56 protein-coding genes, 1 pseudogene and 2 riboswitches (2 of these 59 only partly in view) are annotated in these 57671 nt (G+C 28.7%); of the genes and pseudogenes, 4 read left to right on the top strand and 53 right to left on the bottom strand.

Annotated features, from left to right (window positions below; genetic code table 11):
• From whiA to yedE, 32 genes and pseudogenes are all read right to left on the bottom strand, one after another.
• Positions 1-734, bottom strand: partial view of a DNA-binding protein WhiA gene (gene whiA / locus NGI68_RS07235; protein ID WP_251860807.1) — the 5' portion only. Its footprint begins 214 nt before the window's first position; only the first 734 of its 948 coding nucleotides appear in the window; the start codon lies at positions 732-734; its stop codon lies off the left edge, out of view.
• 6 nt (positions 735-740) lie between these two features.
• On the bottom strand, positions 741-2078 hold the full coding sequence (gene mgfK, locus NGI68_RS07230; RefSeq protein ID WP_251860806.1) for a gluconeogenesis morphogenetic factor MgfK: 1338 nt from the start codon (positions 2076-2078) through the stop codon (positions 741-743).
• Complete coding sequence (gene rapZ, locus NGI68_RS07225; protein WP_251860805.1) at positions 2075-2959, bottom strand: RNase adapter RapZ; 885 nt, start codon at positions 2957-2959, stop codon at positions 2075-2077. The genes mgfK and rapZ overlap by 4 nt, the downstream gene beginning before the upstream one ends.
• A 120-nt stretch (positions 2960-3079) precedes the next feature.
• Positions 3080-4000, bottom strand: a complete 921-nt coding sequence (gene murB / locus NGI68_RS07220) for a UDP-N-acetylmuramate dehydrogenase (protein ID WP_251860804.1) — start codon at positions 3998-4000, stop codon at positions 3080-3082.
• Positions 4001-4068: 68 nt separating this feature from the next.
• Positions 4069-4800 carry a phosphatase gene (locus tag NGI68_RS07215; RefSeq protein ID WP_251860803.1) on the bottom strand — a complete coding sequence of 244 codons (732 nt, stop codon included), beginning with the start codon at positions 4798-4800 and terminating at the stop codon, positions 4069-4071.
• 47 nt (positions 4801-4847) lie between these two features.
• Positions 4848-6704 carry an excinuclease ABC subunit UvrC gene (gene uvrC / locus NGI68_RS07210; RefSeq protein ID WP_251860802.1) on the bottom strand — a complete coding sequence of 619 codons (1857 nt, stop codon included), beginning with the start codon at positions 6702-6704 and terminating at the stop codon, positions 4848-4850.
• 13 nt (positions 6705-6717) lie between these two features.
• A complete protein-coding gene (locus NGI68_RS07205) occupies positions 6718-7326 on the bottom strand; it encodes a metal-dependent hydrolase (RefSeq protein WP_251860801.1) in 609 nt (202 codons plus the stop codon).
• A gap of 163 nt (positions 7327-7489) precedes the next feature.
• The gene (locus tag NGI68_RS07200) at positions 7490-8386 is read right to left on the bottom strand and encodes an HD domain-containing protein (RefSeq protein ID WP_251860800.1); all 897 of its coding nucleotides are present in this window, start codon (positions 8384-8386) and stop codon (positions 7490-7492) included.
• A gap of 27 nt (positions 8387-8413) precedes the next feature.
• The gene (locus NGI68_RS07195; protein ID WP_251860799.1) at positions 8414-9841 is read right to left on the bottom strand and encodes a peptidoglycan D,D-transpeptidase FtsI family protein; all 1428 of its coding nucleotides are present in this window, start codon (positions 9839-9841) and stop codon (positions 8414-8416) included.
• Positions 9842-9845: 4 nt separating this feature from the next.
• A complete protein-coding gene (locus NGI68_RS07190; protein WP_251860798.1) occupies positions 9846-11051 on the bottom strand; it encodes an FtsW/RodA/SpoVE family cell cycle protein in 1206 nt (401 codons plus the stop codon).
• 33 nt (positions 11052-11084) lie between these two features.
• Entirely contained in the window at positions 11085-11522 is a 438-nt protein-coding gene (locus NGI68_RS07185) for an FHA domain-containing protein (RefSeq protein ID WP_251860797.1), read from the bottom strand.
• A gap of 98 nt (positions 11523-11620) precedes the next feature.
• Entirely contained in the window at positions 11621-14443 is a 2823-nt protein-coding gene (gene uvrA / locus NGI68_RS07180) for an excinuclease ABC subunit UvrA (protein WP_251860796.1), read from the bottom strand.
• 18 nt (positions 14444-14461) lie between these two features.
• Positions 14462-16450: an excinuclease ABC subunit UvrB gene (gene uvrB, locus NGI68_RS07175; protein ID WP_251860795.1), complete on the bottom strand. Its 1989-nt coding sequence runs from the start codon at positions 16448-16450 to the stop codon at positions 14462-14464.
• A 1-nt stretch (position 16451) separates the two neighbouring features.
• Positions 16452-17747: a PDZ domain-containing protein gene (locus NGI68_RS07170; protein WP_251860794.1), complete on the bottom strand. Its 1296-nt coding sequence runs from the start codon at positions 17745-17747 to the stop codon at positions 16452-16454.
• Positions 17748-17834: 87 nt separating this feature from the next.
• On the bottom strand, positions 17835-19040 hold the full coding sequence (locus NGI68_RS07165) for a S41 family peptidase (protein WP_251860793.1): 1206 nt from the start codon (positions 19038-19040) through the stop codon (positions 17835-17837).
• A 208-nt stretch (positions 19041-19248) separates the two neighbouring features.
• Entirely contained in the window at positions 19249-20139 is an 891-nt protein-coding gene (ftsX, locus tag NGI68_RS07160; RefSeq protein WP_251860792.1) for a permease-like cell division protein FtsX, read from the bottom strand.
• On the bottom strand, positions 20129-20815 hold the full coding sequence (gene ftsE / locus NGI68_RS07155) for a cell division ATP-binding protein FtsE (protein ID WP_251860791.1): 687 nt from the start codon (positions 20813-20815) through the stop codon (positions 20129-20131). Before ftsE ends, ftsX begins: the two co-directional genes overlap by 11 nt.
• Positions 20816-20970: 155 nt before the next feature.
• Entirely contained in the window at positions 20971-21834 is an 864-nt protein-coding gene (locus NGI68_RS07150; RefSeq protein ID WP_251860790.1) for a YitT family protein, read from the bottom strand.
• 306 nt (positions 21835-22140) lie between these two features.
• Entirely contained in the window at positions 22141-23082 is a 942-nt protein-coding gene (locus tag NGI68_RS07145; protein WP_251860789.1) for a transketolase family protein, read from the bottom strand.
• Positions 23082-23906 (bottom strand): transketolase, encoded by an 825-nt coding sequence (locus NGI68_RS07140; protein ID WP_251860788.1) that lies wholly within the window; start codon positions 23904-23906, stop codon positions 23082-23084. Before NGI68_RS07140 ends, NGI68_RS07145 begins: the two co-directional genes overlap by 1 nt.
• A 353-nt stretch (positions 23907-24259) precedes the next feature.
• A complete protein-coding gene (locus NGI68_RS07135) occupies positions 24260-24613 on the bottom strand; it encodes a type II toxin-antitoxin system PemK/MazF family toxin (protein ID WP_251860787.1) in 354 nt (117 codons plus the stop codon).
• Positions 24570-24893, bottom strand: a complete 324-nt coding sequence (locus tag NGI68_RS07130; RefSeq protein WP_251860786.1) for a CopG family ribbon-helix-helix protein — start codon at positions 24891-24893, stop codon at positions 24570-24572. The genes NGI68_RS07135 and NGI68_RS07130 overlap by 44 nt, the downstream gene beginning before the upstream one ends.
• A 151-nt stretch (positions 24894-25044) precedes the next feature.
• On the bottom strand, positions 25045-26205 hold the full coding sequence (gene alr / locus NGI68_RS07125) for an alanine racemase (protein ID WP_251860785.1): 1161 nt from the start codon (positions 26203-26205) through the stop codon (positions 25045-25047).
• A gap of 27 nt (positions 26206-26232) precedes the next feature.
• Positions 26233-26847: a germination lipoprotein GerS-related protein gene (locus tag NGI68_RS07120; RefSeq protein WP_251860784.1), complete on the bottom strand. Its 615-nt coding sequence runs from the start codon at positions 26845-26847 to the stop codon at positions 26233-26235.
• Between the two features lie 199 nt (positions 26848-27046).
• Positions 27047-28549, bottom strand: coding sequence for an NAD(P)H-hydrate dehydratase (locus tag NGI68_RS07115; RefSeq protein ID WP_251860783.1), 1503 nt, complete (start codon positions 28547-28549; stop codon positions 27047-27049).
• Positions 28546-28926 (bottom strand): holo-ACP synthase, encoded by a 381-nt coding sequence (gene acpS / locus NGI68_RS07110; RefSeq protein WP_251860782.1) that lies wholly within the window; start codon positions 28924-28926, stop codon positions 28546-28548. Before acpS ends, NGI68_RS07115 begins: the two co-directional genes overlap by 4 nt.
• Before the next feature lie 143 nt (positions 28927-29069).
• Positions 29070-29432 (bottom strand): DUF6514 family protein, encoded by a 363-nt coding sequence (locus tag NGI68_RS07105; protein WP_251860781.1) that lies wholly within the window; start codon positions 29430-29432, stop codon positions 29070-29072.
• A gap of 393 nt (positions 29433-29825) precedes the next feature.
• Complete coding sequence (locus tag NGI68_RS07100; RefSeq protein ID WP_251860780.1) at positions 29826-31160, bottom strand: Na+/H+ antiporter NhaC family protein; 1335 nt, start codon at positions 31158-31160, stop codon at positions 29826-29828.
• Positions 31161-31280: 120 nt separating this feature from the next.
• Positions 31281-31393: riboswitch (SAM riboswitch) on the bottom strand.
• Between the two features lie 57 nt (positions 31394-31450).
• A pseudogene (locus tag NGI68_RS07095) lies at positions 31451-32307 on the bottom strand (YihY/virulence factor BrkB family protein).
• 248 nt (positions 32308-32555) lie between these two features.
• Positions 32556-32792, bottom strand: a complete 237-nt coding sequence (locus tag NGI68_RS07090; RefSeq protein ID WP_251860778.1) for a putative Se/S carrier protein — start codon at positions 32790-32792, stop codon at positions 32556-32558.
• Complete coding sequence (locus NGI68_RS07085) at positions 32792-33010, bottom strand: sulfurtransferase TusA family protein (protein WP_251860777.1); 219 nt, start codon at positions 33008-33010, stop codon at positions 32792-32794. Before NGI68_RS07085 ends, NGI68_RS07090 begins: the two co-directional genes overlap by 1 nt.
• Positions 32988-33503: a YedE family putative selenium transporter gene (gene yedE, locus NGI68_RS07080; protein ID WP_502799375.1), complete on the bottom strand. Its 516-nt coding sequence runs from the start codon at positions 33501-33503 to the stop codon at positions 32988-32990. The genes NGI68_RS07085 and yedE overlap by 23 nt, the downstream gene beginning before the upstream one ends.
• On the opposite strand from yedE, the gene NGI68_RS07075 reads away from it, so the two are divergent.
• On the top strand, positions 33472-34488 hold the full coding sequence (locus tag NGI68_RS07075) for an aminotransferase class V-fold PLP-dependent enzyme (RefSeq protein WP_353505360.1): 1017 nt from the start codon (positions 33472-33474) through the stop codon (positions 34486-34488). The two genes, yedE and NGI68_RS07075, sit on opposite strands and share 32 nt — an antisense overlap.
• A gap of 54 nt (positions 34489-34542) precedes the next feature.
• Here the strand turns inward: NGI68_RS07075 and NGI68_RS07070 are convergent, their stop codons facing one another.
• The 3 genes from NGI68_RS07070 to rpsD form a co-directional block, all read right to left on the bottom strand.
• Entirely contained in the window at positions 34543-34809 is a 267-nt protein-coding gene (locus NGI68_RS07070) for a hypothetical protein (protein ID WP_251860776.1), read from the bottom strand.
• 241 nt (positions 34810-35050) lie between these two features.
• The gene (locus NGI68_RS07065; protein ID WP_251860775.1) at positions 35051-35203 is read right to left on the bottom strand and encodes a hypothetical protein; all 153 of its coding nucleotides are present in this window, start codon (positions 35201-35203) and stop codon (positions 35051-35053) included.
• A 177-nt stretch (positions 35204-35380) separates the two neighbouring features.
• The gene (rpsD, locus tag NGI68_RS07060) at positions 35381-35974 is read right to left on the bottom strand and encodes a 30S ribosomal protein S4 (RefSeq protein ID WP_251860774.1); all 594 of its coding nucleotides are present in this window, start codon (positions 35972-35974) and stop codon (positions 35381-35383) included.
• Between the two features lie 608 nt (positions 35975-36582).
• On the opposite strand from rpsD, the gene NGI68_RS07055 reads away from it, so the two are divergent.
• Positions 36583-37791, top strand: coding sequence for a dicarboxylate/amino acid:cation symporter (locus NGI68_RS07055; protein WP_251860773.1), 1209 nt, complete (start codon positions 36583-36585; stop codon positions 37789-37791).
• Between the two features lie 245 nt (positions 37792-38036).
• A complete protein-coding gene (locus tag NGI68_RS07050; protein WP_251860772.1) occupies positions 38037-38516 on the top strand; it encodes a spore coat protein in 480 nt (159 codons plus the stop codon).
• Between the two features lie 100 nt (positions 38517-38616).
• Here NGI68_RS07050 and glmS read toward each other — a convergent pair whose 3' ends face one another.
• The 14 genes from glmS to cdaA form a co-directional block, all read right to left on the bottom strand.
• A complete protein-coding gene (gene glmS, locus NGI68_RS07045; protein ID WP_251860771.1) occupies positions 38617-40443 on the bottom strand; it encodes a glutamine--fructose-6-phosphate transaminase (isomerizing) in 1827 nt (608 codons plus the stop codon).
• A 598-nt stretch (positions 40444-41041) separates the two neighbouring features.
• Entirely contained in the window at positions 41042-41689 is a 648-nt protein-coding gene (locus tag NGI68_RS07040) for an HAD family hydrolase (protein ID WP_251860770.1), read from the bottom strand.
• Between the two features lie 150 nt (positions 41690-41839).
• A complete protein-coding gene (glmM, locus tag NGI68_RS07035; protein WP_251860769.1) occupies positions 41840-43189 on the bottom strand; it encodes a phosphoglucosamine mutase in 1350 nt (449 codons plus the stop codon).
• Positions 43190-43322: 133 nt separating this feature from the next.
• Entirely contained in the window at positions 43323-43853 is a 531-nt protein-coding gene (locus tag NGI68_RS07030) for a 2-oxoacid:ferredoxin oxidoreductase subunit gamma family protein (RefSeq protein WP_251860768.1), read from the bottom strand.
• A gap of 1 nt (position 43854) precedes the next feature.
• Entirely contained in the window at positions 43855-44604 is a 750-nt protein-coding gene (locus NGI68_RS07025) for a thiamine pyrophosphate-dependent enzyme (protein ID WP_251860767.1), read from the bottom strand.
• Complete coding sequence (locus NGI68_RS07020; protein ID WP_251860766.1) at positions 44604-45674, bottom strand: 3-methyl-2-oxobutanoate dehydrogenase subunit VorB; 1071 nt, start codon at positions 45672-45674, stop codon at positions 44604-44606. Before NGI68_RS07020 ends, NGI68_RS07025 begins: the two co-directional genes overlap by 1 nt.
• A 15-nt stretch (positions 45675-45689) precedes the next feature.
• The gene (locus NGI68_RS07015) at positions 45690-45899 is read right to left on the bottom strand and encodes a 4Fe-4S binding protein (protein WP_251860765.1); all 210 of its coding nucleotides are present in this window, start codon (positions 45897-45899) and stop codon (positions 45690-45692) included.
• Between the two features lie 121 nt (positions 45900-46020).
• A complete protein-coding gene (locus NGI68_RS07010; RefSeq protein ID WP_251860764.1) occupies positions 46021-46683 on the bottom strand; it encodes a P-loop NTPase in 663 nt (220 codons plus the stop codon).
• Between the two features lie 265 nt (positions 46684-46948).
• Entirely contained in the window at positions 46949-48019 is a 1071-nt protein-coding gene (gene buk / locus NGI68_RS07005) for a butyrate kinase (protein ID WP_251860763.1), read from the bottom strand.
• A gap of 29 nt (positions 48020-48048) precedes the next feature.
• The gene (gene ptb, locus NGI68_RS07000) at positions 48049-48960 is read right to left on the bottom strand and encodes a phosphate butyryltransferase (RefSeq protein WP_251860762.1); all 912 of its coding nucleotides are present in this window, start codon (positions 48958-48960) and stop codon (positions 48049-48051) included.
• The gene (gene buk / locus NGI68_RS06995) at positions 48953-50047 is read right to left on the bottom strand and encodes a butyrate kinase (RefSeq protein ID WP_251860761.1); all 1095 of its coding nucleotides are present in this window, start codon (positions 50045-50047) and stop codon (positions 48953-48955) included. Before buk (NGI68_RS06995) ends, ptb begins: the two co-directional genes overlap by 8 nt.
• 81 nt (positions 50048-50128) lie before the next feature.
• On the bottom strand, positions 50129-51727 hold the full coding sequence (locus tag NGI68_RS06990) for an NAD(P)/FAD-dependent oxidoreductase (RefSeq protein WP_251860760.1): 1599 nt from the start codon (positions 51725-51727) through the stop codon (positions 50129-50131).
• 1 nt (position 51728) lies between these two features.
• Positions 51729-53009: a CdaR family protein gene (locus NGI68_RS06985; RefSeq protein ID WP_251860759.1), complete on the bottom strand. Its 1281-nt coding sequence runs from the start codon at positions 53007-53009 to the stop codon at positions 51729-51731.
• Entirely contained in the window at positions 52979-53827 is an 849-nt protein-coding gene (cdaA, locus tag NGI68_RS06980) for a diadenylate cyclase CdaA (protein ID WP_251860758.1), read from the bottom strand. The genes NGI68_RS06985 and cdaA overlap by 31 nt, the downstream gene beginning before the upstream one ends.
• A gap of 126 nt (positions 53828-53953) precedes the next feature.
• Positions 53954-54085: riboswitch (cyclic di-AMP (ydaO/yuaA leader) on the top strand.
• Between cdaA and NGI68_RS06975 the strand changes: the two genes are divergently transcribed.
• Positions 54084-54617: a cell wall hydrolase gene (locus NGI68_RS06975; protein WP_251860757.1), complete on the top strand. Its 534-nt coding sequence runs from the start codon at positions 54084-54086 to the stop codon at positions 54615-54617. It overlaps the preceding riboswitch by 2 nt.
• Positions 54618-54701: 84 nt before the next feature.
• Here NGI68_RS06975 and NGI68_RS06970 read toward each other — a convergent pair whose 3' ends face one another.
• The 4 genes from NGI68_RS06970 to NGI68_RS06955 form a co-directional block, all read right to left on the bottom strand.
• Positions 54702-55583, bottom strand: a complete 882-nt coding sequence (locus tag NGI68_RS06970) for an NAD(P)/FAD-dependent oxidoreductase (protein WP_251860756.1) — start codon at positions 55581-55583, stop codon at positions 54702-54704.
• A gap of 62 nt (positions 55584-55645) precedes the next feature.
• Positions 55646-55963: a thioredoxin gene (gene trxA / locus NGI68_RS06965; RefSeq protein WP_251860755.1), complete on the bottom strand. Its 318-nt coding sequence runs from the start codon at positions 55961-55963 to the stop codon at positions 55646-55648.
• Between the two features lie 109 nt (positions 55964-56072).
• Entirely contained in the window at positions 56073-57248 is a 1176-nt protein-coding gene (gene iadA, locus NGI68_RS06960) for a beta-aspartyl-peptidase (RefSeq protein ID WP_251860754.1), read from the bottom strand.
• 82 nt (positions 57249-57330) lie between these two features.
• Positions 57331-57671: the end of a tetratricopeptide repeat protein gene (locus NGI68_RS06955; RefSeq protein ID WP_251860753.1), read on the bottom strand. The gene runs 898 nt beyond the window's last position; 341 of the gene's 1239 nt are visible here — the last part of the coding sequence; the start codon falls outside the window, past its right edge; the stop codon is at positions 57331-57333.

The following is a 57671-nucleotide window of genomic DNA, read 5'->3' as shown; positions in this document are numbered from 1 at the left end:
CTTACAGCAGCATTAACTGTTTTACTTAAATTGGCAGTTTCACAGTTTACTAATCTATTAACATTATTCCTCATTTCTTTCATTATTCTAACATTTTCTAATTCTAATAATGAAGCATGAGCTCCTATTATATTTAACAAGTCTACTATCTGTTCTCCTTCTTTTAAGTAGATTATATAACTATTTTTTCTTTTTATTACTTTAGAATTTAAATTATATGAATTTATCAAATTACTTAAATCCTTAGCATAGTCCTCATTATGAGTTACAAATTCTAAATGATAGGTTTTTTCGGGATTACTTATACTTCCTCCACCTAAAAAAGCACCTCTTATATAAGCTCTTCTGCATTCATCACGTTCTACCATACTCTTTGGTATATTATAATCTAAACTAAATACATTTATTGTCTCTTTTATTATACCAACTTCTTTTAATAAGGATTTTACTCCTTCTTCTTCTGATATTAATATAATATATATGTTATTCTTTTTTAAAGAATTATTTTTCTTTATCATTATTTCTGTATGAATACCAAAATGCTCTTTTAAAATTTTAAAAACTAGCCTAGCTATAGCTGCATTTTCTGTAGTTATTTTAAAATTAAATTGTTTGTTAGTAAATAATAATGTACCACTTACCTTCATTATTGCTGACAATTCTGCTATGGCTTCTTGTTTATTTATCTCTACATATTTACATACTTCATTTTTTACTTTTAATGAAAAAGACATAGTTCTCTACCTCTGCTTATTTTTATTTTCCTTTAATCTTTCTGACAAATAGAAATACTCTATTATTTTCTTCTTATCATATAACAATTTCTTTTCCATTATAGTCTCTATTAAGATAGAAGCAAGCTTTTCAGAATTATGTCTTATTAATTCATTTTTAACTTTCAAGAAATTGCCTCCTATTACATCTACATTTAATTCTCTTATCTTTTCTTCATCGATTTTTACTAGCTTAGATTTTCTTTTTCTATATTTTTCTTCTAATGACTTATCTATTTGACCTACGTTAACTATAGCATAATCTACTATCTTACCATGACAATGTTTATTTATAGTTTTTATATGATCGGAAACAGTAAAATTATCTGTTTCTCCCGGTTGAGTCATTATATTTGATATATATATTTTAGGAGCTTTTGTTTTCTTTAATGCATCTGTTATATCCTTTATTAATAGATTAGGAATAACACTAGTATAAAGACTACCAGGACCTAATATAATAGCATCTGCTTCTCTTATAGCTGTAACAGCTTCAGGTAAGGCCTTAGCATTCTCTGGTTCTATAAATACCTTTTGTATTTTACTATTATACTCTAAGCTTTTCTCTGGTATATTTGACTCTCCTTCTACTATCATATTGTTTTCTAATTTAGCTTTTAATACTATATTTTCTAGAGTTACTGGTACAACTTTCCCAGTAACAGCTAAAACAGAACTAACTTTTTGAATGGCTTCTTCAAAATTGTTAGATATTCCATCCATAGCTGCTAAAAATAAATTTCCAAAGCTCTGATTTTTAAGCCTGCCATCTGTAAATCTATACTGAAGGAGATCCTCCATTAAGGGCTCCGTATCTGATAGAGATAATATACAATTTCTTATATCTCCTGGTGGCAGCATTCCAAGATCTTCTCTTAATTCTCCTGATCCTCCACCATCATCTGCTACTGTAACAATAGCTGTTATATTAGAAGTATAATATTTAAGCCCTCTTAACATAGTAGATAGCCCTGTTCCTCCCCCTATGGCAACTATTTTAGGTCCCTTAACCAATAATCTTTTCTCATATATTAAATTTTCTAATTTCTTAGAGTCTAAAGATATATTTAAATATCCCTTATTTACTAGGGCTATTATTGATTTCATTCCTTGAGTTACAGATATATATAGTACAAATACACCAGAGGCTATTAAAAATACATAGAAAGCTATATAATAATTGCTATAAAATCTATTTCTAACAAACTCTAACATACCAAAAACTATTAGAAGTATTCCCATAATAGCTAGCAAGACCCATCGCTTAACTTTTATTCCGGGTCTTAGCCAGTCTATAAGCTTCATATTTTTTTACCGCCCTTATGAATATCTTCATTTATATCTCTATGATCTATGTTTACTCTATGTCCTTTTTTGTTTAATCCTTCATATATAGCATTAGCAATAGCTACTGAACGATGTCTACCCCCAGTACAACCTATAGAAATTATTAACTGTCTCTTACCTTCTTTAAAATAATTTGGTATTAAAAAGTCTAACATATCTTCTAATCTATTCACAAATTTATTTGTTACATCAAAGCTCATTACATAATCACTTACTTTTTTATCTTTACCAGAATATTGTTTAAGTTCGCTTATATAGTAAGGATTCGGTAAAAATCTAACATCAAATACCAAATCAGAATCTAAAGGAATACCATATTTAAATCCAAAAGATAATACAGTTATAATCAGTTGATTCTCTATTTGGTTTTCTTCTCCATATATTTCATTTATGGCTTCTCTTAACTCCCTAGTTGCTAGTTCTGAAGTATTTATTATATTATCTGCTCTATCTTTTACTTCTCTCAATCTATTTCTTTCCATAGATATTCCGTTTAAAATTCTTCCATCTGGTGATAAAGGATGCTTTCTTCTAGATTCCTTAAATCTTTTTATAAGGACCTCATCGGAAGCATCTAAAAATAAAATCTCGTATTTGTATCCTTGTTCTTTTAAATATTTTAAACTTTCAAATAAATCATCAAAAAATTCTCCGCCTCTTATATCTATAACTAAAGCTATTTTTTTGATTTTACCTTCTGTTTGATAGCAAGCTTCCGCAAACTTAGGTATTAGAGTTGGTGGTAAATTGTCCACACAAAAAAATCCTAAGTCTTCTAAACTTCTTATAGCTTGAGTTTTTCCTGCTCCTGATAGCCCTGTAACTACAACAAACCTCATCTTTTACCTCCCTTTAAATTTAAGGAATATTATTTTTACATTTTATTTAATTATACCATATCCCTATTTAACAATAAACTAGGGAAGTCATTTGTCAAGACTTCCCTTATCAACTATATTTTAATTATTTTCTTCTCCAATTATTCTAACTTCTGTATGAAGCTCCACTTGAAACTTTTCTTTAACTTTATTTTGTACAAATTCTATAAGATTTAGTATATCGACTGCAGTAGCATTTCCTTTATTTATTATAAATCCTGAATGTTTTTCTGAAACCTGAGCCCCACCTACAGATGAACCTTTTAGTCCAGTATCTTCTATAAGTTTTGCTGCAAAATGTCCTTCTGGTCTTTTGAAAGTACTTCCTGCTGATGGATACTCTAAAGGTTGTTTTTCTGTTCTTCTTCTGTTTAGATCCATTATTCTATTTTTTATAGTATCATATTCACCATTATGTAATCCTAAAGTTACTTCTAAAACAATATAGTGATATTTTTGAATAGCACTCATTCTGTATCCTAAATCTAGTTGTTCTTTATCTAACAAAAATACTTTTCCAGCTTTATCTATAACCTTGGCACTTTCTATAACTTGAGATATTTCTCCATTATAGGCTCCAGCATTCATTGTAACTGCTCCACCTATACTACCTGGTATACCACAAGCAAATTCAAGTCCAGCTAATTTACTTTTTAAAGCTTCATTACAAACATTAGTTAAAGGAGCTCCACTTTGAGCTATAACCTTATCTCCTTCTACTTTTATATAATCTAACTTTGAAAACTTAATAACTACGCCTCTTATTCCACCATCTCTTACTAACAAATTTGAACCATTGCCTATTATATAATAAGGTATATTATTATCTTTACATAAAATAATACTTTCCTTCACTGCATCTAAAGTTGTAGGGGTGATTAATATATCTGCAGGACCACCAACTTTAAATGAAGTATGATTTTTCATAGGTTCATCTATTAAAATATTATTATCTCCAACTATATCTTTAAACTGTGAATTAAAATTTTTATATTGGTTCATAATACATTCTCCTTGATTTTTTATTACTAAATTTAAATACCCTTATTAGTATAATGTATGATTAAGGCTTAATCAAGGTTTAAATCCTTTAACTTACCCTTATTCTTTAAATGCCTCAATATTTTGTTTTCATCATTGTTTATGATAAGCTCTTCCGGCATACCTATTTCTTCAAGCATATTATGGGCCTTTGGAAATCTTCCTATTTGAAAACAGATATGCGAATCACTACCTACTATAATATTTACTTTATGCTGCTTACACAAATTTGCTACTTTTTTACATGTTGCTTCGCTACCTTTTCTTGATACAAAAGATCCATTGTTTATTTCTATTAACACATTCTTTTCTTTAGCCTTCTTTACAACTACTTCTTCATTTATTGGGAAAGATGGATTTCCTATATGACCTAATATATCTACATAAGGATTTTCCATAACATTAAGTAATGCCTGTGTATTTTCTTCCCTACTACCAGGCCTTATACAAACATCATGTAAACTAGCTATTATTACATCTAATTTTTTTTGTGTAAAATCAGGAATATCTAACATACCTTTAAAATCTATAATATTAGCTTCACAGCCATGCAATAAAGTTACACCTTTTAATTTTCTAGGCATAACTTTAAAATTATTAAAATAGAATAAATTAGGTCCTCCTGGCATGTGTGGTCCATGATCTGTGGTTCCTAAAACCTTTAATCCTATGTTAGAAGCCTCTTCTACATTTTCTAAAAATGTAGTATATGCATGACCACTTACTATTGTATGTGTATGTGTATCTACTAAATATTTCATTTTAACCCTTCTCTCAGTGATTTTATGATTTTAACAACCCTATATTTTTATTTAAAAAAATTCAATACACTTTCTGCAGATTTTTTATCCATAGATGGTATATCTAAAAGTTCTTCATATGTTGCTTTTTTTATGTTTTCTATACTTCCAAAGTTTAAAAGCAAATCTTTTCTTCTTTTTTCTCCTACATTAGGTATATCCTCTAATATAGAATGAAAACTATTTTTTCCTCTTAAACTTCTATGATAATTTATTGCAAATCTATGAACTTCATCTTGAACTCTAGTGATAAACTTCATAACACTTCCATATTTATTTATAATTATTTCCTCTCCTTTATAAATTAAACCTCTAGTTCTATGTTTATTATCCTTAACCATACCACAAACAGGTAAGTTTATATGAAAGCTATTTAGAACCTCCAGTGCAATATTTACTTGCCCCTTACCTCCATCCATTAATATTAGGTCTGGGAAAACAGAAAATTTTCCTGAACTAAAATTTATTTTTCTATCCTGTATGGATTGTATTTCATTTAATCCGTGCTGAAATCTTCTAGTTAATATTTCTTTCATACTTTTATAATCATCAGCGCCGTCTACTGTATTTATCTTAAATCTTCTATAGTCGCTAGGTTTAGGCCTTCCTCTTTCGAAAACAACCATGCTTCCTACAGAATCAAACCCCTGTATGTTAGATATATCAAACGCTTCAATCCTTATTGGTTCCTCTTTTAGTCCTAATATATCTTTTAAATCCTTTAAAACATCCTCATATAAAGCTTTTTCTTGTAAATATTTTAACTTAAAATTCTCTAATGTAGTTTTAGCATTCTTTTCTACTAAGTCTAAAATATTTTTCTTTTCTCCTTTTATAGGGATTTTAATTATAGATTTACTTTCTTTTTTTAGGGTAAGCCAACTCTCCAATAATTCTTTATCCTCTATACTAGGAACATATACAGTTTTAGGTATGTACGCAGTACCACCATAAAATTCTTTTAAAAAATTAGATATTAATGCAGATGAATTAATATCAAAAGTATCTTCTATAATGAAATGTTCTCTACCTACTATTTTTCCGTTCCTTAAAAAGAATACTTGAAAACATGTATCCTTTTCATCGCTATATAATGATATATAATCTTCATTTTCAAAATTATTTAATATTATCTTTTGTTTTTCTCCTATTCTTTCAATGATGTTAATCTTATCTCTTAGCATAGCGGCTTTTTCAAACTCTAGATTTTCTGCTGCCTCTTCCATACTTATTTTAAAATTTTCTATTATATCTAAGTGTTTTCCTGATAACAGTTTTATAACATCATCTATAATATGTCTATACTCATTTTTATTTATATAATTAGCGCATGGAGCCCTGCATAACCCTATTTGATAATTTAAACAAGGTCTTATAGGCTTACCATCTTCTATTATATTTCTCTTACAGGTTCTTATTGGAAAAGTCTTTTTTATTAATTCTATAATGTCTCTAACAGAATTTCCATCTACATAAGGGCCAAAATATTTATTTCCATCCTTTATAACTTTCCTTGTAGAAATTACTCTAGGAAAATCCTCAGACAATGTAATCTTTATAAATGGATAATGCTTATCATCTTTTAAAAGTATATTATATTTTGGTTTATATTTTTTTATTAAATTACATTCTAATATTAAAGCTTCCATTTCTGAATCTGTAATTATATACTCAAATTCTTCTATGTTTTTTACCATAGCTTTTACCTTTTCAGAATGCTTTTGGGACTTCTGAAAATATTGTCTTACTCTATTCTTTAGGATCTTTGCCTTTCCTACATAAATAATTTCCCCTAAATTGTTTTTCATTAAATATACTCCAGGTTTATCTGGCAAATTTTTTAATTGATATTCTAAATCAAACACTTAATCACTCCTATTACTTGGGGAAAATTATTGGTAACTTATATATGGTAAATATCAAAACCGAAGTAGTTAATATAGCCTCTATCAGTGTTCCTATTTTAGAATTACTTTTATAGGTTAAAGGAAGTTTAAACTTCCTTTTGCTAAATGGGTATAAAAGAGGCACTCCTCTATTAGTAGCCATATCACATAATATGTGGCTTCCATAGCCAATGAAAAGATAATATACTACATAATGTATATTATACATATTTCCTAAATAACCTGCTATAAAAGCAAATATAATCATACCAAATAAACTATGGGTAAGCCCATTTCTATGAGAAGATATGGCTATTACTATCAACATTATAGCTAGAGCTTTCATGGCTGGTTCTCTTGTATAAAGATAATCATACCAAAATACTAGAATACCACCACAACTATAAAAGGCTATTTTTGAAGCTTTATTTTTAAAAGGTAGTATGTATTTATTAAATATACTCTTAGGATGATCTATATCCGGAAGTAAAGAGGATACAAAAACTACAAGTAATCCTAAATAACTAAATTTTTCTGGCAATCTACTATATATAGATAAAAACACCGCTATCCCTACTCCCGCATGTGTTTTACCCTTCATAAAATTCTCCTCTATTTAAGTATTTTTATTTATTTCTTATATTATATCATTAAATTGCAATTTTTTGCCCTTTATTTGCAATTTTCGAGGGAATTTAATGGATTTTAAAAAATTTCTTTAATTAAATAAACCTTGTGAATTACACAAGGCTCATTTTATTAAATCATATTTTATTTTCTATAGCATTAACTATTTGACTGTCAATTATATCTGCTGCATTTAATAATACATCTTCTATGGTTTTAGGTTGAAAATTACCAAATTCTCCATGATGGGATAATATAGAATAACAAACATCATCTAACTCTTCTTCATCTAAGACTTTTCCAACCTCACTATTTATCTCAGTTATATAAGAAGCTCCCATAACTAGATGATCCATTTTTATAGATTTTCTTCTTATTATTCCCTCATAATCATATTCTCTAATCTTCATTATGTCATGTACAATGGCCTTTAGCATTAATCTATCTTTATTTATAGCATCCTTTGCACTCATATAAAATGGATTTGTTATATAGTCAGATATTATGTTCTCTATAGTTTTCATAACACCTACTGTATGAAGAAATAATCCACCTCTTTTATTTCCATGAAATTTTTCTGCAGCTACACATCTTATAAATTCATTCCATCTTTCTTCATTGTATCCCATTGCTCCAGTAGCTGCTATAGCTATCCTTTTATATTTATCTTCTAATGCACTTATAGTTTCATTAAAATAATCTATTAAATTACTAGGTATATCATATTCTGGTACGAAATCAGAATAATTTATATTACCACTGAAAGCATTTATAACAGGATTTCTAACCTGCATATTACCATTAAATGTAGCAGCTACTCCCTTTACAGTTATAATAGAGTTTATTTCCAATAATTTATTCAAGTGATCATATTTATCCCATACAGGAAAAGCTATTGTTCCTGTATTGTCTTGTAATATAATCAATAAATATGGACTGCCATCTTTTTTATAATTTGTCCTCTTGTCATTAACTAAGGCATTAAATTCTACCATTTGACCATTATTTTCACTAGTTATATCTGCAATTTTCATATGACTTTATCCTTCACTCCTATTTTATTATTTACTCAAAGCTGTACTCATTACTTGTGAAGCTATGCTGGCAGCAGCTATACCGCCTTGCCCTCCATTTTCCACAATTACAGCTACAGCCACTTGAGGATCATCATAAGGTGCAAAACCTACAAACCAAGAATGAGCTGCTTTGCCTTGACTGGATTCATTATGATCTGCTGTTCCAGTCTTTCCTGCAACTTGAATGCCTTCTATACTAGCATTTCTACCACTACCTTCATCTACAACACCTTTCATAAAATCCTTAACTATTCTAGCATTGCTTTTCTTTACTATCTCTCCATTAGGTTCTGGTGGGATAGTTCTTATTAATTCCCCTTTACTATTTAACACTTCTTTTACTAGATAAGGTTTCATCATAACTCCATCATTGGCAACTGTAGCTCCAACTAAAGCCATCTCCATAGGAGTTACCAATACTGAACTTTGACCTATTCCACTTTGTGCTATACTACCTTTTTCATAACTTTTTAAAGTTGGGAACTTACTATTTTCTATAGCTATACCGTCTGTAGGAATTTCTTTATTAAAATAAAATTTTTCTGCGGTACTTTTTAATGTGGAATTTCCTAATTCTAAACCTAAAGTACCAAATACCACGTTACTTGAATGAACAAAAGCACCTCTAAAATCGATACTTCCATTTGCCGCTCCTCCATAGTTACTTAAAGAATACTGACCTCCTAGTTCTAACTTACCATTATCTTCAAATGTTCTGTTCATTACACCTGACATATTCTCTAAGGCACTTAAAGCAGTTACTATTTTAAAAGTAGATCCTGGCGGATACAATCCTGCGGTAGCTCTATTTATTAAAGGAATATTTTTATCCTTATTTACATCTTTCCATATTTGGTCTAATTTATTAGGATCATAAGAAGGTTTTGATACCATTCCTAAAACCTCTCCTGTTTTTGGATTCAATACAACTACTGATCCTTTATTATCTCCTAAGGCATCATATGCAGCTTGTTGAACCTTATAATCTAATGTAGTTTTTAAATTATGTCCTACCTTTTGCTCTAATTTACCTTTATTTTTAAAGAACGTTGCTAAATCATCTTTTATATCCGTTGACATCAATTCTTTATCATACTTTTTTTCTAATCCTGTTAATCCATATTTAGGATTTACATATCCTAAAACATGAGCAAACATAGAACTACCTGTATATTCTCTTTTTTGAAGTTCACTATTTATTCTTTCACTTTTAGTAAGTGGCTTCATATTTCTATCAAATATAGTTCCTCTTAATACTTCATTTCTTTTTACCCATAACCTTCTATTGTAAGTACTGTCTACTATTTTAGGTCCTACTACTATTTCAAAATAAGTCACATAGGTTATAAGTCCCATAAAGCATATTAAAAAAACTAATAAAACTTTTTTTATATTATTTGAAATATCCTTCATAATTTTATCTACCCTCTTCTGATATCTTTTGTAATATACCTAAACAAATATAAATACTCATCATAGAACTCCCTCCACGACTTACAAGAGGTAATGTTATACCTGTAAGAGGAATCATATTCATAACTCCACCTACTATTACTAATACTTGAGAAGCTATCATAGCACTATATCCTACTGCTAAAAGTCTAGAAAAATTATTTTCTGCATGAATTGCTGCTCTCATACCTCTGTAAAACAAAAGAAAATAAAATATTATTATAGCGAACCCCATTAATATACCTAACTCTTCACATATAACTGCATATATAAAATCTGTAGTATTTACTGGTACATATTCTGGATGTCCAAGACCTAATCCAGTTCCACTTAATCCTCCAGATGCTATAGAAAGCATAGATTGAACTATTTGATAACTTTTACCACTAGCATATGGCCATGGATTTTTCCATATAAGAACCCTTGTCTGAACATGATCAAATAATCTATAAGATATAACTGATCCTGCACCAAATAAACCTAAACAAGTTATTACATATTTTAATTTTGAAGTAGCTATGTATAACATAGTTATAGACATACCGAAAAATATTAAAGCAGAACCCAAATCTCTTTGCAATACCATAAATCCTAAACAAACCATAACAACTACACCCGGCTCTATTAGCTTTATAAATTTCCCGTTATAATCTTTTAATGAAGCTGCCAAATAAGCTACTAAAAATATTTTACCAAATTCTGAAGGTTGAAAAGCAATACCTCCAAAGCTTACCCAGTTTTTAGCTCCATAGATTTCTTTTCCAAGTAGAGTTCCAAGAGCCATGAAAACAATAGTTATTATTAAAAATAAATACTTATATTTAGAAAATCTTTTTAAGTCTGGTAGCAAAACCACCATCAATATAAAAACTGTAACTCCAATAGCAAACCATATTATCTGCTTTATTGAAGTTCCTACATCTATTCTATACAGCATAACTATACCTATAACGGATAGTATACTAGAAAAAATAAACATATATTTATCTCCATCGGAGAAAAATTTTCTTATTATAAAATAGGAATATCCTATTAATAAGCAAGTAACTGCTGCTATTACCATAGCACCCTTGTCAAAGGGTTGCTTTAATATAGCTAAATTTAAGAAACATACTATACATAAAAAATAAGTATATCTTAAAAGTCTCTTTTCACCCTTTACTGAACTCATTTTATCACCATCCCACATTTCATGGATTTTATGTTATCCTATCACCTTGAAAACTGTACCACCGATTTTTATTAAATCCCCAGGCGATAATTGATTCTTTCCTGTAATATTTTTATCATTTAATAATGTTCCGTTTGTACTATTTAAATCTTCTATTATATGCTGAGTATTTTTACTATAAATTTTGGCATGATGTCCTGAAACGTAAGGGTCATCCAATATTAATACATTATCTGGTTTTCTTCCTATTGTTATATCTCCTCTAATGGGTATAACTGCCCCTTTTCTCAATTCAGATTTATTTATAGCATGTATGATTTCTAATCCAAAGGTTCTTCTACCAGTAGGTCTTCTTTTTCTATTTCCACCTTTCATATCTTTATACATTATTTTTAAAGCCCAAAATATTATAATATATACTATACCTATTATAACTATTTTAAAAATTAGACTTAATTTACTTAAATCCATATTCTCACCTTCTTTACCTTCCCTATTGGTATATTATGCTAAAATATTTGTATTTAAAGGACTAGCACCTATATGTTTATATGCTAGTCCCAAATAAATTATAACATCTTTTTCAAATATTGTCCTGTATATGAGTTACTAGCTCTTGAAATTTTTTCGGGAGTTCCTTCTACTATTATAGTTCCCCCTTTTTCTCCACCTTCTGGCCCTAAATCTATCAAATAATCTGCATTTTTTATAACATCTAAATTATGTTCTATAACCACTACAGTATTACCTGAATTCGTTAATCTTTGTAATATACTTATTAACTTATTCACATCTTCCATATGAAGTCCTGTGGTAGGTTCATCTAATATATAAAGAGTCTTACCCGTACTTCTCTTTGATAATTCATAAGCCAATTTTATTCTTTGAGCTTCTCCTCCTGAAAGTTGGGTAGAAGATTGGCCTAACCTTATGTAGCTTAATCCTACATCCATAAGAGTTTGAAGCTTACTTTTTATACGTGGAATATTTTCAAAAAAGCTTAAAGCCTCTTCTACAGTCATATTTAACACATCAGATATATTTTTACCCTTATATTTTACCTCTAATGTTTCCCTGTTATATCTTTTACTCTTACAAACTTCGCAAGGAACATATACATCTGATAAAAATTGCATTTCAATTTTTATAATTCCATCCCCACTACAGGCTTCACATCTTCCACCTTTAACATTAAAGCTAAACCTTCCTGGTTTATATCCTCTCATTTTAGCTTCTTTAGTATTTGCAAAAACTTCTCTTATAATATCAAATACTCCTGTATAGGTAGCTGGGTTAGATCTTGGAGTTCTTCCTATAGGACTCTGATCTATATTTATGACTTTATCTATATTTTCTATACCAATAATTTCTTTATGCTTCCCTGGATTATCCTTTGAATTATTTAATTTTTTATGGATACCTTTATATAATATTTCATTAACCAAAGTACTTTTACCTGATCCTGAAACCCCTGTTACACAAGTAAATACCCCTATAGGAAACTTAGCATTTACATTTTTTAAATTATTTTCTCTAGCACCTTTTATTGATATATAATTACCTTCACCCTTTCTTCTTTCTTTAGGTACTGATATTTTCCTAACTCCCTTTAGGTATTGACCGGTTATAGAATTCTCACTATTCATTATATCTTCTAAGTTTCCTACTGCAACTACTTCTCCTCCATGCTCGCCAGCACCTGGTCCTATGTCTACAATATAGTCTGCTTCTCTTATGGTATCTTCATCATGTTCTACTACTACCAAAGTATTTCCTATATCTCTTAGATTTTTTAATGTATTTATAAGTCTATCATTATCTCTTTGATGTAGCCCTATACTAGGCTCATCTAATATATATAAAACTCCTACTAAGCTAGAACCTATTTGAGTAGCTAGTCTTATTCTTTGAGATTCTCCACCAGATAATGTAGATGCATTTCTTGATAATGTAAGATAATCCAAACCTACATCTATTAAGAATTTTAATCTACTACATATTTCTTTTAATATCTGATCGCTTATCATATTATCTTTTTTAGATAGTTCTAAAGAATTTATAAAATCTAACTCTTTTTTTATAGACATATTGCAAAACTCAAATATATTTTTATCTGCTACAGTAACAGATAAAGCCTCATCATGAAGCCTTGCCCCTTTACACTTTGGACAAGGGTTGTCACTCATATATCTTTCAATATCTCTTTTTATGTAGTCAGAATTAGTTTCCATATATCTTCGTCTAAGATTGTTTATAACCCCTTCATAAGCATGGTTTAACTCCATAACTCTATTTTCTTTTTTATAATTTACCTTTATCCTATCTCCGTTTAATCCATATAAAATAATATTTACTATTTTAGGATCTAACTTTTCTATAGGTGTATTTAAATCAAATTCATATTTTATTGATAAAGCTTTTAATATACTAAAAGTCCATGAATCTTCTTTTAAACTTCCACTTCCTAATGGAACTATTGCTCCCCCAACTATACTCTTACTTTTATCTGGTAAAACTAAATCCTCATCTATTTCCATTAATGTCCCTAAACCATCGCACTTATCGCATTTTCCAAAAGGAGAATTAAAAGAAAACATTCTAGGAGCTATTTCTCCTATACTTATATTACAGTCCACACAGGCAAATTTTTCACTAAAAAGTATATCCTCTTCTCCTACAACATTTATTATTACCAATCCATCTGATAATTTTAATGCTGTTTCCATTGAATCTGAAAGTCTGCTCTCTATACCCTCTTTAACTACCAATCTGTCTACTACAGCTTCTATTGTATGTTTTTTATTTTTTTCTAGTTTTATTTCCTCATCTTCTAAATCTACTATATTTCCATCTATTCTAGCTCTTACATAACCTGATTTTATTATGTTTTCTATTGTCTTAATATGTTCCCCTTTTCTTCCACTTACTATAGGGGATAACACTTGTATTTTAGTTCTCTCATTCATGACCATTATTTTATCTACCATTTGATCAACTGTTTGTTGAGTTATTTCTTTTCCACATTTAGGGCAATGAGGCTTCCCAACTTTCGCATATAGCAATCTTAAATAATCATATATTTCTGTTACTGTTCCAACAGTGGAACGTGGATTTCTATTAGTTGTTTTTTGGTCTATAGATATAGCTGGTGATAACCCTTCTATATAATCTACTTCTGGCTTATCCATTTGTCCTAAAAATTGTCTTGCATAGGCAGATAAGGATTCTACATATCTTCTCTGACCCTCTGCATATAAAGTGTCAAAAGCTAATGAAGATTTGCCAGAACCAGATAGCCCTGTAAATACTATATATTTATCTCTTGGTAGCTGAAGATCTATATTTTTTAAATTATTAACCTTAGCCCCTTTAATAATAATTTTATCCTTCATTATTTGTTATTACACTCCTTAAAGTTCCGATTCTTTATCTTTTTTCAATTTGTATATTGTATCTCTTAAATAAGTTGCTTTCTCAAATTCTAAATTTTTTGCTGCCTCTTTCATTTCTTTTTCGTATTGTTTTATTAATTTATCTATGTCATTATTATAAGACTTCAATGCCTCATCTAAATTGCTATATTCATGTTTTTCCTCTGCTATATCACTTATTTGAATCACTTCTCTTATATCTTTTATTATAGTCTTAGGTACAATGCCATGCTCTTTATTATATTCCATTTGTATTTTTCTTCTTCTATTAGTTTCCTTTATAGTCCTATCCATAGATTTTGTTATAACATCTCCATACATAATTACTTTACTTTCAGAGTTTCTTGCTGCTCTTCCAACAGTCTGTATAAGAGATGTCTCTGATCTTAAAAAGCCCTCTTTATCTGCATCTAATATTGCTACCAAAGCTACTTCTGGTATATCTAGTCCTTCTCTTAATAAATTTATCCCTACTAAAACATCAAAATCTCCTTTTCTAAGATCATGTATTATTTTCATTCTTTCTATAGTGTCTATATCTGAATGTAAATATCTAGTTTTTACTCCTAGTTCTTTTAAATAGTCAGTCAAATCTTCTGCCATTTTTTTTGTTAGTGTAGTTACTAATATTCTAAATCCTCTTTTACAAGTTTCTTTTATATTAGCATATAAATCGTCTATTTGACCCTTAACTGGTTTAACAATTATTTCAGGATCTAGAAGTCCTGTAGGTCTTATAACTTGTTCTGCTGTATTAGTAGAATATTCTAATTCATATTTTGCTGGTGTAGCACTTACAAAAACCACTTGATTTAATTTATCTTGAAATTCATTAAAGGTAAGAGGTCTATTATCATAAGCACATGGAAGTCTAAATCCATACTCCACTAAGGAATCTTTTCTTGATTTATCCCCTGCTTGCATAGCTTTTACTTGTGGAAGAGTTACATGGCTTTCATCTATAAAAAGAAGAAAATCATCAGGGAAATAATCTAATAATGTCTGAGGTGACGTTCCTTTAGCTCTTCCATCTAATACTCTCGAATAATTTTCTATGCCTGTACAATATCCCACTTCTCTCATCATTTCTATATCAAAATTAGTTCTTTGTTTCAATCTTTGAGCTTCTAATATTTTATCCTGTGATACTAGTTCTTTCACTCTTTCTTCTAGTTCTTCTTCTATACTCTTTATGGCAATTTCTAGTCTATCCTTTGAAGTTGCAAAGTGGGAAGCAGGAAATATTGATACATGTTTCAATTTAGTTATAGTTTCTCCTGTTAATGAATCAAATTCTTTTATTCTATCTATTTCATCCCCGAAAAATTCAACCCTTATTGCCTTATTGCTAGATGCAGCTGGGAAAATATCTAAAACATCACCCTTAACTCTAAAGGTACCTCTAGAAAAATCAATATCATTTCTTTCATATTGTATCTCTACTAACTTTTTAATAATTTCATCTCTATCTTTTTCCATTCCTTCTCTTAAAGATATAGTTAACTTTTTATACTCTTCTGGATTACCAAGTCCATATATGCAGGATACTGAAGCTACAATTATTACATCTCTTCTCTCAAATAAAGCTGCTGTAGCTGAATGTCTCAATTTATCTATTTCATCATTTATAGATGCATCCTTCTCTATGTATGTATCACTTTGAGCTACATATGCTTCTGGTTGATAATAATCATAATAAGATACAAAATATTCCACTGAACTATTAGGAAAAAAATCTCTAAATTCTGAGCATAGCTGAGCTGCTAATGTTTTATTATGGGCTAGAACCAAAGTAGGTCTTTGAACCTTTTCTATAATATTTGCCATAGTAAAAGTTTTACCTGATCCTGTTACGCCTATTAGAGTCTGAAATTTTTCTCCATTTTTTATACCTTCAGCAATAGACTTTATAGCTTTAGGTTGATCTCCTCTAGGATTAAATTTTGAAACTACCTCAAACTGGCTCATATTATTCATCCTTATCTTTATTTTTAATTTTTTCTAATATGTCTTGAAATTTCTCGCTTTTAACTTTTATTATAGATGTATCTTTAGGTACATTTTTAGGCACACATACAATACCTAATTTTTCATAAGAAGTTAACATATTATAATTTAAAGTTTTTAATCTCCCTACATCGCTTTTTATCTTTAAAGATATATGTCCATACATTTGTCCTATGGATTTTACTATATCTTCTTCACTATTTATTTCTTTATCATTTACCTGCAATAATAAGTCCCCACTTTTTATACCCATTTTATTTGCTACAGAATCCTTGGCTACATCTAGCACCATAATTCCTTCTTCTGTACTTATATATCTAGGTTTGCCCTTTAATTCAAAATGCTTTTGTAAATACATCATAGCTTCATGGCCTACTGGAGCAAAAATTAATACAATAACCTTAAGCAGCATATTCATAACCGCTAATCTAGAAAGCATAAAAAGCAATAAACTATATATTATTATATACAATCCTGACATTATTTTTTTTTCTTTCTTGGTCTTTGTAAAAGTAACTCCATTATAACCAATTATTCCATAAAATGCTGTTAATGATATAACTGCTGCCTTAAGCACCTGTGATGAGATTCCTGTATTTAATAAAGGCCACCAATTAGGAAGTGGTGATCCACTTTGAGTAATATTTGAAATGGATTTGCTATTAAGCATAAACATTAAAGCTATTGGTACTATCCAATATCTCTGTAATACAAATCCTCCAACTATCTTATCATCTCTATTTGTAAAAACAGGAACATAGCCTCTATCTCCATCTATGATAACTAATAAACCTTCAACTAAATGTAATATAGCAACCATTGACATTAAGGCAGGTATATCTATATTAAGGAAATTTAATTGTGGCATATTTAATAATTTGGCCATATTTATAAATATTAAACTTAAAATACCTAATGCAGCTCCAGAATAAGAGAAACATATGAATCTAGGATTAAACACCATAAGACACATAGATATAAAAAATATTAAATAAATAGCAGAGTTTTCACTAAAAACTATTCCTAAATAGGACATAATTAAACTAGCTACAGTTCCTGCAAATATTCCTAATACTACCTCAGATATTGTTAATTCAAATGCTGTAGTTACTTTCTGCCCTATTATCATTTTTTGCATTATAATGGTTTTTCTATTTTTTCTATATAAAACACATGATAATAAAAACAACACTATCAGTGAATAAGGCTGTACCAAAGTATATGCTACTGCTTTTAATGTATATAGTAATATGTCCATTACTAACAATTCCCCTCTCCATAATTATGGTTTAGTTAGAAAATCCAACTAAACCATATATTAAGAATATAAAAATTAAATACAATGTTATTTTATTTTTGATTTTGCAATGTTTAAAGCTTTATTAAATTGAGGATCTAATTTTCTATTATATTCTTTCTTTCTTAATTCCTTTGGATACTCTATTATCATATCTGGAGTTATTCCTTTATGATTTATGTTTATACCTTTAGGTGAATAATATTTTGAAATTGTAACTTTAAGAGCTGTATTATCCCCTGTTTCTAATATAGTTTGAACAACACCTTTTCCAAAAGTTTTTGTTCCTATAGATGTAGCTACATTATAATCTTTCATAGCTCCTAAGAACACTTCAGAAGCACTGGCAGATCCCTCATCTACTAGTATAGTTACTGGAAATCCTATAAAATCTCCACCTTTGGATTTATATTCTTTTTTATTTTTATATTTATCTATAGTTGATACAACAACATTTCCCTTTTCTATAAAATTAGAAGCCATGTTAATACATTCATCTAATAATCCTCCCGGATTTCCTCTTAAATCTAATATTAAAGATTTCATACCTTTGTCTTTTAGATTATTTAAAGCAGTCTTAAAGTTCTTTGAAGTATTTTCGTCAAACATAGTTGCTTGTATATATCCTATATTATTATCTATAATTTCTGATTTTATAGTAGGTATGTTTATTTTCTTTCTTTTTAATGTTACCTCAAAGGCTCCTTTTTCTTTTCTATATAATTGTAATTTAACATCTGTTCCTTCTTGGCCTTTCATTATTGAAATAGCTTTGTCTACATCTTTTCCTGATACTGGTGTACCATCAACTTTTTGAATTTCGTCTTTTGGTAATACGCCTTCTTCCCTAGCTGGTGATCCTTCAAAAGTGGAGCCTACAATTATTTTATTATCTTTAGTTTGTATTTGTATTCCTACACCGCTATAATTACCTTCAGTTTGAGAATTAAACTCTTTGTATTCTTTAGCATTCATAAATACAGTATAAGGATCATTTAAAGATTCTGTCATTCCCTTTACTGCTCCTTCTACCATCTTACTTTCATCTATTTTACCATCATAATATTTATATATTTGGTTTCTTATGAGAAACATTTTTTGATATTTTAATATTTCTTTGTATTGGTCTGCTCCAATTATAACTTTACCATTAGTTAGATATAATGAAACCCAATTCGTACCTAAAAAAGTAAAAATGTTTGTTACTAATACTATAACTACTGTCCATATGATCCATTTTTTATTTTTTTTCAAATTATCCACCTCTTTGTTTAGCCTTAATATATATTAGTAATATATAAGTATTATATATTAAATAATACATTATAGGAGAAAATAAAAAATTAAATTTAAATTAATTTTTTTATTTATAAAACTAGCATGCACTATTTATAAGAAAATATTTAATATATTTCTTATATTGTGCATGCTGTGTTAATTTTAATCTTTACTAATATATTAATTATACTGACAAGAATTTTCTTATAGATAATATACTTCCTATAGACCCTATTATTATGCCACCTAAAACAAATATCCATAATACATTTGATAAAACAAAGCTTGGATTTAATAAGTTTATAAATATTAACCCAGCTGCTGCTTTAGTGTATATTGCTTTATATCCATAATATAATATCAATATAGCAATAATGGCTCCTAATATACCTATAATAATCCCTTCAAATACGAAAGGCCATCTAATAAACCAATCAGTAGCTCCTATATATTTCATTATTCCTATTTCTCTTTTTCTTGAATATACTGTGATTTTTATAGTATTTCCTATTAAGAATAAAGACACTCCTATTAGTATGAAGAATAGCACTATTCCCATCCATTTTAATGTATTTGTTATTCTAGTTATTTTATCAACTATTTCTTTACCATCTTTTATTTGATCTATCCCCTGCATATTTTTTATATTTGCTACTACTTTAGGAACTAATTCAGGCTTTTTAACTCTTACTATAATTGAATTTGGTAGTGGATTTTCTTTTTCTAAACCTTCTGCTAAAGACTTATTGCCCTCTCCTAATTGATCTCTAAATTTGTTTAATGCATCTTTTTTACTTTCATATGTTATCTTTTCTACACCGGATATAGAATTTATCTTGTCTTTTATTGCTTTTTCTTGGTCTGCTTTTATGTCATCTTTTAGTACTATTTTTGCTTCTACTTTTGATTCAACTTCTGTTACTGCTTGTTTAACATTCATTATAGAAAGGACAAACACTCCTAATATAAACAGGGTAGCTGCTACAGTGGCTATAGAAGCTGTACTTAATGTCTTATGTCTTCTTAATCCTTTTATAGAATCTACAACAAAATGTTTTAATGTACTAATCTTCATATCCGTATACACCTCTTTCTGCATCTCTAACTACTGTTCCTTTTTCTATAGCTATAACTCTCTTTCTCATTTTATCAACTATATCTTTTGCATGAGTTGCCATAACTATAGTTGTCCCAGCATGATTTATATCATTTAATATATCCATTATACCAAGAGATGTCTCTGGATCTAAGTTTCCTGTAGGTTCGTCAGCTATTAATATTGATGGGTTGTTTACTATAGCTCTAGCCAATGATATTCTTTGTTGCTCTCCACCTGAAAGTTCATTTGGGAAAGCTTTATATTTGTTTGAAAGGCCTACCAATGATAAAACCATAGGAACTTTTTTCCTAATATCTCTATGATTAGCTTCAATAGCTCTCATAGCAAATGCTACATTTTCGTACACATTCAATGATGGTATTAATCTAAAGTCTTGAAAAACTACTCCAATTTTTCTTCTGTAATATGGTACTTGTTTTCTTGTAAGTGATGTTATTTCTGTACCATCTACAAGCAATTTACCTGAAGTAGGTTTTACTTCTTTTAATAGAAGTTTTATAAAAGTTGATTTACCAGCACCACTAGGTCCAACTAAGAACACAAATTCTCCCTTTTCGATGTCTAAATTTATATCTGATAGTGCATACTTATTTCCGTTGTATATCTTGCTTATATTTCTAAATTCGATCATGAATACCTCTCCTTATTCTGAGTTTTTGCTTCATTTTAATTTATATAGTTCTAACTATCAACATTATATCACAATAAAAGTAAAAATAAAAAACGAAATTATTGTAAAATTTAAAAAGATGCTTGCACAAAGTGCAAACATCTTTTCACATTATATTAACCTTCTTCAATTATGTCTTTAAAACCTTCACCCAGAACTTCATGAGCATCACTTACAGTTATAAATGCTCTTCTGTCTATTTCTTTTATATGTTGTTTCAATTTTATAAATTCTTTTCTACTTAATACAGTATAAAGTACATAGGTTTCTTCATTACTATATACACCCTTGCCATGGAATACTGTACATCCTCTATAAAGTTCATGAATTATAAACTCACTTATTTCTTTGTTCTTTTTACTTATTATCATTATTTGTTTTGACATATTAAGGCCTTCTATTACCGCATCTATGGTAAATCCATTTATAACTACACATAAAAGAGCATACATACCTTTTTCTACTCCAAAAGATGCTGCTGCAAAAATAGTTACTATAAAATCTACTATAAGTAAAGCCTTGCCTATTTCTATATGAAAAAACTTATTTATAATTTTAGCTAATATATCTGTGCCTCCAGTAGAAGCATTTTGATTAAAAACTATTCCCATTCCAATAGCTGATATAAATATTCCAAATAATGATGATAAAAGCAAATCATTTGTAACAGCTTTTCCACCCATGATATCTATTTTTTCCAATATCCATATAATAGTTGCTAACACACAACCAGCATAAATTGTTTTTGCACCAAATTTATTTCCTATAACTATAAATGCTATTATATACAAGAAAACTTCCATTATTAACATAAGTAATCCTACAGACAATGAAGGGAAAAAACTGTTTATAATTATAGAAATTCCTGTAGTTCCACCTGCTGCTATGTTGTTAGGCTTAAAGAAAAAAACTACTGATATAGCTACTAAGAAAACCCCAATAGTTATAAATAAATAATCTTTAAATTTATTATTCTTCACAAAAGCACCTCCCAATTTTATTTTACATATAATTCCACACAAAATTACACCTTGTATAAAAGGCGTTATACACTTAATTTATGTATAAATTGTTATTCATGTACCCTATAAAAATATAACATAAAAGGCCATCATTGGCAACAATATTGCTACTCCATTATTTGCTATAATACTTATATGAAATAAATAAAAAAACAATCCAAAGTTATATATTGTTTAACATAATATTTCATATTATGTATTTTATTTGAATTTTAAAATACAAAAGAGCTGATAAGATATCAGCCCTTTTAAATAAATAAGTTACTATTTTAATTTTAATCCTTTTTTTACGGCTTTTACTATATCATCTGCTGTTAAACAATATTTTTTTAATAGCTCTGCTGGCTTACCACTTTGACCAAATACATCCTTTATTCCAACCCTTAAAACTGGTACTGGATGATTTTCACTTAAAACTTCGCATACAGTTGATCCTAATCCACCTATTATGCTATGTTCTTCCGCTGTAATCACTACACCAGTTTTTCTAGCAGCATCTATAATAATTTCCTTATCTATAGGTTTTATAGTATGTATGTTTATAACATTTACTTTTATACCTTCTTCTGCTAACATATTATAAGCTTCTAAAGCTGCATCTACCATTATTCCTGTAGCTATTATAGTGGCTTCTTTTCCTTCTCTTAATTTTATTCCTTTTCCTATTTCAAATTTATATTCTTGGTTATCATTTATAACTGGAACCCCAGATCTTCCTAATCTTACATAACATGGTCCATTATATTCTGCTATAGCTCTTATTGCAGCTTCTGTTTCTGCTGCATCACTTGGACAAATAACTGTCATATTTGGTATGCTTCTCATTAAAGATATATCTTCAATAGATTGATGAGATGCACCATCTTCTCCTACTGTAACCCCTGCATGTGTTGCGCATACTTTAACATTTAAGTTTGGATAACATATTGAATTTCTTATTTGCTCAAAAGCTCTTCCTGTAGCAAACATTGCAAAAGTACTAGCAAAAGGAATCTTACCACAAGTTGACAATCCTGCAGCTATTCCCATCAAATTAGCTTCAGCTATTCCTACATTTATAAATCTTTCTGGACAAACCTTTTTAAAATCTGCAGTTTTAGTAGATTTTGAAAGATCTGCATCTAAGACTACTACATTTGAATTTTCTTCTGCCAATTTAGCTAATGTCTTTCCGTATGCCTCTCTTGTTGCTATTTTAACCCCCATTATTTGTCACCTCCTATTTCACATAAAGCTTTTTTACATTCTTCAGCACTTGGTGCTTTACCATGCCATCCAGCTTCATTTTCCATAAAGGAAACACCCTTACCTTTTATAGTTTTGCATACTATCATAGTTGGTTTTCCTTTAGTATTTTTAGCACTTTCAATAGCATTTAATATAGCATCAAAATCATGTCCATCTATTTCTATAACACTCCAATTAAAAGTTCTAAATTTATCTGCTATAGGTTCTGCTGACATAACTTCACTACAAGGTCCATCTATTTGTAATCCATTATAATCTACAAAAGCAGTCATATTATCTAATTTGTAATGAGCTGCTGCCATAGTTGCTTCCCAAACTTGTCCTTCTTCTAATTCTCCATCCCCTAATAAAGTATATACTCTGTAATCTTTTTCATCAATTTTACCAGCCAAAGCCATACCAACTGCTGTTGATATTCCTTGTCCTAATGATCCTGTTGACATATCTACACCTGGAACATCATTCATATTTGGATGTCCTTGTAATATTGATCCAATTTTTCTTAAAGTTTTTAGCTCTTCTGGATTAAAATATCCTCTTCTAGCCAAAACACTGTATAGTACTGGAGCAGCATGTCCTTTAGAAAGAACAAATCTGTCCCTATTTAAATCCCTAGCATTACTAGGATCTATATTCATTTCATTAAAATATAAAGCAGTCAATATCTCTACTGCTGATAGGGAACCGCCTGGATGTCCAGAAGCAGATTCAGTTAACATTGAAACTATGTCTTTTCTAATAACTTTAGCCATATCTTTTAGCTGTTCTATGTTATTCTTCATATTTTTACCTCCAAGTATTTTTTAATCACCCTTATTTACTATATAATTGTAACATAAAATTTAATTTTAATATATAATTGAACCATAAAAATTAATTCCAATATACATAATTATAATATATCTAATTACAACATAATTATTAATTCTAGTATATATAATTATAATATATACATAAAAAAGCTATATATTATAATTATATTAGAGTCATATATATTAATATATTTGCTAATTTTCATATTATTATATTCATATTTAAATTTAAAATATTTTCCTTTAATTACAATTATATCATTCTATTATCAAAGTAAATTATAACAATAAAAAAAAGATAAGGGCAAAAACCCTTATCCTATTTAATTCAAAGCTACACTGACTAAAATAGCAGCATCAACTTTTTTCATATCTTCATCTGTCATATGACCTATTTTTTCTTTTAATCTTCGCTTATCTAAAGTCCTTATTTGTTCTAGCAATACTACTGAATCTTTATTTAATCCATAATCTTCTGATGATATTTCTACATGTGTTGGTAATTTAGCTTTATTTATTTGTGAAGTTATTGCTGCGATTATTACTGTTGGACTATATTTGTTTCCTACATTATTTTGTATAACTATAACCGGTCTTATTCCACCTTGCTCTGAACCTACTACAGGACTTAGATCAGCATAAAATATATCTCCTCTTTTTACCATCTGTTGTGTCATTTTGGAAATCACTCTCCGAAAGCATAGCTTCATACTTTTTTAAATCTTTTATATCTTGCTCAAATCCCTGTTCTGCATATTCTCTATTTATATTTGCCATTTCCATATAACCTTTTTTCATTTCATCCATTTTTATTTGCTTTTTTCTCTCCTCAATATATAGTATTATAGCTTCCCTAAAAAATTCACTTCTTTTTTGAGAATCTTTTTTTATTATTTCATTTATTTCATTATAAAGTGCATCTGGAAGATTTATAACTACCTTCTTTTTATCCGTCATAAAAAATAATACCTCCTACTAAGGTTATGTAATATCTATCTTTTAATTATAAAGTTTTAGGAATTTCAATGTCAAAGTTTATTTTATTACAATTATACATTATATTGGGTATATTAGATAAAATTAATAAGAATATGCTCTTTTATAAATTTTATAGATAATTCACTACATTTATAACCTTTCCGTCCTTTTTATATACCCTAGGCACCCTTTTATTTATATTACATATAACTTCATAATTTATAGTGTCTATTTGCGATGCTATATCATCTGCTGTATAACTTATTCCATTTTCTTGTCCTATAATAGTAACTATATCTCCAACTTTTAAATCTTCTATATCAGTTACATCTATCATACATTGATCCATACAAACTCTCCCTACTACAGGAGCGAAGTTTCCTTTTACTATTACTTTTCCCTTATTACTTAATAATCTATTATATCCATCTGCATACCCCATAGGTAAAGTAGCTATTACGCTTTCTCTTTCTGTTTTAAAAGTCCTACCATAACTTATATATTCTCCTGCTGGTATTTTTTTTATGTGTACTATACTAGTTTTCAATGACATTACGGGCTTTAACTTTACACTATCTTTTAACACATAATTAGAGGGATAATATCCATACATTATGATTCCTGCTCTTACTGCATCTAAATGAGTGTGTTTTAAATCTATTATAGCTGCACTATTAGCAATATGCTTTATTGGTATAAATATGTTTTTTGCTTCTACTTTATGTATAAATTCTATATAATTATCCATTTGATATGAAGTATAACTCTTATCTAATTCATCTGCAGATGAAAAATGAGAGAATATACCTTCTATTTTAATGTTTGGCAATTCACTTATTTTATATACATCTTCAATGCTTTCTTTTGTAGGTAAAAATCCAATTCTGCCCATACCTGTATCTACTACTATATGTATTTTTAATGTTTTCCTTTTTAGTACTGCTATCTTGGATAATTCCAAAGCATCTTCATAAGAGTATATAGCTTGCTCTATATCATTATCTACAAGCACATCTCCCAAATATGGTGGTGTATAGCCTAATATCATTACTGGCTCTTTTATGCCACTCATTCTAAGTTCCATAGCTTCACTTAAAACTGCAACCGCCAATCTACTCACTCCATTCTTCAGGAGAGTGGGAGCTATTTCCATAGCTCCATGACCATATGCATTTGCTTTAATAACACCTATTATTTCTTTATCTTTACATATCTTTTTTATCTGTTTTAAGTTATGTTGTAAATTATCCAAGTCTACTTCTGCCCACATTGCTCTTAAATTTCTAAACAAATTTTTCCCTGCTTTCTAAAGTAAATTTTATAGACTATCTGGATTAAATAATTTTTTATCTAAATTGTTATTTGGTATAAAATTTGTATAATTTATAACTGCACTTTCATTATTTTTGCTATCATATATTATTAACTTTTTAGGAATATTTTTTTTATCTTCTACGAACAGTTCTGCTTTTACAGAATTTCTGTTATTTCCTGGTATTGTTAATGTTATAACTTCGCACTTAGAATCTTCTTCTCCTCTTAGATCAACTTTTATCTCATCATTAGTATATAAAAGACAGATATATTCTCCAATAAATGTTAACCTATAGAATTTATCAAATTCTTTGTCTTTGTTATATTTCACTCCATTAGCCAGGTCCTTAACAAATATCTTATTATTTGTATATAATAAGATTCTCTCCTTATTTAATTCAAATCTATATCCTAATTTCTTATTATAAAATTGCTTTCCTTTATACTGTATTGTTTGCTTTTTATTTTTTATATTTATATCTACATCACAACTATAACTTTCTAAATTCTTCAAATATTCTATGCTATCTCCATATTCGCTATTTTTGTTAAAATGTATAAATAAAAATGCAGCTAAAATTATTGCAATAGCTGAACATAATACAAATAATTTTTTCATGTAAGGCCTCCTAATATATCCACTTTTTTATTTCATTAATAATATTATTCTTATCTTTATTTATATATTACTAAGTCCTTACAAAATACCATTACCTTACTTAAAATAAATCTTACTAAATAATTCATATTTTAAAATAAAATTATACATTTAAACTTTAATAAGCATAAATTTATAGCAAACAACAAATTAATTTCATTTATATATGTTGTAATTCTTTTATAGCAAAAGGTATATAGTCTAATATATGAGTTGCATTTACGCAGAACATTTTTGAAGATAATTTTTCACCACAATATCCATGTATATATGCGGAAAGCCAAGTAGCCTTTAATGGATCATATCCCTGGGCTATAAATGATGCTATTATTCCTGTTAAGCAATCACCCATTCCCCCTGATGCCATAGCGCTATTACCTGTAGAATTTACAAATAATTCTTCTCCATCTGTAATTATTGTATTATATCCTTTTAGAAGTAATATAACCCTGTTTCCTTTTGCAAATTCTTTGGCTACTTTTAATCTATTCTTATTAATATAATCTATATCATATCCTGTTATTCTTGAAAATTCACCTAAATGTGGTGTTAAAATCACTTTACCTTTTGTATGTTTTATTATATCTAAATTATCCTGTAAAACATTTATACCATCAGCGTCTATAACTATATGCCCATTATAATCCCTTACTATTTTTCTTAACAGTTCCTCTGTACTATAATTTTTACCCATACCTGGACCTATTGCTATGCAATTACTTTTATCCATAATAGTTTTAATATGGTCATAATCATCATAAGCCATAGTCATTGATTCTTCTAATTTACAACTTAACACATCCTGAATATCCCTTGATGTAGCTAAAGTTACAAGTCCTGCTCCACTTTTAACTGCTGCTTCTGTACATATATAAGCAGCCCCAGAGAATCCTCTGTTTCCCGCTACAACTAATACTCTTCCAAAATCACCTTTATGGTCATATTTATTTCTCTCTTTAAAGTTATTATTAAACATATATTTATCTATAATATAATGATTATAAGAAAATAATTCTAAAATTTCCTTAGGAACTCCTATATTTTCAATAATAATATTTCCTAAATATTTATCTCTATCATAAGCTAAAAAGCCTTCTTTATACATTTCAAAAGAAACTGTCATGTCTGCTTCTATAGATACTCCCTCTATTTCACCTGTATTTGCATTTAATCCTGAAGGTATATCTATGGCTAATGTAATCCTGCTATTTTCATTTATTAAAGATATAGTATCTTTATATATTCCTTCTATTTTTCTACTGAGACCTATACCAAAAATTCCATCTATAGTCATATCACTATTAATTATTCTTTCTCTTAAATAATCTAAATCTTCATAATCTCTTATAGTATTAATATTTGTATTGGTATTTTTTAATATATTATAATTTATCTTAAATTCCTCAGTGCTATTTTTACTCTTTTCAATTATAAATACTTCTACTTCTTTGTTTAAACACTGTAGATGTCTTGCTATTGCTAATCCATCTCCTCCATTGTTTCCCTTTCCACAAACTACTACGAACCTATTATTTAATTCTAGGTCTATATTAGATATAACTTTTAATGCTGCATTTTCCATTAACACAATACTTGGTATACCTATTTTTTCTATAGAATAGGTATCTATTTTTCTAAAATTTTCTGATGAAGTTATTCTCATATAAACACCTCCAATAAAGCATAAGCTACAGCATATTCCCTTTCATGTGATATACTCAAATGAATTTTATAAGATTTTCCTATGTTAGTCACAACATCTTGAGCCTTTGTTTTTAAAATAACCTCTGGTTTCCCTAATGAATCGTTTATTATCTCCATATCTTTAAAACTAAAGTTTCTGATTCCTGTGCCAAAAGCCTTAGATATAGCTTCCTTTGCTGCAAATCTTCCCGCTACAAACTCTGGTCTGAAATTTCTTTTTTCTAATATATCTATCTCACTGTCTGTAAATAATTTATTTATAAAATTTGTATTTCTACTTATTGCTTTTTCTATTCTCTTAATTTCAGTAATATCTACTCCAATACCATAAATCACCTTATCATCACTTCCTTAATTTATATTATAAACTATTTATAATTAAAAATATAAAAATTAATAATTACTTTTTATATAAAAAAATAAAGGATAAATAGTTAAAATCTATTACTATTTATCCCTATAAATTATATGAATTTATTTTATTTACACATAGAAGATGCATTCCTTAGCACATTCTCATAATCAGATACATATTTGTCTGCATATTCTCCAATTATATCTATAAGATGAATAGGTGACACTGTTTGATCATACAACATTTTTAGTAAATTATGTACTTTATATCTATGAGGGCTTATATGTCTTATATTATCACTTTCTAAATTTATAAGCTGTTCTTTTTGAAAGTCCTTTCTTATTATTTCTATTCCATATGATTGAACCTTTATGTCTTCGTTTTGCCAAGAAATATACAAATCACTTTTTATAAGTTTATAGTAATACATATACTCTTTATCTTCTAAGTTCTGACCTCTAATAAGATTTTCTAATACCACTTCCATATCACTATCCCCCTGATAACAAAATAACTTTATTAATATGCTACCATATGTTGTACACAAAATTATGTCATTTAATGAAATGTATTTAAAATTTTCTTATTATTTATATTGACAATATAATATTTTAATTTTTATTTACGATATATTTTTTTCTTATTCGCAATATCAATAACCATTTATAGGAATTTTACAGCTTTTTAATGATCTTTATTGTCGAAATTCATATGAAAATTATATTTAAATATCATACTATCCATATTAAAACCTATTATTGGTACTATTTTTATTATTTATATTTATTATTATAAACTGGACTCAAAAATAATAGCATAAATTTACTTTATTGTTATAAAGATTCCTTTATGCTATTATTTTACTATTTAATTTTAATAATTAAATTACATTTTCCTCAATTATTTCTGAAGTATTCTTTTTATTTTTAAACTTTGGTAATCCTACCACTATAGCTATCAATGCACATATTCCCATTAAGTATGTATAATAAAGATATTTCATTATGCCAAAAGGTGATATTTTAGCAATACCTGCTGCCGCTAGTAATTGAGCGCCATAGGGAATTATTCCTTGGCAGAAACAAGAGAATGTATCTAATAAACTAGCACTTTTTCTTGGATCTACATCATATTTGTCTGCTATATCTTTAGCTATTGGTCCAGCCATTACTATAGCTATAGTATTATTAGCTGTACATATATCAACTACACTAACTAACAAAGCAATTCCTAATTCTGCTCCTTTTTTACTCTTTATCTTACTCTTTATTAAGTTTAATAGGAAATCTATTCCTCCATTATATTTTATTACTTCTACCATTCCACCTATTATTAAAGATATTATAACTAACTCTGTCATTCCTCCAATACCTTTTCCTATAGATTGGAATAATCCTACTATATTAAATGTACCAAAATATAATCCTATTGCTGCTGAAAAAACAGTTCCTCCAAATAATATGATTATTACATTACCACCAAGCAATGCTGCCACTAAGACAGATATATAAGGTAAAACTTTCATAAATGAATAAGAATAATTTCCATGTAATCCAGTACTTCCGTTAGCTGTTATTATACTAAATACAATTGCTGTTATTATAGCTGCTGGTAATACAATAAAGAAATTTGTTTTAAATTTATCTCTCAAATCACAACCTTGAGTTCTAGCTGCTGCTATAGTAGTATCAGAAATCATAGATAAGTTATCTCCAAACATAGCTCCACTTATTACAGCACCTAATGTTAATCCTATAATTATTCCTGTCTTTTGCGATATTCCCACGGCCATAGGTGCTAGAGCAACTATTGTACCCATTGAAGTTCCTATTGATAATGATATGAAGCAAGCTATAATAAAAACTCCTGCTACTAGTATATTACTTGGAAGTATACTAAGCCCTAAATTAACTGTTGAATCTACAGCCCCCATATCTTTAGCTACCTGTGCAAAAGCTCCTGCCAATATAAATATTAAACACATTAAAATTATATTAGAATTACCTGCACCTTCACAAAACACATCTATTTTTTTTGATAAAGTTTCTTTTCTATTCATAACTAATGCACTTATAGCTGCTATTAAAAATGGTACACTCATTGGTATAGCATAAAAATCATTTGATATAATTCCCATAGAAACATAAACCGCTAAAAATATTAATAACGGTAATAGTGCTATTGCACTTCCTTTTTTAATTTTGTCTTCTTTCACTGTTATCCCTCCCATTTTGTATAACAAATATATGTTAATTTGTTCCTATCCTTTGAAGTTTTTTATTTTTACCAATAAAAAAACTTCTTGCAGATAATACAAGAAGTGGATTTCCTCTATATCTTATCTACCAGGTTTAACCTGCTGGAATTAGCACCGTTTAAAGTAAAAATAATTACATTAGTGGTTGCCGGGCTTCATAGGGCCAGTCCCTCAGCCTCTCTGGATAAGAATCCATATTTAATTTATTAATAATTATATATTAAAAAATACATTAAATCAATATATTTTTATAAATAATTTCTATTTTTTAAACTTTTTCTCTGTAAGATACTAATAGAGCGTTTATTTCTCCTCCTGTTATAAATATTATAGATGTTAAATATAACCATAATAGAAACACAATAACTGCTCCTATACTACCATATACTCTAGAATAATTATTAAAATTATCTACGTAAAATGAAAATCCCATAGATGCAATTATCCAAGCTATTGTAGCAAACACAGCTCCTGGTAATACATCTCTCCATCTTAATCTTCTACTAGGAATATAGTAATATAACGCAGCTAAAATAAATATACTCAATCCTATCATTATCATATATCTTATTATGTTCCATATTCTATTAAATTCCCATGAAAAACCTAATTTATAAACCAAGGTTCTTCCTATGGTTTTTCCAAAAACTAATAAAAAAATACTCATAATAAGTACTAGTGCCATGGCTAGAGTGCATAAGATAGTCATAGTTTGCACCCTTACAAAGGATCTTTTTTCCTTTATATCATAGGCTTTATTTAACCCTCTTACTACAGCTCTAAAACCTGAAGAAGCAGTCCAAATAGTAAAAATTATACTGAAAGAAAGTAAATTGCCATTTTGAGTATATATAATTTCTTCTATAGTATTTTTTAACAATAAATACGCATTATCAGGAATTATTTGTTCTAATCCCAATAATAAGTCTTCACCATGTATAGGTAAATACCCTATTAGTGTTATTACAAATATCAAAAAAGGAAATATTGATATAATCAATGCATAAGCCAATTGAGATGATAATGCTAATACCTCATCCTCTAAAAATCTATTTACTAAATTTTTTATTCCATTTGGCATAGCTTTAAAAAGATTTTTATTCAAAGCACTAACTCCTTTTAGTATTTTTAATACAATTATATACCATATAAAGTAATATTGGGTAATATAGTTTAAAATTAAAAATTTATTTTAAATTATGAAATATATATTTATTAAAATCCATATATAAAAGCTATGAATGTTAAATATAATATTTACTAATTCATAGCTTTTTATTATTTCATAATAAGGTGTTTATAATTTTATATAAATAACTCATTAAAATTTTATTTATATATAAAATCTATTAATTATTCATAAGAATATATACACTGATATTTTCCATCTTTTATGGAAAATAATTTTTCTATATCATCTACTATTAAATTGTTTAAATTATCTTCATAATTAAATTTTACCCCTATTCCACAGTTAGAACTTATCTTTCTAGGTACTGGCATAGTTTGATTACTTATACTTAATTTATTTAGAAATCTACTGTATTTTATGGCACCTGAATGCGCGAAAAAAATTCCTATATATTCCATTATTTGTTCCTTACAGATAAAATAAAATCATCTTCTTTTTTTTCTATAGTAACTTCATAACCGGATTTCTTCATAAATCTCTCTACATTTCCTCTAGCAGTCATATTATCTACCATCACACCTATACCATTCTTATTGTTTTCTAAAGCTTTTTTTGCCATAAGTACTGGTTGTGGACAAGACATTCCTCTGGCATCAATTTGAACCAACACTAACATCTCCTTTTACTCTTACTTTTGTGCTTTTTTCTATATTTATATATGAAATAGCACACACTAGTATGAATCCTATTATTACAGCTACTTTACCATTGGGTGTAGCTCCTTTTGCACTAGCTGCTAAACTAAAATTATGACAAAATGCAGCTCCTAATACCATACCTAAAACTGTTATGACTGAATCAATATTTCCTTCTGCTGAAAGTATAAGCTGTCTCATAGGACATCCTCCTAAAAGAACTGATCCCCAACCAACAAGTACCATACCTAAAAAATTCCATAATGCATCTGTATGAGCAACTGGTTGTCCTGCAAATCCCAATTTAAATTCTCCTATGATTAAATTTCCTATAAGATCAAATACAAATATAGATATAAATCCTGATATTAAATAACTATCTTTAAACATTATTAGATCTCTTATTCCACCTACCATACATAGTCTTGTTCTTTGAGCTAAAATTCCCACAATCAAGCCTGCTATTAATGCAATAGCTATAGGCGCATGGGCTGCACCAGGACCCTTTTTACTAAAAAATATAACTGAAAGTTTAAATTTATTAATTAAAGGATTATTACATAAAGGAGATCATGTTATAGTTTCTTTTATGGAACACAATGCAGTTATGCGTCCATTAACTTCTCTCATAAAAAATGAAATAGAAATTTCTAAAGTTTCTTGCAATATATTAGGTCAACTCAATATTAGCAATATAAAAAAACAAATAAAATCTAATACAAAAGCTATTATTATGACTAATGCTTCTAATGTATGTGGAACTATATTGCCCTTAGAAGAAATAGGTTGTTTAGGCAAAAAAAATAATCTGTTTTTTTTAATAGATTCCGCTCAGACAGCAGGATTTTTAGATATTAATTTTGAGCAAATATGTGCAGATGATATAGTCTTTACTGGACATAAAGGACTTCTAGGTCCGCAAGGTGTAGGTGGCTTTTTAATAAAAGATTCTTTAATATCCAGTATTGATCCATTTATCGAAGGAGGTACAGGGAGCCTTTCAGAATATGAGATTCAACCAAATTATATGCCAGATAAATATGAGAGCGGTACTATTAATATCCCTGGAATATACGGACTAAATGCGGCCTTAAAATATATAGAAAAGATAGGCCTATCTTATATTAGAGAAAAGGAGTTATTTTTAACAAAACTTTTTTTACAAGATATTGCAAATTTAAATAATGTAAAATTAATTGGTTTAGACAACATAAATAATAGAACTGCTGTAATATCTTTAGACTTTAATGGAATGGACAATGCTCAAGTTTCTCTGGATTTGTGTCAACAATACAATATAATTACTAGATGTGGTCTACACTGTGCCCCTTCTGCTCATAAAACCTTAAATACATTCCCAAAGGGAACTGTTAGATTTAGTTTGGGACATTTTAATACTAAAGAAGATGTTACATACACTGTAGATTCTTTAAATAAAATTATTAAACAATTTTATTAAATAAAAAATAAAGGATTTTAAAAAAACAATCCTTTATTTTCTACAGTTTTATTGTTAAATTATACAGCCTATATTGCTATTTAAAATCTTTATGAAGTTGTTTTTCATAAATAAATTGTGGTGTAAATCTTTAGTGATTTCTTTTAAGGCATTTATAGACATACCTATATCTTCTTCTATAACTTCTAAAAAGTTTTCTTCTTTAGAAATTTTGTCTATTATTTCTTTACCACTAGAATATATATCAATATTGAATATTCTAGCACTATCTTGCCATTGTGTATTAAATTCATAACAGTATTTTTTTAATTCATATATCAACTGATGCTGATCTAATTCACATAAATCATATATCTTATTAATAAAATATTCTATTTTCTCTGTAGAATCTTTGTCTTTACATAATATATTTATTTCTTCTAGTAATTCTTCTTTATAAGCTATAGGAGTAATTATGTCTTTAGTTTTACTATTTGCATTGAAAAAGAAAACTGTAGGTATAAATATATACTTTATAAATCCCAGGAGGGATTGTACATTGGGATATACTGCCCAATTATTATCAAAAATATTTTTCCCATAGTCTACTATGAGTAGTATTTATAAAAATAGAATCTTGCCCTATAGGGATATCATTAAAATTCCAATTCCATATATTTTTTCTTTTTACCAATAAAGTTTCCCAATAGAAAATATTATTATATTTATTGTCCATATAGCATACCTCTTATCTAAAGCCAATTTATAATTATGACCGTAAGATACTTGTATTTTGTATAAAGTTTTATTTAAGTTGTGCATTATTTCTTAATTGTGTATAAAGTTAATCTTAAGTTGTGTTACTTTTTAATTGTGTATAAAGTTAGTATTAAGTTGTGTGTTAATCTCTTTTTTACTTGGAATATAATTCTACTACTAAAGTTTCATTAACATCTATTGGTATTTCATCTCTTTCAGGTGTTTTTATTAATACACCTGAAAATTTATCATAGTCCTTTTCTATATATGGTAATGTGAATTTTTTTAAAGCTAAGAAATTATCTTCAAATTCTTCATTTTTTCTATATTTTTCTCTTAAAGTTATCATATCTCCTATTTTTGTTTCATAGGATGGTATGTTAATTTTCAAATCATTGACCAATATGTGACCATGGTTTACCATTTGTCTAGCTTGTCTTATAGAACTAGCAAAACCTATTCTATATACCATATTATCTAACCTACATTCTAAGATTCTTAACAATACGTCACCAGTTCTTTCTTTAGCCTTCATAGCTTTTTTAACATATCTTAAAAATTGCTTTTCTAGAACTCCATAGTAGAATCTTATTTTTTGCTTTTCTAAAAGTTGCTTACCGTAGTTTGATAATTTTTTACCTTCCCTACTATTTTCTCTTGTAGCTCTTTTCATAGCCTTAGGATGTCCATAAATGTTTACTCCTAATCTTCTAGATGGCTTAAATCTAGGATCTCTTATCTTAGCCATTTTTTCCTCCTAAGATTGTATTCTTAGCCACGATAATAGTTTTCATAAAAACTATTTATATTATAGCACGAATTGAAAATGACTTTCAATATCTTTTTTAACTTTATATTTACTTTTATATTTTAAAATTTATCTAATCTTTATTATAAATAAAGTCTTAAAATTATTCAGTTTTTATGTAAAATAAATTATAACATTTTTTTAATTGCAACTTATTTTGTAGATATATATTCCATTTTATTATCTATTTCAACCTTAACTATTCATTAATTTACATATAATAATATAAATGTTTAAAATATTAAAAATATTTCACTTGTTTCAATTGAAATATGCCTTTATATATGGTATACTTTTCCTAAAAATGGAACAGTAATAACATTATTTGATATTTATATACATATTGTTTTAAAACATTATTTTTATTAAAAAAATACATTTTTAATATTTATTAACATCATATATATTTTAAAAATTAATTACATATTATTATATAAACCATACTATTTAATAATTATATTAATTTTAATATTATATTAGTTATATTATTTAAAAATCTTATAATTTAATATTAATCACTTCAATGTGTAAAAAGGGGGATAATATCCATGAAAAAATTAGGGTTAATACCCAAAATCATCATCGCTATTATTTTAGGTATTCTAATAGGTAGTTTTACACCAGTTCCTGTTATACGCATATTTAGAACTTTTAGTTCTATATTTGGAGAATTCTTAGGATTTCTTATACCTTTAATAATCCTAGGATTTATTGTTGCGGGTATAGCTGAACTTGGACACGGAGCTGGAAAATTGTTAGGCATTACTGTTGGTCTAGCTTATTTATTTACATTAGTATCTGGTTTTTCTGCTTTATTCGTTGGTAGAACATTGTTACCATCTATTATAACTAGTAGTACCCACTTAGAAAAAGCAAGAAAAGCCTTAGATCCTTTCTTTGAAGTTAAGATTCCACCTATGATGGATGTTATGACTGCTCTTATATTTGCATTCATATTAGGACTTGGTATTGCAAAAATACAAAATAAAACTTTAAAGGATGTAGCTATAGGATTTCAAGAAATAATCACAAAAACTATTGAAAATGTTGTTATACCACTACTTCCACTTCACATACTAGGTATATTCGCAAATTTAGCTTACACTGGTGAAGTGTCAACTGTTTTAAAGGTATTCTGGAAAGTATTTATAATTATACTTGCTTTACATTGGATTATGCTAATTTTGCAATTCTCTGTAGGAGGATCTATTGCTGGTAAAAATCCTTTTAAATCATTAAAAATACAACTTAAGGGCTATCTTACCGCTTTAGGAACTCAATCTTCTGCTGCAACTATTCCTGTTAATGTTCAATGTTCAGAACAAATAGGAGTTACTAAAGGTATCAGAGATTTTGTTATTCCTCTATGTGCAACTGTACATTTATCAGGAAGTACTATTACTTTAACTATATGTGCTTTAGCTGTTATGATGTTAAATGGGATGCCTATAAGTATACCTCAAATGGCTGGTTTTATCGCTATGTTGGGTATAACTATGGTAGCAGCCCCTGGTGTTCCTGGTGGTGCAGTAATGGCAGCTCTTGGCATACTTAAATCTATATTAGGCTTTAATGAAGCTTTACTTGGATTAATGATTGCTTTATATATTGCTCAAGATAGTTTTGGTACTGCTTGCAACGTTTCTGGAGACCAAGCTGTAGCAATGATTGTGGATGCTATACAAAAGAAACTTAATAAAAAGAATTCAAAACAAGTTGAAGCAAATAATACTGTTCAGCCAAATCATGAAGGTTAATTAAATAGTTCATATAACATAGGTGAGTAAAAGTAATACTTCTACTCACCTATTTTGATTTTTAACATAATTGTGCTTTGTCAACATTTATTTTTTATACTTTTATATGGATATAAATCTTTATTTAAAAACTAATATATCTTTAGTTCTGAATTGTTAAATACACTAGGATAATAAAATTATTTTCTTAAAATATGAATAATTTGCTCCCTATAAATAAATGATAAATATAGGAGGTGCTTATTATGACAAATTTAACTCAAAAAGAAAAATATCTTTTAGAAGATCAAAAAAGCCACGAGGAATTATGTATTAAGAAATATACAAATTATGCAAATCAATCAAAAGACCCTGAGTTGAAACAATTATTTCTAAATAATGCACAACAAGAACAACAACATTTAGATAGCGTAACTCAAATTTTAAATGGTCAAGTTCCAAATGTTAATCAACAACAAGGTGGTCAACAATCAAATAACCAACAACAAAATTCACAAATGAAATCTAATGAAGGAACTGGTTTATACAATAAAAATGATGCTGATTTATGTACTGACCTTTTAGCCACAGAAAAATATGTTTCATCAACTTATGACACAGCTATATTTGAATTTAGAGATGCTAATATTAGAAATGTTCTAAATCATATTCAAAAAGAAGAACAAGAACACGGTGAATCTATATTTAAATATATGGAAAGTAAAGGTATGTATAACCCTCAATAATTTAATATACTTATATGAGTAATGGGCTGTGGCACTAAAAAATTAGTGCCGTAGCCCATTTAAAAAAAATATTTTATATTTGAACAAGTTTTTCCTCTTTTTATTCAACTGTAACAGATTTAGCTAAATTTCTTGGCTTATCCACATCACGGCCTTTTAATACTGCCACATAATATGCTAATAATTGATGAGGAACTACAGCAATGATTGTTTGTAATATATCCTCTGTTCTTGGTATATAAATTACTCTATCTGCTACTTGTTCTACTTCTTTGTTTCCTTCTTGAGTTATAGCAATAACATGTGCTCCTCTTGATTTAACTTCTTTTATATTAGAAACACTTTTCTCAAATAATTCTGTTTGAGTCATTGTAGCTACAACTGGTGTTTCTTCTTCAATAAGAGCTATAGTACCATGTTTTAATTCACCTGCAGCAAAAGCTTCTGCATGCATATAAGATATTTCTTTTATTTTTAAAGAACCTTCTAATGAAAGGTTATAGTCTAAACCTCTTCCTATATAAAATGCATGTTCTTTATCTTTTATCTCATTTGCTATTTCTTTTATTTCATCATGTTGATCAAGTATTTTTTGTACTTTTTCAGGTATAAGTTTTAATTCATTGATTATATTATTATAATACTCTTCAGTGATTGTTCCTCTCTTAAGTCCCATATCTAGTGCTATCATATACAATGCTACAAGTTGAGTTGTATATGCTTTAGTTGATGCAACTGCTACTTCAGGACCTGCCCAAGTATAGAATACATCATCTGATTCTCTCGCTATAGAAGAACCTACAACATTAGTAATAGCTAAAACTCTAGCTCCTTTTTCTTTTCCTTCTCTTACAACTGCTAAAGTATCTGCTGTTTCCCCTGATTGACTTACAACAATAATTAATGTTTTATGGTCTATAAATGGATTTCTATATCTAAATTCTGAAGCCACATCTGTTTCTACAGCTATTTTTGCAAATCTTTCAATAGCATACCTTCCTGTTATTCCAGCATTATATGCAGTTCCACAAGCAACGATATAAACTTTATTTATATCATCTAAATCTTCTTTTGTTAATTTTATATCATCTAATTTAATCTTACCATTTTCATCTAATCTTCTAACTAAAGTTTCTTTTATACCTGTTGGTTGTTCATTTATTTCTTTTATCATGAAGTGATCATATCCACCTTTAGATGCTGCTTCTACATCCCACATTACATGACAAGGTTCTTTTGATACTTGTTCTTCTTTTTCATTATAAATTGTTATTTTGTTTTTTTCTAAAGTAACTACTTCTCCATTATCTAAGAAATATACATCTCTAGTATATTTTAAAATAGCTGGTACGTCAGAAGCAATAAAATTCTCATTTTCTCCAATTCCTACTATTAATGGGCTGTCTTTTCTTACAGCTACTAATTTTTCTGGTTCATCCTTACAAACTACTCCTAGTGCGTAAGCTCCTCTAAATTTTTTTATAGCTTTAAATACTGCTTGTAATATATCTCCTTTATAATAATGATCAACTAAATGAGCTATTACTTCAGTATCTGTATCTGATTTAAATTCTACACCTTTAGAAATTAACCATTCTTTTATTTCCATATAATTTTCAATTATACCATTATGAACTACAGCGATTGTCTCGTCCATATTTAAATGTGGATGTGAATTTACATCAGATGGCACTCCATGAGTAGCCCATCTTGTGTGTCCTATTCCTATAGTTCCATCCATAGGCTTAGTTTCTAAATGATCACTTAATACTTTTAATCTACCTTTGTATTTTTGACATTCTATTTCTTTTCCGTCATTAACAGCAATTCCAGCAGAGTCATATCCTCTATACTCCAATTTTGACAATCCCTCTACAATTACATCCGTTGCCTTTCTAAATCCTACGTATCCTACGATTCCGCACATAAAAAAATCCTCCTTAGACTATATAAATAATTTAAGAAGAAAGTCCTCACTAAAGCTTTTTTGTAATTAGAATTACTTCTAACTTTTATTATAGCTTCTAGGGCTGTGAGATCCCATAGGATATCCGCCGAAATTTCGATACTCCTATATCCTCGTCAACTTAAGTGACACTCCAAATTTTTAATTTGGTATTAGTGGAACTTACTCAGATACTAATCTGAGTTTCCTATATACACTCCAAATTTTTAATTTGGCTTAGTGGAACTTACTCAGATGCTAATGTAAATTTCCCCATATATACTCCAAATTTTAAATTTAGATTGTCAAACTTATTTATATTGAACTAAACTATATGTTGTATTCAATACTCAATTTAGTCAATAAAACTACTTAGATATGAATCTAAGTTTTCTATTTACTCTAAATTTTGAATTTTATACCCATCAATTAATTCATATATTACATAAGTTTATTACTTAAGTTCTGGCGCTTTTATAACCTTTTAACTTTCTTCCTAATACATTATAGCATTTTAATTTTCGTTTGTTAACTTAATTTTTTATGAATATTATATCTGTCTATATTTCATTAATGTTTATTATTTTATTAAACTTCTTATTATATCTTTAACTCCTTTTAAGTCTTTTTCAAATGATATTATTTCTTTTGTGTTCTTATCTTCCCATATACTATTTATTGCAATAACATTACATCCTGCAGCTATGGCTGATTTTATCCCATTTATAGAATCCTCCATAATAATTGTCTCTTTGCTCAAAGAATTTAATCTTCTCATAACCTCCAAATAAGGCCAAGGATCTGGCTTTGATTTTTCCATTTCATCTCCTGGTAAAATAAATTGAAAATAATCTAGTATTCCTAATTTTTTTAGTAGAAGTTCTGCTATTTTTCTGTTACTACCTGTTGCTACTGCACATTTTATATTTGAATTCTTTATATACTCCAATAATTCAAATAAACCATTTATAGGTTCTGCTTTTTCTAAAGCAATGTTCATATATATTTCATTTCTTTTTTCTAATAAATCTTCTTCATTTTCCTTTAACTGGTATTCATTTATAGTTCTTTTTATTACTTCAGCCATGCTACGACCCATACAAGCTTTATGAAACTCTTCAGTATAATCTTTATTATACATTTTTAATAAGATTTTACTGCTTTCAAAGGATAATGGTTCTGTATCTATCATTACCCCATCCATATCAAAAATTATTGTATTTATCATAATTTATATCTCCTAAATATATATTTTTTTCATTTAATATATTATACTAATTATTCTTAATTTTTTCTATTATAATAAATTTTAAAACATAATAAAAAATATAAAAATAGTTTATAATCAAAGTTAATTATAAACTATTTTTATATTTTATTATTTTACTTTATCTTCTATTAGTTTAGCTAAATTATGTGCTAATTTATCTATTTCTTCTTGATTTTCTCCTTCAAGCATTACTCTTACTAAAGGTTCTGTACCTGAAGGTCTTATAAGTACTCTTCCGCATCCATCTAAATCTTTTGTTATTTTATCTATTTTAGATTTTATTTCTTCATCTTTTAAATAAATATCTTTTTTATCATTTGGAACTACAGCATTAACTAAAACCTGTGGTAATTCTTTCATTATAGAACATAATTCTGAGAAAGTTTTTCCGCTTTCTTTTACAATATGAGCTACTTGTAGAGCAGTTACAAGACCATCCCCTGTAGTATTAAAATCTGAGAATATAATATGTCCTGATTGCTCTCCCCCTATTACATAATCATTTTTAAGCATTTCTTCTAAAACATATCTGTCTCCCACTTTAGTTTTTACAGTATTTATTTTTTCCCTTTTCATTGCTATATCTAACCCTAAATTACTCATTACAGTAACTACTACAGTGTTTTTGTTTAACTTGCCTTGTTTTTTTAGTTCCTTACCACATATAGCTAATATGAAGTCTCCATTTACTAGATTACCTTTTTCATCTATTGCTAGACATCTATCTGCGTCTCCATCAAAAGCTAATCCTAAGTGGCAATTATTTTTAACTACATATTCCATAAGATCTTCTGGATGTGTTGATCCACATTTTTTGTTTATATTTATGCCATCAGGTTTATTGTTTATAACATGAACTTCTGCTCCTAGTTCTTTAAAAGCTTCTACAGATGTTATATATGATGCTCCGTTAGCACAATCTAAGGCTACTTTTAATCCTTTTAAATCTCCTTTTATAGTTGATTTAGCAAAATCTATGTAATCTCTTATAGCTTCTCCCTCTTCTTCAATTTTTCTTCCTATATTTTCTCCAACTAAAATTGGAACATCTTTGAAATTACTTTCTATCAAAGCTTGTATATTATCCTCTAATTGATCTGATAATTTATATCCATTTTTATTAAAAAATTTTATACCGTTGTATTCTACTGGATTATGTGATGCGGAAATAACAACTCCTGCATCTGCATTATATTTTCTTGTTAAATATGCAATAGCTGGTGTGGGTATTACACCTACACAAATGGCTTCTGCTCCTACAGATAATATACCTGCAACTAAAGCACTCTCTAGCATATCCCCTGATATTCTTGTATCCATACCTACAAGTATTTGGGGCCTATGTGCCCCTTCAGTTAATATAAAAGCTCCTGCTTTTCCTAATTTATATGCTAAGTCAGTTGTTAGTTCTTTATTGGCTATTCCTCTGACTCCATCCGTTCCGAATATTCGTCCCATGTAATTCATCACTCCTATTTTTTAAATACACATAGATATTATATTATAGTTTACTACTTCTAACAATAGGAAACATAAGTGAAAATATAAAAAGCCAGTGAAGAAAGCATCTTCACTGGCAATATTTTATCTATTATTTTACGTATTTTTCTCCAGCTTTAAGAGCTGCTTTATTTGATTCAAAGAACGCTTCTTTACCATGATCTTTTAATGATGCTGTTATTTCGTCCATAGTAACTATTCCTGTTTCTTTTACAAGAGCTCCTAAAAGAACCATGTTAGCTATTTTTTTGCTACCTATTTTGTCTCCTTCAGATTGAGCTGGTATAGCTATAACTTTCACGTCATCTCTCTTTGGCATTCTGTCAACTAAGTCAGAATCTAATATAATTAATCCACCTGATGCTACTTTGTCTTCAAATTTATCTAGAGAAGGTCTATTCATTACAACTATTGTATCTGGTTTAGTTACTATTGGTGATCCAACTGGTGTATCAGATAGAACTACAGAACAGTTAGCTGTACCTCCTCTCATTTCTGGACCATAAGATGGCAACCATGAAACTTCCATGTTTGAGTCCATTCCTGCATAAGCTAAAAATTTACCCATTGATAATATACCTTGGCCACCAAAGCCTGCAAATATAATTTGTTGTGCTGCCATATTATTTCACCTCCTCAGTTGTATCCTTCTTAACACCAAGAGGATAGTATGGAATCATGTTTTCTCTTAACCAAGTCATAGATTCTTGAGGAGATAACCCCCAGTTAGTTGGGCATATTGATAATACTTCAACTAAAGAGAATCCTTTTTTATCTATTTGATTTTGGAAAGCTTTCTTTATAGCTTTTTTAGCTTTTAATATGTTTGGAACTGTATCTACAGATACTCTTTCTACATAGCAAGCTCCTGTTAAAGTAGCTATCATTTCTGATACTCTTATTGGGAATCCTGCATAGCTTGTGTCTCTTCCATAAGGTGTTGTTTCTGTTACTTGATTTGGTAATGTAGTAGGTGCCATTTGTCCACCTGTCATTCCATATATACAGTTATTTACAAATATTGTTGTAACATTTTCCCCTCTAGTTGCAATGTGAACTATTTCTGCTGTACCTATAGCAGCTAAGTCTCCATCACCTTGATAAGTAAATACCACTGCATCTGGGTTTGCTCTTTTTATACCTGTAGCAACTGCTGGAGCTCTACCATGAGCAGCTTCAAACATATCACAAGTAAAATAATTATATGCTAAAACTGAACATCCAACTGGAGCAACACCGATTGTTTTATCTAATACTCCAAGTTCGTCAATTACTTCTCCAACTAATTTATGAATTACACCATGAGTACATCCTGGACAATAATGTGTAGGAACGTCCAATAGTGCTTTAGGTGGTTGATATACTATAGCCATTATTTAACACCTCCTACTATAGATTTAACTTTTTCTAGGATATCTGATGGATCTGGAACCATTCCACCAGATCTTCCATAGAAATCTACTGGTTTTCTTCCGTTAGATGCTAACTTAACATCATAAACCATTTGACCACAACTCATTTCTACAGATAAATATCCATGTTTAGTAAGATCTACAGTTTTCTCGAAGGCTTCAAATGGGAAAGGCCATATTGTTATAGGTCTTATTAAGCCTAGTGTTAAACCTTGTTCTCTTGCAATTTCAACAACATTTTTACATATTCTTGAAGTTGTGCCATATGCAACTAATATTAAATCACATTCTTGGTCACAATTATATAACTCATATTTAACTTCATTTTCTTTGATTTGAGCATATTTATCTTGTAAATGCATATTATGCTTTTCTAATATTTCTGGTTGTAAATATAAGGAGTTTATTATATTATGTTTCTCTCTCCCATGTAAGCCATTAGCAGCCCAATCTTTTGGTGGAAGTTTTTTAGATGATCTTTCTTTAAATTCAACAGGTTCCATCATTTGTCCAAGCATTCCATCACCCATAATCATACATGGTGTTCTGTATATGTCAGCTAGATCGAACGCATTTTGAATTAAATCAACCATTTCTTGTATAGAAGCTGGTGCAAATACTGGCATGTTGAAATCACCATGTCCACTTGCTTTTGTTGCTTGGAAATAGTCTGACTGTGCAGGTTGGATACTTCCTAGACCTGGACCTCCCCTAACAATGTTTATTATGACACATGGCAACTCTGCTGCCGCTATATATGAAAGTCCTTCTGATTTTAAACTTATTCCTGGTGAGCTTGAAGAAGTCATACATCTTATTCCTGTTCCTGCTGCACCATATACCATATTTACAGCTGATATTTCACTTTCAGCTTGAACGAATGTCTTTCCTATTTTAGGCATTTTCTTTGACATATAGGCTGCTACTTCTGTTTGTGGAGTAATTGGATATCCAAAGAAACATTCACATCCTGCTTGAATAGCAGCTTCTCCTATAGCCTCGTTACCTTTCATTAAAACTTTTTCACCCATCATAACCCCTCCTTTTTACTTTTCTACTGTTATTACACAATCTGGGCATATTCTTGCACATGAAGCACAAGCTATACAATCATCTTTCTTCTCATCAACTATTGTAGCTGGATTATATCCTTTTACATTTAGCTTGTCTGAAAAGCTAATTATTTTTTTAGGGCACACTTGAATGCAGTGACCACAGCCCTTACATCTTTCTTCCCTAAATATTACTTTTGGCATTACAACCCCTCCTTAAGTTTTAATAATAACAATGCCTTGTAAGTCTATATTCTGTTTAAATTTATTGATAAATTTTTATTTATTGACAAATTACAATATTTCGACAATTTTGAGTGTAAAATTACCTCCAAGGTGGTTTCATGTATATATCTATCGTCAATATTTCTGCATGAACTTTTCCCTTTATATCATCTACAAATTCTTTTCTACACACAATATATTTATAAGGAAGACCTGTTTTTTTAGAAAGCTCTAAAACTATGTCATCTCCTTTTAATATATGATTCACTGAAGTTTCATATGAAAGATTTGTATTAGATATAAGATACTTAACCTTCAATCTTGATGAAATTTCTATTGCATTTATATAATCCTCTGTTTCTTTTTCATTAGATGTAAGGGGCCTATTGTTGTTAATAACAAAATACATGTCATAGTCTTCTTCATTAAAATATTTGTTGTATTGACCAAGTACTGTTGCTCCTTGATCATCACCACCTATATCCATAACTACCTCATAGCTTTTGTCATTGAACACGGACATAACTTCTCCGGGCACCACCATTAACTCTGCATTCATAAGTTTAGGATCGGAAGCTATTAATCTTATACCTAACTTGTCGAACTCTTCCTTTAAACTTCTTGAGCAGAAATATGGATTTACAATATCAATATCTACTAAAGCTACTTTTTTACCTTCCTTTGCTAACTTCATAGCATAATTTACAGCAATTTCTGTTTTCCCACTACCAAAATGTCCTGTGAAAACATTTATTCTACTCATTATCATCACTCCAAAAGAAAGTACTTCCACAGATTGAAACCCTTTTCATAATATGGAAAATTTTTTTTTCATGCTCTATGAAATAACTCCTTTAATTTTCATCTATGAACAAATTATAGATGAATTTGCAATTTCATTATATCATAAAAATACTTGCAGTTGTAAAGTATTTTGTCGTTTTTTTAATTGTTATAATTTTATCATAAAAAATTTGCTTTATTTTTCTATTTGTCCTATTTATATCTATATTTAATAACCATTGATATTATTTGTATTCCTTGGCTTCTTCTTCTCCTTTTAATACTCTTAGAGCTCCTTGAGTTAATGCTAATAATTCATCCTCACCTGGGAATCTAACTATTGGTGCTATAAATGATACTCTTTCCTTTATACCTTCACATATAGCTTTACTATATGCTATTCCACCTGTTAATAATATAGCATCCACTTTTCCACATAAAACTGCCGCATTTTGCCCTATATCTTTGGCAACTTGGAATATAAACGCATCTACAATTAATTTAGCATCTTTATTACCTTTTTCAGCATTTTCCTCTACTTCTCTAAAATCATTTGTATTTAAATATGCTACTACTCCTCCTTTTCCACTTATTTTCTTTTTCATTTCTTCATAAGTGTACTTACCGCTGTAGCATAATTTAACTAGGTCTCCTATTGGAACTCCTCCTGATCTTTCTGGTGAGAATGCCCCTTCACCATCTAAAGCATTGTTTACATCTACTACCTTTCCTTTTTCATGAGTTCCTACAGAAACTCCTCCACCCATATGAACTACTATTAAGTTAAGATGTTCATAATTTTTATTATTTTCTTTTGCATATCTTTTAGCAACTGCTTTTTGATTTAATGCATGAAATATACTTTTCCTTTTTATTTCAGGCATACCTGATATTCTTGCTATATCATTCATTTCGTCAACAACTACAGGGTCCACTATAAATGAAGGTACGTTAAGACCTCTTGCTATTTCATTTGCTATTATTCCACCAAGATTAGATGCATGCTGACCTTGAACTCCTATTTTTAAATCTTCAATCATAGCATCATTTACTCCATAGGTTCCCCCTTCAATTGGCTTTAAAAGCCCACCTCTACCTACAATAGCATCTAATTCATTTACATCAAAATTCTTTTCTTTCAGAACATTTAATATAACTTCTTTTCTAAATTCAAATTGATCAAATATAGTTTTATAACTCTCAATTTCTTTTGAAGGGTGTCTTAATGTTTCTTCTAATATTTGGTTTTCATCATCATACACCCCTATTTTTGTTGATGTTGATCCAGGATTTATTATTAATAATTTGTAACCCATATTGACGTCCTCCCTAATTTAAAATATATTTATTTCTTTAGTTGACTAGCAACTAATGCTGCTAAGGCAATGGCATTTAATTTTGATTCATGGCTATCACTTCTTGAAGTTAATACAACTGGTGCTGATGTTCCTACTAATAATCCACCATTTTTGCAATCTGCTGCATATGTTAATGACTTGTACATTACATTTCCTGCTTCTATGTTAGGCATTAAGAAAATGTTAGCATTACCTGCCACTGGGCTCTTTATTCCTTTATGTGCCGCAGCTTCTTCTGATATAGCATTATCTAACGCTAATGGTCCATCAATTATGCATCCTTTTATTTGTCCTCTATCACTCATTTTAGAAAGTGCTGCAGCATCTAATGTAGCAGGCATTTTAGGATTAACTACCTCAACTGCACAAATAGGTGCAACTTTTGGATTTTCAATACCTATTGCATGAGCAACTGTAACTGCATTTTTAACAATCTGAACTTTTTCTTGTAATTCAGGATACATATTAAAAGCTGAATCTGTAATCATTACTATTTTCTCTAGCTTCTTAACTTCAAAAACTCCAATATGAGACATTAAAGTCCCTGTTCTTAATCCTATTTCTTTATTTAACACAGCTCTTAAGAAACTTGCTGTATCTATTAGTCCCTTCATAACCATATCTGCTTCACCTGTTGAAACTACTTCAACAGCTTTTAATGCAGCTTTTTTGTCATCGTTTACATGTATTACCTTATAATCCATTAAATTCATTCCAATTTCTTTTGCTATTTCCTGTATCTTAGATAAGTTTCCTACAAGTATTCCATTAACAAGACCTTGATCTTTGGCATCCTTTACAGCTTCTAATACGTGTTTATCTTGAGCAACTGCTACAGATATAGTTCTTTTTTCTTGTTCCTTTGCCCTTTGTAATATTTCATCAAAACTTTTAATCATTGAAACACACCTCTTCCTCGTAAATTTTAGCACTCTCTTCTTTGTTTAAAATTCTTAATGCACCTTGAGCTAAAGCTAACATTTCTTCTTCTCCAGCCACTAATTCAATTGGAGATATGAATTGAACTCTTTCTTTTATCCAGGTAGTTAATCTTTTATTATAAGCTAACCCTCCTGTAAGAATTATAGCATCTATATCACCTTTTAATACTGTTGCCATAGCACCTATTTCTTTCGAGATTTGATACGCCATACTTTCAAAAATAATCTTAGCTTTTTCATTACCTTCCTCAATCATTCTATCTACCACTCTTCCATCATTTGTATCTAAGTATGCTATTAGTCCACCTTTGCCTATAATTTTTTTCTTCATTTCCTTATAACTATATCTATTACTATAAGCTATTTTTATCAAATCTCCTACAGGTAGACTGCCTGTCCTTTCAGGAGAAAATGGACCTTCTTCATTAGCATTATTCACATCCAATATGTTGCCATTTTTAATTGGACATACTGATATACCCCCACCTAAGTGAGCTACTACAAATGAACTGTCATAAAATTTTTTATTGAGTTTTTTACATACTTTTCTTGTTACAGCTTTTATATTTAAAGCATGAACTAAAGATCTTCTTTTTATTTCAGGTATACCTGATATTCTTGCTTCATCTAATATTTCATCTACTGCAACTGGATCCACTGTAAAAGAAGGTATATTTAATTTTTCTGAGATATCATAGGCTATAACTGGTCCAAGATTAGAAGCATGCTGACCTTGATAACCTATTTTTAAATCCTCTAACATTTTTTGTGTTACTTTATAAGTACCACCTGGCATAGGGCGTAGCAGACCACCTCTACCAACTATAGAGGTTAGTCTATTTAAATCTACGCCCTTTTCTTTTAGCCATTTCATTATTAGTTTCTCTCTCATATTCTTTTGTTCATATATTGTATCATATTTATTTATCTCATCTAGTGAATGAAATAAGTTGTCTATAATTATAGGATCTTCTTTATTAAATAAAGCAATTTTGGTAGACGTAGATCCTGGATTAATTACTAATATAAGATCATTATACCTCATTTTAAATCTCCCATATTTATATTATTCTTTACTTTATATTTTAACAAAATTAAGATACAACGCAACGTTTTTTCAAAAATTTTATTCTATTGGCCTATATATTTTTATTATATTTTCTGCAACTTTTACTCCATCAACTGCTGCTGAAATTATGCCTCCTGCGTATCCAGCCCCTTCTCCTGCTGGGTATAAACCTTTTAATGATATGCTTTCTAAATTTTCATTTCTACTCACCGTTACAGGAGCTGAAGTTCTAGTTTCTATTCCCGTTAAAACAGCACCATTACTAGCAAATCCTTTTATTTTATTATCAAAACTTATAAAACCTTCTTTTAAAGAATCTACTACATAATCTGGTAAACATTGTGATAAATTTTTAAACTCATATCCCGGTTTATAAGATGGTTGCACTTCTCCTAGTGATAAAGAAACCTTATCTTTCAAAAAATCCTCTACTAATTGGACCGGAGCATTATAATTTTCTCCCCCTAATTTATAAGCTAATCTTTCGTAGTATCTTTGGAATTCCATTCCCTTTAAAGGCGTATTCCCTTGAAAATCTTCAGGTTTTATAGACACTACTATAGCTGAATTTGAATTTTTCTCATCTCTTGAATAATAGCTCATACCATTTGTAACTAATAGTCCTTCTTCAGAAGCGGCAGCTACTACCTCTCCACCGGGACACATACAAAAACTATACACTGATCTATTGCTATTTTTAGTTCTATAGGTCAATCTATAATCTGCAGCCTTAAGTCTAGGATGTCCTGCATATTTTCCATATTGATTTTCATCTATCATTTCCTTTAAATGCTCTACTCTAACTCCTATTGCAAAAGGTTTGCTTTCCATAAAAATATTATTTCTATAAAGCATCTGGTAGGTATCTCTGGAACTATGGCCTATGGCTAATATTAGATTGGTACATGGAATTTCTTCTTTATTTACTATTATAGCACTTACATTTCCATTTTTAATTTTTATATCTTCTAATTTGCTATTGAATCTGATTTCTCCTCCAAGAGAAATTATAGTATTCCTTATATTCTTAACCACATTTTTTAATATATCTGTCCCAATATGAGGTTTTCCAGAATATATTATTTCATTTGGTGCTCCAGCTTTAATCATCTCTTCTAAAATAAAAGAACATCTTTTATCCTTTATTCTAGTTGTCAACTTTCCATCTGAAAAAGTACCTGCACCACCTTCACCAAATTGTACATTGGACTCTGTGTTTAAAACCCCTGAGTCCCAAAATTTTTCTACGGTTTTACTCCTTTGTTCTACTGATTCTCCTCTTTCTATAATTATAGGTTTATATCCATTTTTAGCCAGCATAAGACCAGCAAACATACCTGCTGGCCCCATACCTACTATTATAGGTCTTTCTTTCATATCTTTAGTTCCCAATTGTATTTTTTCTTCATATTCATCATCTTGAACAATTATATTTTTGTCTCTTATATTTTTAACTAGTCTTTTCTCATTTTCACAAAATACCTCAACGGAGTAGTTAAATTTTATAGAATTTCTTCTAGCATCTATAGATTCTCTTAATATTCTAAGATCCTTTATATGCTTTGGAGATATATTCAATTTTTTACAAGCCTTATTTTTTAATAAGTCTAAATCTTCATCTATTTCTAAAGCTAAATTATTAATTCTTAATGACATGCTATTCCTCCTGCTTTTGTTTTACTGTTACTTTCACGCTATCTATATTAGCACTGTAATCTACTTTATTGTCTCCCATATCTACCATAACTTTTACTGTATTTTCTCCTACTTTAACATTTTTTAAATCTACAGAACAATTTATATTATTTTCATTAATTTTATCTATGATATCCTTGTTACCTTTTATATTTATAGTTATATTAGATTGAGCCAATACAGCTTCTTTATCATTAGGTAAATTTAACATATTAATATTTTTTGTTATTTTTTTCTCAATAGGTTTTTCTTCTTTATTTTGTTCTTTTTCTTTATTTTGGGGTTCTTCTTTTTTTCCTTCTACCACTTTAAACTTAATTTTAACCTTTATACTGTCATTGCTATTTACCAATATTACTCCTTTGGGTAATATTAATTTACTCTCTATATCTTCCTGTCCTACCTTTATAGAACTTACATTGATAGTTTCTGTATCTATACTCTTTATATTTTGTACTATCTGTTCCTCACCAGAAATTTCAACTTCATTTTGTAATGGTGTTATAGATTCTATATTTTTATTATTTGATATGTCCTCACTAAGTCTCATGTTTATTGGTACCTTTTTAATTCTTTTTAAATGTATTTCAATATACACTTTATCAGGTTGTACTAAAACCTCATTGATTATATTCCCATCATAGCTTCTAGCTTGGAGAGATATATTGGTTTTTATCTCTGAAGACTTGCCTTCTATGTTACATGTTCCTACTACTTCTTTTACATTCTTAATATAGGTTTCTGTTCCATAAATTGTAGCTGTTTCCTTTGCTAAAATTGGATTTAAAGCTGCATAGCCTTCTTTGGGAGTACCTGTGACTTTTATATTAATTGGTACTGTTCTAGATTGTACTTTATCTAAAACAATTTTAGTCCATAAATTTTCTTCATTGATTATATTAATATTATTGGGCTTTTTCTTTATTTTAACAGGTATTTTATTTTCGCCTTTTTTTAGCCCAAAAGAGCTTAAATCTGCTTCTAATTTAAAATCATCTGGTTTTACAGAATAAATATCTTTTACATTTCCTTTAATTATTAATGTTACAGTGTTGATTTCTTTTGGCACTAGAGCTAAATCAAGATCATTCATACTTCCTTTATTAACTATATTTACTGGTACAGTTATCTTTTGCTCTTTTATTGGATTCTCTATATTAAAAATATATAACCATAAAGATAAGGAAGCTATTATACAACAAATTTTCACTATTATATTTTCTGTTTTACTTTTTTTGCCCATTCTACCACCTGCCCCCTAAAAGTACTATCTTCACTAAATCCTTTTTTTATTATTTTTATCATAATATCCTTTAATTTCTCTTTATCATATCCTCTTGTTAATTGACCATTAACAGCCAAAGAAATCATACCAGTTTCTTCAGATACAACTATAGTTATAGCATCCGAATTTTCTGATATACCTATGGCAGCTCTGTGTCTTGTTCCTAATTTTTTATTTATATCTGTATTTTGTGTTAAGGGCAAAAAACATCCTGCAGATACTATTCTATCATTTCTTATAATTGTAGCCCCATCATGTAATGGGGTATTTACAACAAATATATTTTCTAATAGCGCTGATGATACCATAGCATCTAATTTAGTTCCTGTATTTATTATTTCTCCTAATCCAGTAAATTGTTCAATAACTATTAAAGCACCAGTTTTACTTTTTGAAAGATTATCCACTGATACTACAATGTTATCTATAACTTTACTCATTACCTCTTCATCTTGCAATAAGTGTTTCTCTGTAAATGCACTTCTTCCTATATGCTCAAGAGCCCTTCGTATTTCTGGTTGGAAAATTATAACGAAGGATAGAACCCCTATAGTAAGTGTTTTGGTTAATATCCAACTTAACATAGTTAAATTTAAAAAACCACTTATTGGTATTAATATTATTATAAGTATTATACCTTTTAATAATTGTTCTGCTCTAGTTTCCTTTATTAACATATAACTTTTATAAAAAATATAAGATACTACTAATATATCTAATATAGAATATATACTAATATTTTTTATAGAATTAACTATCATATCCAAAAATTCCAATTAAAAGTCACCCCTTAGAATAAGTATATATCTCAATTATACACTATTTAATTGTTTTTATATCACACTTGAAACAAATTTATAATTTTTTTATATTTTTAAGTATTAAAATAATTTTTATGGTTACACTAGTATTAGCCTAAGTTTACAAAAACACGGGGAAACCATACTTTGGGGTGAATCGTAAAATTAAATTACGTAGGTTATACCTTTTCCGAACCCGTCAGCTAACCTCGTAGGCAAAAGGAGTGAGCAAATGAAAAAGTATTTTTTATTTAATGTAATTATAGTTTTAACTATAATTATTTTTAGTTCATCTTGGAATAAGTCCATATCAGCTTTTTCTTATATGGATGATCCAAATATTAATAATTCTGAAGATGTTCAAGTTATAAAACATATAAATAAAAATATATATCTTACAAAAGACGACATATATTTAATGGCTCAAGTGGTTCAAGCTGAAAGTGAATCAGAACCTTTTGAAGGTAAAGTAGCCGTAGCTTCTGTGATTTTAAATAGAACTGTATCACCTGGCTTTCCTAAAAGTATAGATAGCGTAATTAAGCAAAAAAACGCTTTTTCTTGTTTAAATAAAAATGGATCAATATCTAGAATACCAGATGAATCAAGTTTTCGAGCAGTGGAAGAAGCTTTAAAAGGAAAAGATCCTACAAATAGCTCTCTTTATTTTTATAACCCTAAAATATCTACATGTAACTGGATGATTAATGTATCTAAAAATGATAGAAAGACAATAGGCAATCATGTGTTTTTTAAAACAAATTAAATATATTTCATAAAATAATAGGATTTAGTATATACATGAAATTTCAATTATGTACTAAATCCTATTATTATACTATTTATAAATTTATTTACTATTTGGGGTTTGTAACTTAATATTGTCTAAATAAGAAACTGCATTCAATGCTGCAACTTGACCTTCTCCTGAAGATTTTATATATTGATATGGTTTTCCAGTACAATCTCCTGCAGCAAAACATCCTGATATATTAGTTTGCATTTTTCTATCAACCTTTATATGCTCATCTTCCATTTCTAATCCTGGAACTAGTTGTGAAGGAGATACACTATCTTTTAAAACAAAAATACCATCTGCTTCTAATTGTGAATTTTTAAGCAATAATTTTTCTACATGCTCATCTCCTAATATTTCTACAGGTTTATCATTAACAACTTGAATTTTATGGTTTAAGGAATAATCTCCTCTATACATAGGTATGTAATAAAGTTTTGAAACTAATTCACTTACAAAATTAGCTTCTTCTTCCGCTTCCTTATTGTAACCTATTATAGCCACTGTTTTATTTTTATAAAGTGGTGCATCACAAGTAGCACAGTATCCTACCCCTTTACCTAAAAGCTCTTCTTCACCTTTTAATGCTTTACCATATTCAACTCCAGTAGCTAATATAACTGTTTTAGACTCATACATTTTTTCATTAACCATTAAAGCAAAATACTCTCCCATGGCATAAACGTTATTTATTCTTTCATAAGTTATTTCTATTCCCATATTATTTATATGATCTATGAATTTATCTTTCAATTGGCTACCAGAAATATCATGAAATCCAAGGTAATTATTTATTTTGGGAGCCTTTACCAATTTTGAACTTAGATCCCTATTCCCAAATATTATTATATCTTTATTTCTTATCTTGGCATTTATAGCTGCTTCTAGTCCTGCTGGGCCACTTCCTATTATAGCTATATCATATCTTTTCCCCATAAACTTTCCTCCTAAAAAATCTAAAATTGAGAATAACATTAAGTTATTCTCAATTTTTTATATTAAATGTATTTTTCTAGTGTTGATTTTATAGATTCTTTTGGTCTAAATCCAACTAATGTTTCAACAGCTTCACCTGCTTTAAATACCATAAGTGTTGGTATACTAGCTATTTTATATTGTGTTGATATAACAGGATTATCATCTACATTAACTTTAACAAATTTTGCTTTGCCAAGTAATTCTTCAGATATTTCTTCTACTACAGGAGCAAGCATTTTACAAGGTCCGCACCATGTTGCCCAAAAATCTACTACTACAGGAACATCAGAATTTAATACTTCTGCACCGAATGCGCTTTCATTTATTTCTTTAGCCATAATTAATCACCCTCCGATATACCCTTGCAGGGTATGTGTTTATTTATATTCTAATATATGAAACTATATTAGTCAACAGTTTTAAAAACTTATTATAATAATTTATTATTTATCCTTCAAATGTGCCTTTTTTCAATATTTTACCTTCTTTAAGTAATTGTTTTCCTTTACAAAATACATCTAATACATCTAAATTTTGTTTGTCTAATATCACTATATCTGCATCTCTATCTTTTTCTATATACCCTTTGTTTTTTAATTTTAAATAATCAGCTATATTTGATGTAACCACTTTCAAAGCATCTTCAATTTCTATTTTTTCTTTTATAACACAATCCTTAAATTCCCTATACAACGAATTAACTGATCCTATACCTAATCCTATATACTGTCTTTTTTCATTAAATATAGGTAAACTTCCCTGTCCATCAGAAGAAAAATGAATTTTTTCTATATCTAATCCACTATCTAATATCCTTTTAAGTCCTGTACTAGCTTTTATTTCTCCTTCTTCTAAAAAATTAGGATCAGAACTTGTAGTTAAATCAATAACTCCACCTTTTTTTATATATTCAATTCCTTGATTAAACAAATATTCATTTCTTCCCATATGAGTAGGTATAATTTGAGATGGTGGTATTTCTGTATCTTCTATTGCTTTAAGTATATAATCTATTCCTCTTTTACCACTACCAATATGAACATGAATAATTCCGGCTTTATTAGCTAACAGACCTCCAACTCTTCCTTCTGCACAAATTTTTATAAAGTCCTCATAACTAGGCTGAGAAGATCTATGATCTGACAAAGCTATTTCTCCTATGCCTATTACTTTATCTATTAGCATAATATCTGACTTTGAACAACCTGTAATGTTATTAACAGGTATGCTATATGATCCTGTATATATATATGTGGTTATTCCTTCTTCCTCTAAACCATTAGCTTTAGCTAGCAGAGATTCCATACTTCTACATATACCATCTGTTCCCATACAACCTACCACAGTAGTTATACCAGAACTTATTATATTTGATAATTGTATTTCAGGTGTTCTAGTACTAAATCCACCTTCTCCCCCTCCACCGATTAAATGTACATGAGAATCTATAAATCCTGGTACAACTATATTTTCTTTAGCATCTATAACTTTTATATCACCAAAATCCTTTGGTATCTTTAAATCATTATATATTCCTTCTATCTTATTGGAAGTTATTAAAACATCCTTTTTTCCTAAAAATTTTGGGGAATATACATATCCATTTTTTATAATTATAATCATTTTTTGCTCTCTCCTGTAAAATAACAATAATATTAAACTACTAATATTATTGTTTTACATTCTAAATAAAATATTCTAAATATTATTGTTTGTTTAAAATTCTATTTATATTAGAGTTATTGTACATAGATTCAGGATATGTTTCTGATAATTTTTCAGCATAATTTCTAGATTTATTATCATCTATCTTTTCATTTAATATAGCTAACTTATATAACGCTAAATCTCCATAATCGCTATTAGTAAACTTATTAGCATATATTTCATAATATTTTAAACATTCACTTATATTATTTAGCCCTTCATAATTTGTAGCTAATAAATATATTATATGTGGATACAAATAATTAATATTACCAAAACTATATGCTTTTAAAAGAAATTCATTACTTTCCTTGTACTTTTTATTATTGGCATTTTCCA

It is taken from the genome of Clostridium sp. Marseille-Q2269 (assembly GCF_943736985.1).
Lineage (GTDB): Bacteria > Bacillota > Clostridia > Clostridiales > Clostridiaceae > Clostridium_F.
The sequence above is the reverse complement of the archived record's forward strand: the minus strand, read 5'-3'. Positions and strand labels throughout refer to the sequence as shown.

Bases quoted from the DNA above. Each gene is read 5' to 3' on its own strand.
- NGI68_RS07215 (WP_251860803.1), bottom strand. From the start codon at position 4,800: ATGAAATATTTAGTAGATACACATACACATACAATAGTAAGTGGTCAT.
- NGI68_RS07055 (WP_251860773.1), top strand. From the start codon at position 36,583: ATGAAAAAATTAGGGTTAATACCCAAAATCATCATCGCTATTATTTTA.
- NGI68_RS07130 (WP_251860786.1), bottom strand. From the start codon at position 24,893: ATGACGGATAAAAAGAAGGTAGTTATAAATCTTCCAGATGCACTTTAT.
- buk (WP_251860761.1), bottom strand. From the start codon at position 50,047: ATGAGGTATAATGATCTTATATTAGTAATTAATCCAGGATCTACGTCT.
- NGI68_RS07085 (WP_251860777.1), bottom strand. From the start codon at position 33,010: ATGTTAGTGTTGGTTCAAATTGATGCCAGAGGAATGTCTTGTCCACAA.
- NGI68_RS07135 (WP_251860787.1), bottom strand. From the start codon at position 24,613: ATGACACAACAGATGGTAAAAAGAGGAGATATATTTTATGCTGATCTA.
- NGI68_RS07140 (WP_251860788.1), bottom strand. From the start codon at position 23,906: ATGAAGAATAACATAGAACAGCTAAAAGATATGGCTAAAGTTATTAGA.
- trxA (WP_251860755.1), bottom strand. From the start codon at position 55,963: ATGGCTAAAGAAATAAATGAAAGCGCATTCGGTGCAGAAGTATTAAAT.
- NGI68_RS07105 (WP_251860781.1), bottom strand. From the start codon at position 29,432: ATGGAAGTGGTATTAGAAAATCTTATTAGAGGTCAGAACTTAGAAGAT.
- ftsX (WP_251860792.1), bottom strand. From the start codon at position 20,139: ATGAAGATTAGTACATTAAAACATTTTGTTGTAGATTCTATAAAAGGA.
- NGI68_RS07050 (WP_251860772.1), top strand. From the start codon at position 38,037: ATGACAAATTTAACTCAAAAAGAAAAATATCTTTTAGAAGATCAAAAA.
- NGI68_RS07015 (WP_251860765.1), bottom strand. From the start codon at position 45,899: ATGCCAAAAGTAATATTTAGGGAAGAAAGATGTAAGGGCTGTGGTCAC.
- NGI68_RS06990 (WP_251860760.1), bottom strand. From the start codon at position 51,727: ATGTCATTAAGAATTAATAATTTAGCTTTAGAAATAGATGAAGATTTA.
- NGI68_RS06985 (WP_251860759.1), bottom strand. From the start codon at position 53,009: ATGGGCAAAAAAAGTAAAACAGAAAATATAATAGTGAAAATTTGTTGT.
- NGI68_RS07065 (WP_251860775.1), bottom strand. From the start codon at position 35,203: ATGGACAATAAATATAATAATATTTTCTATTGGGAAACTTTATTGGTA.
- NGI68_RS07120 (WP_251860784.1), bottom strand. From the start codon at position 26,847: ATGAAAAAATTATTTGTATTATGTTCAGCTATTGCAATAATTTTAGCT.
- NGI68_RS06970 (WP_251860756.1), bottom strand. From the start codon at position 55,583: ATGGGGAAAAGATATGATATAGCTATAATAGGAAGTGGCCCAGCAGGA.
- uvrA (WP_251860796.1), bottom strand. From the start codon at position 14,443: ATGAAGGATAAAATTATTATTAAAGGGGCTAAGGTTAATAATTTAAAA.
- NGI68_RS07025 (WP_251860767.1), bottom strand. From the start codon at position 44,604: ATGGCTATAGTATATCAACCACCTAAAGCACTATTGGACGTTCCTACA.
- NGI68_RS07030 (WP_251860768.1), bottom strand. From the start codon at position 43,853: ATGGCAGCACAACAAATTATATTTGCAGGCTTTGGTGGCCAAGGTATA.
- NGI68_RS07020 (WP_251860766.1), bottom strand. From the start codon at position 45,674: ATGGGTGAAAAAGTTTTAATGAAAGGTAACGAGGCTATAGGAGAAGCT.
- NGI68_RS07205 (WP_251860801.1), bottom strand. From the start codon at position 7,326: ATGAAGGGTAAAACACATGCGGGAGTAGGGATAGCGGTGTTTTTATCT.
- glmM (WP_251860769.1), bottom strand. From the start codon at position 43,189: ATGGGACGAATATTCGGAACGGATGGAGTCAGAGGAATAGCCAATAAA.
- NGI68_RS07185 (WP_251860797.1), bottom strand. From the start codon at position 11,522: ATGGATTTAAGTAAATTAAGTCTAATTTTTAAAATAGTTATAATAGGT.
- NGI68_RS07010 (WP_251860764.1), bottom strand. From the start codon at position 46,683: ATGAGTAGAATAAATGTTTTCACAGGACATTTTGGTAGTGGGAAAACA.
- glmS (WP_251860771.1), bottom strand. From the start codon at position 40,443: ATGTGCGGAATCGTAGGATACGTAGGATTTAGAAAGGCAACGGATGTA.
- NGI68_RS07195 (WP_251860799.1), bottom strand. From the start codon at position 9,841: ATGAAGGATATTTCAAATAATATAAAAAAAGTTTTATTAGTTTTTTTA.
- iadA (WP_251860754.1), bottom strand. From the start codon at position 57,248: ATGATTATAATTATAAAAAATGGATATGTATATTCCCCAAAATTTTTA.
- buk (WP_251860763.1), bottom strand. From the start codon at position 48,019: ATGGGTTACAAATTATTAATAATAAATCCTGGATCAACATCAACAAAA.
- NGI68_RS07090 (WP_251860778.1), bottom strand. From the start codon at position 32,792: ATGGAATATATAGGAATTTTTTTCGCGCATTCAGGTGCCATAAAATAC.
- NGI68_RS07115 (WP_251860783.1), bottom strand. From the start codon at position 28,549: ATGAGAATAACTTCATCAGAAAATTTTAGAAAAATAGATACCTATTCT.
- NGI68_RS07200 (WP_251860800.1), bottom strand. From the start codon at position 8,386: ATGAAAATTGCAGATATAACTAGTGAAAATAATGGTCAAATGGTAGAA.
- uvrB (WP_251860795.1), bottom strand. From the start codon at position 16,450: ATGAGCCAGTTTGAGGTAGTTTCAAAATTTAATCCTAGAGGAGATCAA.
- ftsE (WP_251860791.1), bottom strand. From the start codon at position 20,815: ATGATCGAATTTAGAAATATAAGCAAGATATACAACGGAAATAAGTAT.
- ptb (WP_251860762.1), bottom strand. From the start codon at position 48,960: ATGATTAAAAGTTTTGATGAAATATTACAAAGGGCAAAGGAACAAGAA.
- NGI68_RS07190 (WP_251860798.1), bottom strand. From the start codon at position 11,051: ATGAGTTCAGTAAAGGGTGAAAAGAGACTTTTAAGATATACTTATTTT.
- NGI68_RS06975 (WP_251860757.1), top strand. From the start codon at position 54,084: ATGAAAAAGTATTTTTTATTTAATGTAATTATAGTTTTAACTATAATT.
- rapZ (WP_251860805.1), bottom strand. From the start codon at position 2,959: ATGAGGTTTGTTGTAGTTACAGGGCTATCAGGAGCAGGAAAAACTCAA.
- NGI68_RS07170 (WP_251860794.1), bottom strand. From the start codon at position 17,747: ATGGACATATTACTATATACATTAAAAGCAGTAGCATATACTTTGGTA.
- rpsD (WP_251860774.1), bottom strand. From the start codon at position 35,974: ATGGCTAAGATAAGAGATCCTAGATTTAAGCCATCTAGAAGATTAGGA.
- mgfK (WP_251860806.1), bottom strand. From the start codon at position 2,078: ATGAAGCTTATAGACTGGCTAAGACCCGGAATAAAAGTTAAGCGATGG.
- NGI68_RS07145 (WP_251860789.1), bottom strand. From the start codon at position 23,082: ATGGGGGTTAAAATAGCAACAAGAGAGGCATACGGAAAGACATTAGCT.
- NGI68_RS07040 (WP_251860770.1), bottom strand. From the start codon at position 41,689: ATGATAAATACAATAATTTTTGATATGGATGGGGTAATGATAGATACA.
- murB (WP_251860804.1), bottom strand. From the start codon at position 4,000: ATGAACCAATATAAAAATTTTAATTCACAGTTTAAAGATATAGTTGGA.